The following is a 56,374-nucleotide window of genomic DNA, read 5'->3' as shown; positions in this document are numbered from 1 at the left end:
CGAACAGGCCCAGCAGGCGCTGGCGGGTTGATCAGAGGGGATCCTGCGGGTCGCGGCGCGTGGGGCCGCGACCCGACAGGACCTCCCCGTACGCCTGCATCAGATCGGGCAGGCGCAAGGTGGACAGGTCGTCCCGGGTCGGGGTCGTCGGGTACATCGACAGCCTCAGGTCCCGGTAGGCGCAGCTCTTCTCGTACAGGGTGCGCAGGAAGCGGCCGTTGCCCAGCTCGTCGATCCAGCCCTGGTCGACGACGTGCCCGCTGATCGAGCGCAGCTCCTCCAGGGCCTCCTCGTCCCAGGCGTCCCCGTTCTCACCGGCCAGCACCTCGCCGATCGAGGTGAGTTCGAGGGGCCGGTAGGAGGGGAAGTCGACGCGGGTGGTGAAGCGGGAGGACAGGCCCGGGTTGGTGGCGAGCAGCCGGTCCATGCCCTCGGGATAGCCGGCGAGGATCACCACCAGGTGGTCCCGGTTGTCCTCGGCGCGTTTGAGCAGCACCTGGAGCGCCTCGTCGCCGTACGCGTCGCCCTTGCTGTAGCCGGAGTTGGAGAGCGAGTACGCCTCGTCGACGAAGAGTACTCCGCCAAGCGCCGAGTCGATCAGTTCATTGGCTTTGACAGCGGTCTGGCCGAGGAACTCGCCCACCAGGTCCGCCCGTTGGGCCTCCACGAGGTGGTCGCCGCCGAGCAGTCCGAGCGCGTAGAAGACCCGGCCCAGGATGCGCGCCACGGTGGTCTTGCCGGTGCCGCTGGGGCCGGAGAAGACAAAGTGACGTTTCGGCGGCTGCACCGGCAGGCCCTGACTGGCCCTGAGCCGGGCCATGTTGAGCTGCGCGGACAGCGCCTTGACCTGACGCTTGACCGGTTCGAGCCCCACCATCCGCTCCAGCTCGGCCAGCGCCTCGGCGAGCAGCACGGGATCGGTGGGCCCGGCCGGGAACTGCGGTGGGCCGGACTGCGCAGGAACGCCCGGCTTGTGCCGTACGCCGTCGCGCGCGGCCTCGGGCGGACCGGGCAGGGGCGCCTGCGGCTCGCTGCCGAGCCGGAGCTCGCGGCCCTCGGGCTGATCCGCGCCGAGGGCGGACTCGGCCTCCGCCTCCGCGGTGTCGCCGAAGCCGGACAGGGCGACCGCGGCGAGGTCGGAGGAGTCCTCCGAGCCGTCGAACCCGTCGTTCTCGGTGATCGCGGTGAGCCGTGCCGCGGTGTCCATGAACGCCGGGTCGACGCGGTGCACGGCCCGGTACAGGGGGAGCGCCGCGGCCGAGCGGCCGGTGCCCTCGTGGGCGCGGGCCAGCCAGTAGCGCAGCTCCTTGCGCTGGGGCTGTTCGCTGCGGCAGCGCATCAGCGCGGCCGAGAGCAGAGGCTCGGCTTGGCCGAACATCTCCAGACGGACCCGGGCCATCCCGCCGAACAGACCGGCCTCGATGCCGAGCAACGGGTCGTCGACCAACGGCTCGGTGTGGCGCACCAGTTGATCCCAGTCCTTGACCAGGTAGGCGCGGCACGCGTGCAGGAAGCGGACCTGGGGATCGGTGTCCACGGGCGGCAGCCCGGCCAACGCCCGGTCCAGCTCCGGGACATGACGTCCGTCCAGCCAGTGCGAGGCGTGGGCGAGCAGCAGATCGCGCGGGCTCTCCAGGACCGGCTGAACCCACCAGCCGAGCCAGTACCAGGAGTTGAGGGTCCGTCGGTGGCCCGTCCGCTGCTCGCCGAAGCGTTCGCGGTGCCGGTACATGCGAAGCAGCGCGGTCGTCGTGTCCACGCGCAGCGCGTGCAGTCCGAGCCAGCCGTCCGCCATCGAGGGATCGAGCCGCACCGCCGTGCGGAACTCCTCCTCGGCCTGCGGATACGCGCCCATGGTGTACGCGTCCACACCGCGCAGCCAGGCGAGATCGGCCGGGGCGTGTGCGCCCGTAGTGCCGAAGTCCATCACGTCCCCCACCACCGTGCCCCGTGCTGAACCGCCCATTCACACAACGGAATTGACGGGAGTTGACCGCACCGATGTGCATCGTACCTGCGGGAAGGCCCGCTGCCGAAGGGGGCGCGGGGGGAGCATCGGTGGTGACGCAGGGTGAGTGAAATGCCCTGCGTGACGGCCCGGTTGAGGGCGAAGGGGCAGAACGAAGCCCCCGATCACGGGGGAACAACCGGGGGCTTCGCGTCCGCGGCGGCTTCGGAAAGCCGCACATTGAGAACGTAAGACCTGTATGGCCCCCGGGTCAAGCGGAGTTGAGGCACTCGGTGGGCTGTTTTGCGACTGTTCAGTCCGGTGGGGCGAGGTCGTCACGGTGGGTGAGGAAACGATCCGTGCGGGGTGCCGAATCGGGCCCCGGGCGGCACTCGTACCCCTCCTGCATCTGGCGTACCAGGGTGTCGGCAAAGGGTCTCGACGGGTCCTCGGCGAAATGGCGTATCTCCGCCGCCGTCCACTCGTCCCAGAAAGCGGAGAGTCCGATTCCGTCGCGGCGCCGGCCCCGCCCCCAGGAGGTCTCGGCGTCCAGCTCCATCCATACGAGCAGGGCGAGCGAGGGCCGCAGCGCCCGGCGGCCGGCCCCGACGCCCTCGATCAGCACCACGGGCGCGGGCTCCAGGTCGAGCGCGTCCCCGAAGCGCCGCAGATGCCAGTCGTACGGGTCGTAGCGCGCGGGCTCGCCGCGCGCGAAGGGGTCGAGCACCTGGCGGCGGAACCGGCCGGTCCAGCCGAAGAACTCCTCGTGCGTGGCCAGATCGTCCAGGTGCAGCACCGGAGCCCCGCCCAGCGCCTGAGCGAGACGGGCCGCGAACGTGGACTTGCCGGAGCCCGCGTGCCCGTCCACCCCGACCAGTCGCACCGGCCCACACGAAGGCGGCAACTCCCTTACCAGGGTGGCCAGTTCGGCCACGGCGGTGCCGGGGTGCGGCGTGCTGTTCATGCGTCCTGCCTGGTGGTGCGGGGGCCGGCGGCTGATGTTCCCGGGGACGGCGGTTTCGACCGTACCCGGTGCCCGGGCGCGCCGCGCGGTGCCGGGGCCGTCCCGGCCGGTTCTCCACGGCCCGGCTCCCTCCCAGGTCACGCCAGTGGCCGAGGCCAATATTGGGAGCGGGACGCGTGCCGAATCACTGGCCCAAGGGCCCCGGACCCGAGATAGTTGGCCCGCTGTCGTGAACTCGCCGCCCCATCCGTGACCGACTGGGGGTCCTCACCATGACCAGCTCAACCCCGCGCAGAACCGTCCTCGCCGCGGCCGTCGCCGTCGTGGCCGGTGCCGCCGTGACCGCCTCCTCGGGACCCGCGGCCGCGTCCGGCGGCCCGGCCCGGCCGAATCAGGGACGGCAGCTCGTGGACAACCAGGCCTGGACCTCGCACGCCGACTGGTGCTCGGGCACCGGGCACGGCGTGCGCACAGAAGGAGGCCGGCGCCCCGGCATCGTCATCGACCGGCCCGCCGGAACCACCTCCTACACCGACCCGCACACCAACAAGACCGCCACCTGGGAGTACGCGAGCTGGACCTCCCCGGTCCACCGCTCGACCGTCCCCGCCACCGAGGCCGTCGCCCACTGGAACGCGCACACGCCGGCCGGCACCTGGCTCCAGGTCGAGCTGCTGGGCACCTATACGGACGGCACCGCCACACCCGCGTACGTCATGGGCCGCTGGACGGCGGGCGACGGCGACACCGACATCCGGCGCACATCCCTCGACGGCCAGAAGGACGGCAAGAGCTCGATCTCGACGGACACCTTCGCGATCGACACCCCCGCCACCGGCCTGCGCCTCGTCTCCTACCAGCTGCGGGTCACCCTCTACCGCCTCCCCGGCAGCGGGCTCACGCCGACCGTGTGGCGGCTCGGCGCGATGGCCTCCGACATCCCCGACCGGTTCACGGTGGACGCTTCGACCCCCGCCTTCGCGGGCGAGCTGGCGGTGCCGAGCTACTCGCAGGAGATCCACAAGGGCCAGTACCCCCAGTACGACAACGGCGGCGAGGCCTGGTGCAGCCCCACCTCCTCGCAGATGATCATCGAGTACTGGGGGCGGAAGCCGAGCCCGGCCGACCTCGCCTGGGTCGACCCGTCCTACGCCGACCCGCAGGTTTGCCACGCCGCCCGGCAGACCTACGACTACCAGTACGCGGGCTGCGGCAACTGGCCCTTCAACGCCGCGTACGCCGCCACGTACCGGGACATGAGTTCCGTCGTGACCCGGCTGCGGTCGCTGAACGACGTGGAGACGCTGGTCCGCGCGGGCATCCCGGCCATAACGTCCCAGTCCTTCCTGGCCACCGAGCTGACCGGCGCGGGCTACGGCACCTCGGGGCATCTGATGACGGTGACCGGGTTCACCGCCGACGGCGACGTGATCGCCCACGACCCGGCGGCTCCCGACGACGCCGGCGTGCGCCGCGTCTACAAGCGGCGGGAATTCGAGAACATCTGGCTGCGGACCAAGCGGTACAACGCGAGCGGGAAAGTGGTCTCCGGCACAGGAGGCGTCTGCTACCTCTACTGGCCCGCCTACCCCACGGCCGGTCAGCGCAAGGCACTCGCGGCCGTCGGCATCCGCTGAGCGGACCGCCGGCGCCCCGGGGCAGTGACGAACGTCTCTACCCCGGGAGCCCCGTCCGATGGCACCGTGGAACGGTCACCGGGGGGACCGTGCACCGCCACACGACCGAGTGAGTTGCCATGACCCTGCCTGCCACGACCGCCGACGACCCCCGCGCCCTGGCCGAGCTCCGCGCCCGCACCGGCGGCCCCAAGGACACCGGCCCCCAGATCCTGGAGCACGTCCTGGGCTGGACCCTCGTGGTGGTCATCGCGATGCTGGTGACGCAGACCGGTCTGATGTAGTCGCACCCTCGGGGCGTGGCCCCGCTCCCGCAGCCCTGCCTTCGGGTGCAGGTCTGCCTGGCCGCTCGCGCAGTTCCCCGCGCCCCTGAAAGCTACGCATGCTGGGCGGCATCGCACTGCTAGGGGCGCGGGGAACTGCGCGACCAGCCCACCACGGCTCGCGGTCGAACCATTAGTACGTGAGCTCCAGGTCAGCCCTCCAGTGCCGATGGGGGATGCCGACCAGGCCATAAAGCGCCCGCACCGGCGACCTCCGGGCCAGCAGAACCAGCCCCGCCAGCACGGCGAAGAGTGCGAGACCCAGAGCCCACCCCGCAAGGCGAACCAGCCCGCTCGCGGCAATCGCGCCGAGGAACGGCAGCCCGTAAACCCCCGCCGCCGCAATGGCCACCGCCAGGACGCGCGGCACCTTCCGGTCCTCGTCCGCCCCCGGCAGCTCCCACCCCTCCATCAGCCAGCCGATCTCCGTGATCAGCATGGTGCCGATGACGGCGGCCCCTAGGACGAGCAGCGCGAGGAACGTCCCCGACGTCAGGAAGCGCAGCACGTTGTTGACCACGCTGTCCTTCGGCCAGTCCCGCAGCGCCCCCCGGCCCGTGGTGAGCAGCCGCCGGTAGCCGGTCCCGTCCCACCCGTGGACCAGCACCGCGAACAGCAGGAAGTGCGCGCCCACGCTCTGCAGATACGCCCAGTAGCCCGCCCCCACCAGCACGAGCGCCTGCGCCACGAGGAACCCGAGCAGTGCTGCGACGACGGTGCCGCCCGCGTAGAACAGCACGAACCCGGCCCAGATCTCCCGGTGTTCGCCGGCCACCTGCATGGTCGCCCACGACGGGTTCTGCCACATCATGAAAAGACCGGTGGGCACCAGGAGTACGGCCGCGAACAGCACGGTCAGCATGAGGTACGGGTTGGCGGCGCGACTGCGGGTGCGTACCCCTTCCTCGTGCACCGAGCGCTGCCACCACTGGAGTTGGCGGGCGGCCGAGACCGCGAAGGCCGCCCCGGTTCCGTACGCCCAGAAGAGCGCGGCCTGGATCTGGATCACGATGCCCCCAGCGTCAGTCCGTTCGCGACGATCGAGTCCGAGGTGACGAGGGCCTGTTCGGCCGTCACATTGGTCATGAAGACGAACGGCGGGACGATCGGCGGCACCGGCAGGGTGTCGGGGTCGAAGGTGATGCAGAGCAGCCCTTCGAGGCAGCCGCTGAACTTGGTGAGGTAGAGCGTCACGTGTCCGCTGAGGTCCAACGAGCTTGCGCCCAGGGCGAGTTCGTCGTGGCCGTCGCGCGTGCTCAGGCGGTAGTCGGTGAGCGAGGCCGAGTTCATCTTCAGGACCATGACCTTTACGGGGCCGTGCACGGTGGGCACGGTCGTCACGCCGGCGAGCAGGAAGCCGTTGGGGGAGAAGCGGGTCGTGGTGACGGTCGGCGGCACTGCCGGGGCGGTCACCGGACCGGGCTGCGGCGCCTGCTCGACATGTCGACCGCCGAGCGTGGCCAGGAGGGCGAGGGGCAGAGCGGCGGCGAGCGTGCGCTGGGTGCGGACGTTCGGCACCCGCCGCGTCGCCTCCTCCTTCGGCGTCCAGCCGAACCCCATGGCGCTGCCCGTGATGCCGAGCGCCATCCCGACCAGGAACCCGCCGAGGTTGGTGGCCGCGAAGGAGAGCACCGACAGGATCAGGGCGTTGATCGACACGTAGTGCCGGGTGTGCGGCAGGAACCAGAGGAAGAGCCCGGCCGCGACGAGGGCGAGTCCGATGCCGATCGCGGCGATCCCGCCGAGCCCGAGGCTGACCAGGATGGTCAGCGGCGACAGCGGCACCACGAGCAGTTCAAGCCCGCCGAGGACGAGGAAGAGCCCCGCCCAGAACGGCCGCGTCCGCCGCCAGCCCCGTAACACCCGCCGGGCTTCGGGCAGCGGCAGCCGCTCGTCGAGCGCCGCAAAGCGCACCCCGCTCTCGCCCGGCTCGCCCCAGGAAGCACGCCTCGGATCGCCCGTGCGGGGCCCCGTCCCCTCACTGGTGCGGGGCCCCGCACCCTGGCCGGTCCGCGCGCCGGCACCGAACCCGGCGTGCGGACCGACGTCGTCGCCCGGCCGAGGAGCTCGCGGAACACCCTGCACCCGGACCGGCGGCCGGGGCGGCGCGGCATCGTCGCGGGGGAACCTGAGCAGCCCGAGTCGTCTCAGAAGCACTTCTTGCCGCCGATGCTCACATCGACCTTCATCCCTTTCAGCCGGAAGTTGCCGCCGGTCGCCGACCAGGCATGCGACCTCACGCCGTTCACCTCGATGTCCCCGGCCTGAAGCCCGAACTTGCCCGGCTCGCCCTGAACTCCCTTGACCGCGTCGAGAGTTGAGGCGTCCCGGCCGATCTGGGCCGTGCCGAACCGGGCGTCGCCGACCAGGTCCTCGCCGTCGATGACCAGATTGCTGGCCGTCACCTCGCCCGCGTCGCCGCCCGCCGTCAGCTTGAACACGACGCTGCCGACGGGCGTGCTGACCTCGGCCGACTGGCAGATGTCGCTGAGCCTCGCGTCGCCGATGCCGAGCAGCGCCACCGGGTGGCCCTTCCCGTCGACGGACTTGTCGGTCTGTACGTACGAGGAGAGCCCCGAACTGGTCAGCTTCCCCGACGCCACCTGGAAACTGGTCCCGGAGACCGCGAACGACGCGGCCAGCGCGCCCTCGGCCATCACATTGGCCATGATCCCGACCGCGACGACCGCCGGCAGGGCGACGACCGCGGTCTTCTTCCAGGCGGTTCTGCCTTCGGCCAACGGCCGCTTGGCTGCGCTCACTTGATCCTCCCGTACGACACGTGGTCCAGCGGTGCAGGGGGAGTGCGAATGCAGGTCTGCCATACTGCGGGCATCCTGTGGCAGTTGGAGACTAGGGCCGAATTTGAATAATAGTCAACAGGGCGGCACGACCGAGAGATCCCAGGTCCGTCGCTCCGAACTCATCGCAACTGGCCGGAAGTTGTTCGCCGACACCTCGTACGACGCGCTGTCGATGGACGACATCGCCAAGCACGCCGGGGTCGCCAAGGGCCTCATCTACTACTACTTCAAGTCCAAACGGGGCTACTACCTGGCCATCGTCGAGGACTCCGTCGCGGACCTGGTGTCCCGCGCCGGCAGCGACACCGACCTGCCTCGCGCCGAACGCGTCCACCGCACCATCGAGGGCTACCTCCTGTACGCCCAGCACCACCAGGCGGCGTACCGGACGATCGTCACCGGCGGGGTCGGCTTCGACACCCAGGTGCAGGCCATCCGGGACGCGGTGCGCGAAGAGCTGATAGCCACCATCGCCGAGGGCGCCTACGGCACCCGGGACATACCGGTGACCGCCCGGCTCGCGCTGCTCGGCTGGCTGGGCAGCGTGGAGAGCGTCACCCTGGACTGGCTCGCCACCATGGAGCCGCCGCGCGACACCGTGCGCGAACTCCTGGTGCGGATGCTGCGGCGCACCCTGGACACGATCGAGGAGTTCGAGCCGTCCTGCCCCTCCCCGGAACCGTCGTAGGACCCGGGCACACCGGAGGGGCGGGCGGCCTGTCGCCACCCGGCCCTCCAACTCCCTCTCTAGCCAATCGACTTGATGAGCTCACCGTTGCCGGTGTCGCCGCTCAGCTCCCAGAAGAAGGTGCCGCCGAGACCCTGGTTGTTCTTGTAGGTCATCTTCCCGGCGATGGTGGACGGGGTGTCGTAGCTCCACCAGTTGTTGCCGCAGTACGCGTACGCCGTCCCCGCGACGGTCCCGTTGGCGGGGCACTTCGTCTTCAGTACCTTGTAGTCCTCGATGCCCTGCTCGTACGTTCCGGCCGCCGGCCCGGTCGCGGCGCCGCCCGGCTCCTTCTTCGTCACGCCGGTCCAGCCGCGCCCGTAGAACCCGATGCCGAGCAGGAGCTTGCTCGACGGGATGCCGAGGCCCTTCAGCTTCTGGATCGCGGCGTCGGTGTTGAAGCCCTGCGTGGGGATCCCGCTGTACGAGGTCAGCGGGGAGTGCGGGGCGGTGGGGCCCTGCGCCGCCCACGCGCCGAAGAAGTCGTACGTCATCGGGTTGTACCAGTCGACGTAACGCGCCGCGCCCGCGTAGTCGGTGGCGTCCATCTTGCCCTTCGCCGAGGCGTCGGCGGTGATGGCGGCGGTCACCAGACCGGAGCCGCCGAACTTCGAACGCAGCGCCGCCAGAAGGTTCTTGAAGGCCTCGCGCCCGCTGGTGTCGCAGGACAGGCCGCAGGCGTTGGGGTACTCCCAGTCGATGTCGATGCCGTCGAAGAGGCCCGCCCAGCGCGGGTCCTTGACCAGGCTGTAGCAGGAGTCGGCGAACGCGGCGGGGTTCTTCGCGGCCTCGCCGAACCCGCCCGACCAGGTCCAACCGCCGAACGACCAGAGGACCTTGAGCCCGGGGTGCTTCTTCTTGAGCTCGCGGAGCTGGTTGAAACTGCCCGCGACCGGCTGGTCCCAGGTGTCGGCGGTGCCGTCGACGCTGGAGGCGGCGTCGTAGGTCTTCTGGTAGTCGGCGTAGGCGTCGCCGATGGCGCACTTGCCGCCGGTGACATTGCCGAACGCGTAGTTGATGTGGGTCAGTTTGGCGGCCGAGCCCGACGTCTCGATGTTCTTCACGTGGTAGTTGCGCTGGTAGACGCCCCAGTCGGTGAAGTACCCGACGACCTTGGAACCGGCGGCGGCCGCCTGCGGTGCAGTCTTGGGGGCCTTCTCGGGGGAGGCGGTGGCGCTGCCCGCGCCGGCGAGCAGGGTGACGCCGAGCGCGGCGGTACACGCGGCGGCGGCGAGCGCCTTGAACCTGGAGAGTGGGGGACGGGGTCCGAGCATCGTGATCTCCTCGTGGGGAGGGGAGAGTGGGGACCGGGCACTGCTTTGACATGAACGCACTAAGTCGTTGCGGGGAACGCTAGAAGGACTAGACCAGTGCGGTCAATGGTTCGGACCAATTCCGGAGCGCTCGATTCCAGGGCGGAGCCCGGCGGGGAGTCCGGCGTGGAGCCGGGCCGGGGCGCGGGTAAATCGTGATCTTGGAGCCAGTGACGGGACGCGTCCGATCGGGCATACTCACAGCGCCACGGCCGCCCGCCTGCTACTTCCGTGACCCGGAAGGGAAGGTATCGGCCATAGAGCAGAGTCACCGGCGGCGCCGCCACACCCTGCGCGTGCGTCCGCCGAAGCGCCCGACAGGGAGGAGAGCGCCGCCATGCCCGACCGTGCCCCACAGCCGGTGGAACGACAGCTGCCCACCGAGGAGGCCCGGGACCTTGTCGCGCTGGTGCGCGACATCGTCCAGCGGGAGATCGCGCCTCAGGCCGCCGAGCAGGAGGACGCCGGGCGCTTTCCGCGCGAGATCTTCACCCTGCTCTCCGAATCCGGCCTCCTCGGCCTCCCCTACGACTCCGAGTTCGGCGGGGGCGACCAGCCCTACGAGGTCTACCTCCAGGTGCTCGAAGAGCTCGCCTCGGCCCGCCTCACGGTCGGCCTCGGCGTGAGCGTCCACTCGCTCGCCTGCCACGCGCTCGCGGGCTACGGCACCAAGGAGCAGCAGGCCGAGCACCTGCCCGCGATGCTCGGCGGCGGCCTGCTCGGCGCGTACTGCCTCTCGGAGCCCTCGTCGGGATCCGACGCCGCCTCGCTGCGCACCAAGGCCGTACGGGACGGCTCGGACTGGGTCATCACCGGCACCAAGGCCTGGATCACCCACGGCGGGATCGCCGACTTCTACACCGTCCTCGCCCGCACCGGCGGTGAAGGCGCCCGTGGCATCACGGCCTTCCTCGTCCCCGGCGACGCCGAGGGCCTGAGCGCGGCCGCCCCCGAGAAGAAGATGGGCATGAAGGGCTCGCCCACCGCCCAGCTCCACTTCGACGGCGTACGCGTCCCCGACGCGCGCCGCATCGGCGAGGAGGGCCAGGGCTTCGCGATCGCCCTCTCCGCCCTGGACTCCGGGCGGCTCGGCATCGCCGCCTGCGCGATCGGCGTAGCCCAGGCCGCCCTCGACGAAGCCCTCGCCTACGCCACCGGGCGCCGGCAGTTCGGCCGTCCCATCGCCGACTTCCAGGGCCTGCGCTTCATGCTGGCCGACATGGCGACCCAGATCGAGGCGGGCCGCGCGCTGTACCTGGCCGCCGCCCGGCTCCGCGACGCGGGACGCCCCTTCTCCCGCCAGGCCGCGATGGCCAAGCTGTTCTGCACGGACGCTGCGATGAAGGTGACCACGGACGCGGTCCAGGTCCTGGGCGGCTACGGCTACACCGCCGACTTCCCGGTCGAGCGCTTCATGCGCGAGGCGAAGGTCCTTCAGATCGTCGAGGGCACCAATCAGATCCAGCGCATGGTCATCGCCCGCCACCTCGCGGGCCCGGAAACCCGCTGATCCCTCCAGGGGGCGGGGGTGCCCGCCCGGGCCCCGCGCCCCTGGGCCGGGTGTGGTGCGGCTCCCCCGGCCCGCGGCCCGGCCCCGAGACGGCTGTGAGCCGCGGACCGTGCGTGGTTGCTCGCGCAGTTCCCCGCGCCCCTGGCAGGGTTGGCCTTTGCGGGGTGCGCATGCGAATGCCGTCGGCTTGCCGACGATCGCGGGCTTCAGCCCGCTCCCGGCCTGTCATGGGGGTCCCCCTGGCCCTTGAGGCCTTGGGGGAGTTTGAGGACGAGCGCCCTTCAGGCGCGATCGGGGGGCCGGGGGCGGAGCCACCGAAGAGGGGTGCCGGGGACGGAGTCCCCGCAGGGGGTCTGGGGCGCAGCCCCAGGGGTCGGCCTTCTCGACCCCCTGCACGGGCGGGCGGGTGGGCAAACCCCCGGGGTCTGGGGCGGAGCCCCAGGGAGCCCGCCCCCGCTCGGGGTATGGCGAGGCAAGCCGAGCTGACGTACCGTCAGCTTCCGCTGATTCCACGGAGGTTGCCGATGGACCGCCCCATCCCCCTCGACGAGTACCCCATCCACCAGACCCCGCTCTCGATGAAGCACGTCGCGACGGGCGACCGCAACGCCTATGACCGCTGCATCTTCCACGTCTTCGACCACCAGGGCCGCGCCCTGCTCATCGCGGGCCTCGGCGTCTACCCCAACACCGGGGTGATCGACGCCTACGCCACCCTGCGCGTAGGCGACCGACTGCACGCCGTCCGGGCCTCCGACGCGCTCACCGATGACCGTATGAACCTCAGCGTCGGTCCCCTGCGGATCACCGTCGACGCCCCGTTGCGCCGCCTCACACTGCACTGTGCTCCCGATCCGGACGACCCGAATTCACTCTCGTACGAAATCGTCTGGAACGCGGACTTCCCCGCGCTGTGGGAACCTCATCACGTGCAGCGCAGGGGCGACCGGCTCACGCTGGAGGGGCGCCGGTTCGTGCAGGCGGGCCGGTGTGGCGGCGTGATCCGCGTCGGCGGCGAGGAGATACCGGTCACGGCGGGGGAGTGGACCGGGACGCGCGACCGCAGTTGGGGGGTGCGGCCGATCCCCGGCGAGGAGGCCGGGCGCGGCGACGAGTACCGGCCCGAGGGCTTCCACTGGCTCTGGGTGCCCGCCCGGTTCGACGACCGGTTCGTCATGATCATCGCCCAGGAGGACGCCGACGGCTACCGCACCCTCAACGAGGCCGTCCTCGTGCGCGACGGCCGTCCCGATGCCCAACTCGGCTGGCCCCAGGCCGACATCACCTACCGCTCCGGCACCCGCCACCCCGAACGCGCCGTCATCCACCTCACCGACCAGTCCCGCAAACCCCTCGAACTCGGCGTCGAGGTCCTCGCCTCCTCGCCCCTCGCGGTCGGCGCCGGCTACCCGCCCGCCGACGGCTGGCAGCACGGCACCTGGCAGGGCCGCGGCTGGACCGACCGGCAGGTCTACGACGTGTCCGACCCGGCCGCCCACCCGATGGCCGCGTACGGCGTCACCGACCACGCCGCCCGCTTCACCCTCGACGGCCAGACCGGATACGGGATCTTCGAGCACGGCAGCTTCGGCCGCCACGACCCCAGCGGTTTCACGGACTACACCTCCGTCGCCCCCTGAACCAGCCGTCCGTCCGCAGTGAAGGGAGCACCGCCTTGGCCACCGCGCCACGCCCCCGCACCTCCACCCGCGACCCCGAGGACGTCGGCCGCCGGCTCACCGCCTGGCTCGACGCCCGACTGCCCGGCGCCCGTGTCACCGAAATAAGGGTCCCGGCCTCGAACGGCATGTCGAGCGAGACCCTCCTCTTCGACATCGAGCACCCCGAAACCCCCGTCCGCGCCTGCGCCCTGCGGCTCGCCGCCGACCCGGCCGCGTACACCGTCTTCCCCGTGTACGACATGGGCCGCCAGCACCGCGTCATGCGCCTGGTCGCCGAACACACCGACGTCCCCGTGCCGCGCGTGCGCTGGCTGGAAGAAGACCCGGAGCCGCTGGGCGCCCCGTTCTTCGTGATGGACCGGGCCGAAGGGCACGTACCGCCGGACGTCATGCCCTATACGTACGAGGGCAATTGGCTGCACTCGGCCACCGACGCCGAACGCGCCCGCCTCCAGGACGCCACCATCGGCGTCCTCGCCCGCCTGCACGACCAATTCCCGCCCCAGGAAGCCGAGTTCCTTCTGCCGGACCGTTTTCCGAAGGGCTCGGCCCTGAGCCGGCACGTCGCCGCCCAACGGGACTACTACGAATGGGTGGTTGACGGCGTTCCTCGCTCGCCCCTCATAGAGGCGGCCTTCGACTGGCTCGACGCGCACTGGCCCGACGACGAGGGTCCCTCGGTCCTCAACTGGGGCGACGCCCGCATCGGAAACATCATCTACGACGGTTTCGAACCGGCGGCCGTCCTCGACTGGGAGATGGCCGCCTGCGGCCCCCGCGAACTCGACCTCGGCTGGACCGTCTATCTGCACCGGTTCTTCCAGGACCTGACGGTGAGTTTCGGCCAGCCGGGCCTCCCCGGCTTCCTGCGCCGCGACGACATCGAGCGCCGCTACGCCGAACTCACCGGCCACACCCCGCACGACATGGAGTTCCACACCCTGTACGCGGCACTGCGGCACGCGGTGGTCATGCTGCGCATCGCCTACCGCCAGCTGCACTTCGGCGAGGTCGAACCGCCCACGGACCCGGACGCGCTGATCATGCACCGAGCCAGTCTGGAGGCCATGGTGCGCGGTACGTACTGGAGTTGAGCGGTCGTCGGCCGGACGCCCCCCAGTGGCGTCCGGCCCGTACGGAAGCTCTCAGGCGGCGCGGCGCATCTGCGGCACGCGCACCGGGCGCGAGCCCGGGCCGCCGACGTGCGAGAACGGCTGGGTGCGCCAGTCGAGCCCCTGCGGGAGCGTGAGCAGCAGCGCCGTGTCCTGCTCCTGGACGTCGAGCGACTCGTCCGCCGCCTTCGCGTCCCCGGCGGGGCGCCCGGTCCCGGCGCACACCGTCAGGACGAACGGGTTCCACTTGCTCGGGCACAGCGCGTGCTCGGGCAGCTCGTCCTCATCGGCGAGCAGCGCGATCGGCTGGGCGCAGTCCGGGCAGATCACCCGGAACATGTCGAAGGTGTCGTACGCGTCGAGCGAGACCTCTTCGTCGGTCAGGTCGGTGATATCGACAGGCTCCGGTTCGGTACGTTCACGTTCCGTACGTCCGGTGCGCTTGGAATTCTGCATTGGGACACTCCCCCTCGGGTGGGCCGGCATTTGCGCCGTGGCCGCGACCAAAGCAAGCACTTCCCGCCAAGCCCCGGCGATAACCGCGCGGGCCCCGCAGAGCCGTCCGCAAACCTGTGGCGTTCGTCACATGCCGCCCGCAAGTGCTGATTCGTGCGGCGCCCGACTGTGCCGGAAGCGACCGGGGGCAATAGGTTGATCGCCATGGAGGAGCTGGACCGTCAGATTGTGGATCTGCTCGTCAAGGACGGGCGGATGAGCTACACCGACCTGGGCAAGGCCACCGGCCTGTCCACCTCGGCGGTGCACCAGCGGGTACGCCGTCTCGAACAGCGCGGGGTCATCCGCGGATACGCCGCCGTCGTGGACCCCGAGGCGGTGGGCCTGCCGCTGACCGCGTTCATCTCGGTCAAGCCCTTCGACCCCAGCGCCCCCGACGACATCGCGGAGCGCCTGGCGGGCGTACCCGAGCTGGAGGCCTGCCACAGCGTCGCCGGGGACGAGAACTACATCCTCAAGGTGCGCGTGGCGACCCCGCTGGAACTGGAGCACCTGCTGACCCGCATCCGCACCCTGGCCGGCGTCTCGACCCGCACGACCGTCGTCCTGTCCACCCCGTACGAGGCGCGGCCGCCGCATATCTAGTCCACCCCGTACGAGGCGGGGCCGTCGCATATCTAGGCTGTCCTCCATGAGTTCCGCGAGTTCCGCACCCGAAGACACCGCCCACCGCACCGTCCTGCTGCGCGGCGGTGACGTGCACAGCCCCGCCGACCCCTTCGCCACCGCGATGGTCGTCGAACGCGGGCACGTCGCCTGGGTCGGCTCGGAAGGTGCCGCGGACGCCTTCGCCAGTGGGGTCGACGAGGTCATCGACCTCGAAGGCGCCCTGGTCACCCCCGCCTTCACCGATGCGCACGTGCACACCACCGCCACCGGCCTCGCCCTGACCGGCCTCGACCTGTCCTCGGCCCGCACCCTCGCCGAAGCCCTCGACGCCGTCCGCGCCCACGCCGCCGCCCGCCCCGACGACAAGGTGCTGCTCGGCCACGGCTGGGACGCCGCCCGCTGGCCCGAGCGGCGCCACCCCTCGCGCGCCGAACTCGACGCGGCCACCGGCGGCCGCCCGCTCTACCTGCCCCGCATCGACGTCCACTCGGCCGTCGTCACCACCGCCCTGCTCGACCTGGTCCCCGGCGTGCGCGACCTGCCCGGATTCCGCGGCGGTGAGCCGCTGACCGGCGCCGCGCACCACGCGGTGCGGGCCGCGGCCCACGGCGCCATCACCCCGCGCCAGCGCGCCGAGGCCCAGCGCGCCGCGCTCCGCAAGGCCGCCTCGCTCGGCATCGGCACCGTCCATGAGTGCGGCGGCCCCGAGATCTCCGACGAGGACGACTTCACCTCGCTGCTCGCCCTGGCCCGTGACGAAGCAGGACCGCGGGTCTTCGGCTACTGGGCCGAGCGCGTCGCCGGCGCCAAGGACGCCGACCGCATCCGCGAACTCGGGGCGGTCGGCGCCGCCGGAGACCTCTTCGTGGACGGCTCGCTGGGCTCCCACACCGCCTGCCTGCACGCCCCGTACGCCGACGCCCCGCACACCGGGACCGGCCACCTCGACGCGGCGGATGTCGCCGACCACGTCGCCGCCTGCACCGAGGCCGGACTCCAGGCCGGCTTCCACGCCATCGGGGACGCCGCCGTCACCGCCGTCGTCGAGGGCGTACGGGCCGCCGCCGAGCGGGTCGGCCTCGCCCGGATCCGTGCCGCCCGGCACCGCGTCGAGCACGCCGAGATGCTCACCCCGCACACGATCGCCGCCTTCGCCGAGTTCGGCCTCACCGCCTCCGTGCAGCCCGCGTTCGACGCGCTGTGGGGCGGCGAGGAGGGCATGTACGCCGAGCGGCTCGGTGTCGAGCGGGCCCGCACCCTCAACCCGTACGCCGCCCTCCTGAAGGCCGGAGTGCCGCTCGCCTTCGGCTCCGACTCCCCGGTGACCCCGCTCGACCCGTGGGGGACCGTCCGCGCGGCCGCCTTCCACCGCACCCTCGAACACCGCATCTCGGCCCGCGCCGCCTTCACCGCCCACACCCGGGGCGGCTGGCGCGCGCTCGGGCGGGACGACGCGGGCACCCTGGTGCCGGGCGCCCCGGCCGACTACGCGGTCTGGCGCGCCGAGGACCTCGTGGTCCAGGCCCCGGACGACCGGGTGGCCCGCTGGTCCACCGACCCCCGCTCGGGCACCCCGGGCCTGCCCGACCTCACGCCGGGCACCGCGCTGCCGGTCTGCCTGCGTACCGTGGTGTTCGGACAAACGGTATTCGCGCGGCCGAACGAGTGAGATAGGGGCATTTCGCACCGTTGGCGGGCGACCGTCACGGCATCGCCACGACCTGCGGATCTTCGGCACTGACCTGGTGGTTTGAAAAAACGTCGCAGCTCAAACGGCTGTTGACAGAAAGCGGCCGCAGGCCGGTAGGTTCGGCCGAGTCCACCACAGGACGTCCGACCGGTTACACCTCCACGCAGTCGTCGAACGCCGCTGGGTCATGGGGTGGTGTGCCGCACCGGCACACCGTCACTGGGAGCCAGGTTCAGCGCCCGCGCCTCGGGGGCGAGGGAGGTTCCAGCCGCGAGGGCGTCCCCCCTGCCCCGTGGGGCCCGGGGGAAGGTGCGACCCGGGTGGGGCCCGGACGCTCAGTAGACAACGGCTCTCGGTCGCCCGCAGCCAGCGGGTCCCAGGTCGGCCCGAAGGGCGCCGGGCCCCGGTACCGACCCACTGCCACTCCCACCCCCTCGCGACACCGTCCCGACATCCGGCATTCCGGCGGATCCCCGCCGCCATCCGGGCGCATCCGACACCACACACCCTCGCGGTACGGGCTGATCACGACCGCTCGCTATGGTGGACCCCTGAGTACGGACAAATTAGGGGCAGCAGTGAACGACGGCGGTCAGAGGCAGTACGGCCCGCTGGGCAAAGCCTTGGTGATCATTCCGACCTACAACGAGGCGGAGAACATCAAGCCCATCGTCGCCCGCGTCAGAGCGGCGGTCCCCGAGGCCCACATTCTGGTCGCCGACGACAACAGCCCCGACGGCACGGGCAAGTTCGCGGACGAGATCGCGGCCGAGGACGACCAGGTGCACGTGCTGCACCGCAAGGGCAAGGAAGGTCTCGGCGCGGCGTATCTCGCCGGCTTCCGCTGGGGGATCGAGCACGACTACGGCGTACTCGTCGAAATGGACGCCGACGGCTCCCACCAGCCCGAGGAGCTGCCCCGGCTGCTCACCGCCCTCAAGGGCGCCGATTTGGTGCTCGGCTCCCGCTGGGTGCCCGGCGGGCGGATCGTGAACTGGCCCAAGTACCGCGAGTTCATCTCGCGCGGCGGCTCCACCTACTCCCGGCTGCTCCTCGGCGTCCCGATCCGCGACGTCACCGGCGGCTACCGCGCCTTCCGTCGAGAGACCCTCGAAGGCCTCGGCCTCGACGAGGTCGCCTCGGCCGGCTACTGCTTCCAGGTCGATCTGGCCCGCCGCGCGGTCGGCGCGGGCTTCCACGTGGTCGAGGTGCCCATCACGTTCGTCGAGCGCGAGCGAGGCGACTCCAAGATGAGCAACGACATCCTGGTCGAGGCGCTCTGGCGGGTCACCGCCTGGGGCGTCGGCTCCCGCGCCAACAAGCTCCTGGGCCGCAAGAGCTCGTAGCGGGGCGTCATGACCAGGACGTACTGAACCGCTCCCTACGTCACCGCTCCTTACGTTCACTTCTCCTTGCGCCACTTCTCCTTACGCCGTCCGGATCGGCTCCCAGGCACACTGGGAGCATGACGACCGGCACTCCGCCTCCGACAGTTCCCAAGCGCTCGCGCGCACGCACCTTCGTACCCCTGGGGATCGCCGCCTGGCTGGTCCTGGAGATCTGGCTGCTCACCGTGGTGGCCGGCGCGACCAGCGGGCTCACGGTCCTGCTGCTGCTCATCGGTGGCCTGGTGCTCGGCAGTTACGTCATCAAGCGGGCCGGGCGCCGCGCCTTCCGCAATCTCACGGAGACGTTTCAGCAGCAGCAGTCCGGGGCCGCCCCCGCCGCCGCCAAGCCCGGCAGCGAGGGCAACGCGCTGACCATGCTGGGCGGCCTGCTCCTGATCATCCCCGGATTCGTCTCGGACGCGCTGGGGCTGCTCTGTCTGCTCCCGCCGGTGCGGAAGTCCGTGGCTCGCTTCGCCGAGCGCTCGCTGGAGAAGCGGATGCGGACGGCCTCTCCCGGCAGCTTCGGCGACGCCTTCCAGCAGGCCCGCATCCACTACCCGGACGGCAAGGTCGTGCCGGGCGAGGTCATCCGCGACGACGGCTCGTCCTCGTACCCGCCGCGCGAGGACCGGGGCGCGCGCCCGCCGCTGACTCCCTGAACGCCTCAGGCACCCCGGCACCCAGGCAAAAGCTGAGGGCCGGTCACACCAGATGGTGTGACCGGCCCTCAGCTTCTCGTGCGCTGTATCGCCGAACTGCGCGATCAGGCGGACTTGCGGCTGTCCCGCGGATGCACGGCAATGTTCATGGTGCCGGAACGAAGGACCTCCAGCCTCTCGGCCAGAACCTCCTCAAGTTCCTCGCGGGTGCGCCGCTCCATGAGCATGTCCCAGTGCGTACGCGCGGGCTTGCCCTTCTTCTCTTCAGGACCGTCGCCGTCCACCAGGAGTGCGGGGGCCCCACAGACCTTGCACTCCCACTCCGGCGGGATCTCCGCCTCCACCGAGAAGGGCATCTCAAAGCGATGTCCCTTCTCGCATGCGTACTCCACGGCCTGGCGCGGGGCCAGATCGATGCCGCGGTCGGTCTCGTAGCTGGTCACCACGAGGCGCGTGCCGCGAAGAGCTCGCTCACTCATGAATCGTGCCTCCCGGGCTTGTCGCCCACAGGACAGGTGTCACTGTCGTCGTCATCCGGTCAACGTCCGGTCGGCGGTAAAGATTCCCGTTCTGGGTCATGCGTCGCCGTCGTGCCGCCCCTTGTTGTACCCACCAGTGACCGGTTTGTCACATCTGACAGCAGATGTCACCCAGCGTCTTCACTTCTTAAGCGCGCAGTAACGGTCCGCCTGGCAGGCCAAAGGCGTACACTACCGGCCTTTCACTTCAACGTCTAAATCCGTGCCGGAACAGGGTTCCCGGCGGCCGCCACGGCGGCCCGCACCGGGACCCGGGCGAGCAGCACGAAACCGGCCGCGAAGAAGACCACCAGCGAGATGATCGCATCCCGATAGCTCCCGGTCAGCTGATATGCGAGACCGAACACCAATGGCCCCAGCCAGCTCAGGCCCCGGTCGCTCATCTCGTAGGCCGAGAAGTATTCGGCCTCCTTGCCGCTCGGCACCATGTGTGAGAAGAGCGACCTCGACAGGGCCTGGCTGCCGCCCAGTACCGTCCCGATCGCCCCCGCGAGCACGAAGAAGAGCACGGGCTGGCGGGCCGGCAGGAAGAAGCCGGCCCCGAGGATCACCGCCCAGACGGCCAGCGAGCCCAGAATCGTGCGCTTCGCGCCATACGTCTGGGCAAGGCGCCCCATGCCGAGCGCGCCCGCCACCGCCAGGACCTGCACGAGGAGCACGGCCACGATGAGCGTGTCCTGATTCAGGCCCAGCTCCTCGGATCCGTAGACCGAGGCCTGCGAGATCACCGTCTGCACGCCGTCGTTGTAGATGAGGTACGCGAGCAGAAAGGCGAGGGTCAACGGACGGGCCCGCATGTCCCGCAGGGTCGAGATCAACTGGCGCCAACCCGCGCCGACCTTCCCCTCGGCCGCCGCCACGGCGGCCACCTTGCGGTCGCGCAGCCGCCTCAGCGGCACCAGCGTGAACGCGCCCCACCAGATCCCCGCCGACGCCAGACAGATCCGTACGGCGGTCGATTCCGACACCCCGAAGCCGTCGTGGCCCGAGTAGAGGATCAGGTTGAGGACGAGGACTCCGGCGCCCGAGGTGTAGCCGAAGGCCCAGCCGCGCGACGAGACCCGATCGCGTTCCTCGGGGCCCGCGATCTGCGGCAGATAGGCGTTGTAGAGGACCATCGACACCGAGAGCGACGCGTTGGCGACGATCAGCAGCACCGCGCCGAGCAGATAGCGGTGGCCGTCCAGGAAGAACATCCCGGCCGTGGCGGTCGCGCCCGTGTAGGCGGCGGCCGCCAGGAGCGGCTTCTTGCGGCCGCCGCGGTCGGCGGCCGCGCCCACGATCGGCATCAGGACCACCGCGAGGATCACCGAGGCGGACACGGCGTACGCGAAGAGCGAGCCCGCCCGCACCGGGATGCCCAGCGGATGCACGAACCCGTCGGGATCCGCCGCCGACTTGGCTATCGACGTCAGATACGGGCCCAGGAACACCGTGAGCACGCTCGTCGAATACACCGAGCAGGCGAAGTCGTAGAAGTACCAGCCGCGCTGCTCGCGCTTGCGGTCGGCCGTGCTCACCGGCTGTTCCGCCCGGCCCGCGATGTCGGCGATCTCAGCGCTCAACCCGCGCCCCCTTGCTCGTGTCCCCGTACGCGAGCGGTGGCTGCCGGGGTCAGTGCCAGACTCCCCGGTCGGTCAGTACCGTGCGCAGCGTCTCCAGATGATCGGTCATGATGCCATCCACTCCCAGGTCCAGGAGAGCCCTCATCCGATCGGGATCGTTGATCGTCCACACGTGGACCTGCAGGCCAAGGGCGTGGGCGGTCCGCACGAACCGGCGGTCCACCACCGGGATGCCGCTCTGGCTCTCGGGAACCTGGGCGCTGACGGCGCCCGCGCGCAGCGGCACGGGGATCCCGTAGGAACGAAGGCGCAGCGCGGCGACCCCGCGCACGCCGTACGACGTGGCCAGGCGCGGGCCCGCGAGCCGGTGCGCGCGGGCGACCCGGGCCTCCGAGAACGAACCGACGCAGACCCGGTCCCAGGCGCCGGTGCGGCGGATCAGGTCGATCAGCGGGACGAGCGCGGACTCTGCCTTGAGGTCGACGTTCCAGCGGACCTCGGGAAAGGCTTCGAGGAGCTCCTCGAACAGCGGCAGCGGCTCGCGCCCGGCCACCCGGGCCTGCCTGACCTCGCCCCAGGGCAGTTCCGCGATCTTCCCCCGGGCGTCGGTGACGCGGTCGAGCGTCGCGTCGTGGAAGGCCACCAGACGCCCGTCGGCCGTGGTGTGCACATCGGTCTCGAAGTACCGGTAGCCGGCCTCGGCGGCCCGCTCGAAGGCGGCCGCGGTGTTCTCGATGCCGTCGGCCGCCCCGCCGCGATGGGCGAACGGGATCGGCGACGGATGGTCCAGATAGGGGTGGCGTACGCGAGTCACCGGGGAAGTATCGCGCGCTACGGTGTCGGCTCCACGACGGCCGTGCCGCGCGCGGGTGCCGGGGACGTGACCTCGGACGCGGACTCCTTGCCCGCTTCGGGGATCGCGAAGACACGGAGGAAGAACTGGGCCAGCGGCCCGATCGCCAGCGCGTACAGGACAGTGCCCACGCCGAGCGAGCCGCCGAGCAGGAACCCGGTCGCCACCACGACGACCTCAAGTGACGTACGCACCAGCCGAATTGAGCGTCCCGTCACCTTGTGCAGGCCCGTCATCAGGCCATCGCGCGGGCCCGGGCCGAAGCGGGCCGAGATGTAGAGGCCGGTCGCCACCCCGTTGCAGACGATCGCGGCCACCGTCAGCGGAACCTGCGCGAGCAGCCCGTGCACATCGGGGACCACGGCGAGCGTGGCGTCCATGAAGATGCCGATCGCGAAGACATTGGACACGGTGCCGAGCCCCGGCCGCTGCCGGATCGGGATCCACAGCAGCAGCACCGCCGCCCCGACGATGATCGACACGACGCCGATGGAGATGCCGGTGTGCTCGGAGAGACCCTGGTGCAGCACCCCCCACGGTTCGAGACCGAGCCCGGCGCGGACGAGCAGCCCCGAACTGACGCCGTACAACGCGAGGCCGACATAGAGCTGCAGCAGCCTCCGCGTGAGGTGCGTGGACAAGATGGTGCCCCCTGAGTGGATCCTGTGTGGTGGTAGTGGACTGACTCATGACACTCTGTGGCGGGGAAATGGACCCCGCCCATGGCCAATTCGAGGAAGGTGGACTGACTTCATGGCTCAGTGGACCTCGGCGATCGGGCCCGCCCAGCTCGCCCGCCAGCTCAACGCACAGCAGCCACGCCCCGTCGGCACCGGACTGCGCAAGCCGCCCGCCTACCGGGCGCTGGCCGACGGGATCCGGCTGCTCGTCCTCGAAGGCCGCGTCCCGGCCGCCGCCCGGCTGCCCGCCGAGCGAGAACTGGCCCTCGCCCTCTCGGTGAGCCGCACGACCGTCGCCGCCGCCTACGAGGCGCTGCGCGGCGAGGGCTTCCTCGAATCCAGGCGCGGCGCGGGCAGCTGGACCGCCGTCCCGGCCGGGCATCCGCTGCCCGGCCGGGGCCTCGAACCACTGCCGCCCGAGTCGCTCGGCTCGATGATCGACCTCGGCTGCGCGGCGCTTCCCGCCCCCGAGCCCTGGCTGACCCGGGGCGTACAGGGCGCGCTCGAAGAGCTCCCGCCGTACGCCCACACGCACGGCGACTACCCGGCGGGCCTGCCCGCGCTGCGCCAGATGCTCGCCGACCGCTACACCGCCCGCGGCATCCCGACGATGCCCGAGCAGATCATGGTGACGACCGGCGCGATGGGGGCGATGGACGCCATCTGTCATCTGTTCGCCGGACGCGGTGAACGCATCGCCGTCGAATCACCTTCGTACGCCAACATCCTTCAGCTGATGCGCGAGGCGGGCGCCCGCCTCGTGCCGATCGCCATGGCCGAGGGGCTCACCGGCTGGGACCTGCCCCGCTGGCGCCAGGTGCTCAGGGACGCCGCGCCCCGGCTCGCGTACGTCGTCGCCGACTTCCACAACCCCACGGGCGCGCTCGCCGACGAGGACCAGCGCCGCCAGCTCGTGGACGCGGCCCGCTCGGCCGGCACGGTGCTCGTCGTCGACGAGACGATGAGCGAGCTGTGGCTCGACGATGACCTCGACATGCCGCGCCCCGTCTGCGCCTTCGACCCGGCCGGGGCCACGGTGCTCACCGTCGGCTCGGCGAGCAAGGCGTTCTGGGCGGGCATGCGCATCGGCTGGGTGCGGGCCGCGCCCGACATCATCCGCTCACTGGTCGCCGCCCGCGCGTACGCCGACCTGGGCACCCCGGTCCTTGAGCAGCTCGCCGTCAACTGGCTTATGGCGACGGGGGGTTGGGAGCAGGCGGTCGAGCTTCGTCGCACCCAGGCCCGCGAGAACCGCGACGCCCTGGTGACGGCGGTGCGCCGCGAACTCCCCGACTGGGAGTTCCACGTGCCGCGCGGCGGGCTCACGCTGTGGGTCCGCACGGGCGGCCTGTCGGGATCCCGCCTCGCGGAGGTCGGCGAACGCGTCGGAGTGCGGGTGCCGTCCGGCCCCCGCTTCGGAGTGGACGGCGCCTTCGAGGGCTATGTACGCCTGCCGTTCACGGTGGGCGGCCCGGTCGCCGAGGAGGCCGCGGTGCGGCTGGCCGCGGCGGCGCGGCTCGTGGAGACGGGTGGAGGTTCGGGGGGCGCGGAGCCGCCGCGGACGTTTGTGGCTTGAGGGTGGTGGAGCGGTGGGCGGTGGGGGTTGGATTGGCGGTTGACGGATTCTGGAATCTGACATCGGCCATCTGTCATCTGCTATCGGCCGACTGACACCCCTCAGCCCCCCGCCGGAACCGGCCGACGGACACCCCTCAGCCCCCTCCGCCGGAACCGGCCGACGGACACTCTCACCCTTCCGCTGGAATCACCCTGCCGCCTCCACCGGCGCCTCCCGCGCCGGGAGCAGGTCCAGGACGGCCCGGCGATGGGCCTCCGTCGTCGCGTCGTCGTACGGGTCCGGGGTCGCCGGGACCTGAAGGCGGAGGACCGGGCCCGTGCCGAGGCGGGCGTAGCCGCGGCCCGGGGGGACGTCGGGGGTTGGGGTGGTGTGCGGCGGGACGCCCAGTACTGACTCGACCTGGCCGAGCGAGGCCTCGCCGAGGACCACGCGGGCCCGGGTGTGGGAGCGTACGAGCTCTGGCAGGTCGTCCAGGGTGTCGAACTGTTCGGCGACCACGACCGTCACTCCGGCGGCTCGGCCGTGCCGCAGCGGGACCTGGAGCAGGTGCTGGGGGTCGGTGCGGCCGTCGGCCGCGGCCAGGTCGGCGAGGGCACTGGGCTGGTCGAGCAGGATCCACAGCGGCCGTTTGGTGTCCTCGGGCGCAGGATGGCCCGCCTGGCGGGCCCGGTTCGCGGCGATCAGCCGGCGCTCGGTCTCGTGCGAGGCCCATTCGAGGGTGGCGAGCGCTCCGACGAGGCCGCACTCGACGGCGAGGACGCCCGAGCGGCCCGTGAGACAGGCGTATTCGCCGGTTCCGCTGCCCTCGACGATCAGCAGGTCGCCGTGCTGGAGGGCCTGCAGCGCGATGGAGCGGAGCAGGGTCGTGGTGCCGGAGCCGGGCTGGCCGACGACCAGGAGGTGGGGTTCGGTCGAGCGGGGCCCGGTGCGCCAGACCACCGGCGGGGCGTCGTGGCTCTCCTCGCCCGCGGTCACCGGGACCGTCCGCTGCACGGCGTCCGCGTCGGTGAAGCCGAGGACGGTCTCGCCCGGTGAGGTCACGAAGCGCTGGGCGGCGATCGAGGTGGGCAGCGCGTCGAGCACGCTCATGACCAGCTGGTTGCCCTCCTCGTCCCAGGCGAAGTGGTACTCGCGGCCGCGCCCCGACTTGGCGTGCAGAAGCTGCTCGATGCGGGCCCGAGAGGCGGCCTCGCCGTCGGTGAAGTACGTGGGGTAGCGCACCTGGAGCCGGGTGAGGCGGCCGTCGTCGTCGAATTCGTATTCGCTGAAGGTCCCGTCCCACTCGCCTCCGTAGGAGAAGAGCGGGTTCGGGTCCTCGGGGACGGAGAAGTACGGCACGAGCGCCTCGTAGAGGGCCTGGAGGCGGGCGAGCTCCGCTTCGTCGGGGCCGGTCTTGACGACGGGCCTCTCCCGGCCCTGCCAGGCGGCCGCGCCCATCACCGCGATCAGGGCGAGGAGCGGCCCGTACGGGATGAGCGCGACGACCAGGGCGACGGCCGCCGTGAGGAACAGCGCGGGACCACGCCGTTCCTTGGGGGTGGCGGCCCATTTGCCGCGCAGGGCGGCGGCGATCAGCCGCAGGCCGCGGCTGATCGTGATGAGCGGATGGAGAACGTCGGTGGCGCTGTCGGCGGCCGTGCGCGCGATCTCGCGGCTGCGAACGAGGGGTGCGCTGCTGCTCAGAATGCGGGGGAGCGGTCGCCGGGCCACATCGTTCTCCTGGAGTTGTGTCCGCGGAGGTCTCCGCGGCCCCGTCTGGCGTCGTACGGAGGACGGCGGGGGATCAGAACTTGATTCCGCTCAGCATGCTGGCGAGGCTCGCGCCCCCGGCGGTGATGCTCGGGGCGATGGCACTGCCCGCGAGGTAGAAACCGAAGAGCGCGCACACGAGCGCGTGCGAGGCCTTGAGTCCGTCCTTCTTGAAGAAGAGGAAGCAGATGACTCCGAGCAGCACCACGCCTGAGATGGACAGGACCATTTGGGGATCTCCTGGTTGATGGGGACGGTCACCATGAGTTCTTCCAGGCTCACAGGAAGTATCTATGGGATAAAAGGTGCAAATGGGTGAAATTCTTTCAATTTCACTGGAGTGGCGGACAGGAAAGAGCGTGCCGGATCGGGACACTGTGCGCCGCCAGGACGCGAAACCGTCACCCGGGGTGATCGTTGTCGCCGTTGTGCCACGTCATGTCGCCCGTCGGGCAGTACCCTGTCGATTCACTCGTACGGCTCTGTCGCCGTGCGGGTCTGTTCCGTTGCCCCTAAGGAGTTTTCGATGAGCGAGGAACTCGATCCCGAGGTGGTCGAGCTGGCGGCCAAGATCTTCGAGCTGGCCCGTCAGGGTGACGCCGGGACGCTCGCCGCCTACATCGACGCAGGGGTGCCCGCGAACCTCACCAACGACCGCGGCGACTCCCTCGTGATGCTGGCCGCCTACCACGGGCACGCCGAGGCGGTGGCCGCCCTGCTGGCCCGCGGTGCCGAGGCCGACCGCGCCAACGACCGCGGCCAGACCCCGCTCGCCGGCGCCGTCTTCAAGGGCGAGGACGCCGTGATCAAGGCTCTCCTGGCCGGCGGAGCCGATCCTTCCGCCGGGACGCCCTCCGCGGTCGACACCGCCAGGATGTTCGGCAAGACGGACCTGCTCGCCCTGTTCGGGGCCAACTGACCGTCCACCAAGCGTTTACGGGGGATCCACCGAAGAGCCCGCTGAGAGGGGCGCCGTAAATGTGGTCGCGATGGCGAAATGGCTGGGTCATCATGACGTCGAACCCCTACATCGGGGGCAGGGTCCCTACATCGGGGACCGCGACGAAAGGCAGGAAGATGGTCTACACCAAGCAAAAGACGGCGGGCGACCCCTCATGTTGCTGCGCGGCCTAGGGCAAGGCACGAATCCCCGGTTGCGTCGACAGCTTGATGTGAGGCTATTTCCATGTTCGATCCAGTCATAGCGCCGAGCGGCACGCTGCTCGGTCTGCTGCAGCGGGGCCGCGGCGACGGCACCCTGCACGCGCTGGCCGCCCCGCGCGACGAGGCCCTGGCGGCCCTCAACCACTGCGTACTGAGCGACCCCCGCCACGACTGGCAGGTCGAGAACCGTTCGCTGTACTACGCGCGCCTCTTCCTGGATCTCGACGGCGGGCTCGACCAGATCGAGCACCACCTCTTCGGCGCCGAGGACATCCTCGACACCGAGGACTCCAGGACCGGGCTCGCCCTCGCCGTCCTCGGCCACCTCGCCTCGTACGGCAGGAACGACGCGCTCGCGCTGCTCCGCCGCTACGCCGCGACCGGCTCCAACTGGGCCTGGGCCCTGGACGAGCTCGCGCTGCGCGACGACGACGCGGGCCTGCGCGCCCTTGCCATGCCCGTGCTCGGCCGCTTCCCCGCCACTCCGGAGGGCGACGCGGAGCTCGCCGCCACCGTGCGCGACGCCTATGAGCCGCGCCCCTGGCGGCTGTGGGCCGAGGATCCGCGCGAGAGCGTGGGCGCCCGGGTGCGGGCCGCCCAGGAGACCGGCTCCTTCGACCGCTGGCAGCGCCAGATGCGGCCGTCCGGGCCCCGCCCCGGATGGAGCGTCCAGGCCGTCTTCGACTGGGCCGACCAAGGTCTGGAACGCGGCGCGGTCCTGCACCTGCCCGCGGCCAGGTGCCTCGGCGCCGTCGCCGGGCCCGAGGACCGCGACGCCATCGTCGAAGCGGCCCGCTCCGGCACCGACGGGGCCCGCGGCGCCGCCCTGCACTATCTCGCCGAGTCACGCGACGCCCGTGTGCTCGACCTGATCGAATCAGCCGTTTCGACCGGTTCACGCATCGCCGCCGAAGCCGCCGTCCACGCCTTCGAGCGGATGTGCGGCCCCGAGGCCGTCGACCGGGCCCGCGGCTGGGTCCAGCGCCCCGACGAACTCGGTGCCTCCGCCGCCAGCGTGCTCGCGTCACGCGGCGAGGCCGGCGACGAGAAGCTGGTGCTCGGCGCGCTCCGCGAGACCGTACGCGCCGAAGGCCCCGACGCACCGCTGCTCCGGGCGCTCGTCGACGGGGCGGGACGGCTCGGCATCTGCTGCGCCGCCCCCGTTCTGCGGCACGTCTACCGCGAGACCGCCTCCTCAGAGCTGCGCGGCCGCACCGCCCGTGCGCTCGCCGCGACCGACCCCTCCTTCGCGACCGGCTTCGCCGTCGAGTGCCTGTGGGACTGCGAGGAGACCACCAGAGAAGTGGCCGCCCAGTACGCCGAGCTCGTCGACGCCCGCGTGGCCGAACGACTGCGCAGGCTCGCCGCCGACCCGGCCGAGGAGGCCGAGGTGCAGAGCGCCATCCACGACCGGCTCGGCCCGGACCCCACGGCCGTGTGACCCACGGCAACCGGAGGCGGGGCCGTGCGATCCACGGCCGGACCCCCGGGTGAGACAACGCTCATGGGACGTTCCCCGGGCGGAAAGATCCAAGTCGGCCGGGCCACGTCCGGCGCGACGACAACACGGGTATGCGTGTCGTCATCGTCACCGAATCCTTCCCGCCCGACGTCAACGGCGTGGCCCACTGCGCCCTGCAGACCGCCCGGCATCTCGCCGCACGCGGTCACCAACCGCTCGTCATAGCCCCGGCCACGGCCACGGGGGAGGGCTCTGACGCGCCGTGCCCCGTCATACGGGTGCCCTCGCTTCCGCTGCCCGGCTATCCAGAGGTCCGCCTCGCGCTGCCCAGCCGCCGGGTCGCCGCCGCGATCGCGGCCCACCGGGCCGACCTCGTCCACCTGGCGAGCCCCTTCGTCCTCGGCGTACGCGGCATGGCCGCCGCGGCCCGCCTCGACGTCCCCGCCGTCGCCGTCTACCAGACCGATCTGGCCGGGTACGCCCGCACCTACATGGGCACCGGCGAAGGCACCGCCTGGCGGCGCCTCAAGGCCGTGCACTCGGCCGCCGACCGCACCCTCGCCCCCTCCACCTCGGCCCAGCGCGACCTGGAGGAGCACGGCGTCCAGCGGGTGCGGCTGTGGCCGCGCGGCGTGGACACCGACCGTTTCCGGCCGGAAAGGCGCGACGCCGCGCTGCGCCGCGAACTCGCCCCGCACGGCGAACTGATCGTCGGCTACGTCGGCCGGCTCGCCCCCGAGAAGCAGGTCGAGCTCCTCGCGGACGTCTGTGCCCTGGACGGCGTACGCGTCGTCGTCACCGGGGACGGGCCCAGCGCGCCCGCCCTGCGCGGCGCCCTGCCCGGCGCGGTCTTCCTCGGCCGCCGCACCGGCGACGAACTCGCCCGGATCTACGCCTCGTTGGACGTCTTCGTGCACACCGGCCCGTACGAGACGTTCTGCCAGACCGTGCAGGAGGCCATGGCGAGCGGGGTGCCGGTCATCGCGCCCGCGGCGGGCGGCCCGCTCGATCTCGTATGCCCCGGACGTACGGGTCTGCTCGTGCCGCCGAGGGACGCGGGGGCCGTCCGCGAGGCCGTTCTGAAGCTCGCCGATCCGGGGCTGCGAGGCGCCTACGGGAAGGCCGGGCGGGAGGCGGTGCGCGACCGCACCTGGGCCGCCGTCGGCGATCTGCTCCTTGACCACTATGCCGAGGTGCTCGGCGCACGCGCGGCGGTGGCGGCATGAGCGGCCTCAGGATGGTGCGGCTCGCCAACTTCGTCACCCCCGCCTCCGGCGGCCTGCGCACGGCGCTGCGCGAGCTCGGCCGGGGCTATCTGGCGGCCGGACACGAACCCGTGCTCGTCGTGCCGGGCGGGCGCGAGCAGGACGAACTCACCGAGCAGGGGCGGGTGATCACGCTGCCGGGCGTGGTACTGCCTGGCACGGGCGGCTACCGGGTGCTCGCCGACCGGCGCCGGGTGCGCCAGGTCCTCGAAGACCTCACGCCCGACCGCATCGAGGTGTCCGACCGCACCACCCTGCGCTGGACCGGCGAGTGGGCGCGCCGGGCCCGGGTCCCCTCCGTGATGGTCTCGCACGAGACCGCCGACGGGGTCCTGCGCACCTGGGGCCTGCCCGAAGCGATGGCCCGCGGCGCAGCCGACCGGCTCAACAGGCGTACCGGCTGGGCGTTTTCGCGCATCGTGTGCACCACGGAGTGGGCGGAGCGCGAGTTCGTGCGGATCGGCGTGCGCAACGTGGTCAGGGCGCCGCTCGGCGTCGACCTCGCGCAGTGCAGGCCGGGGCGCCGCTCGACGGTACTGCGGGCCCGGCACGCGCGCGGCGCCCGGGTGCTGCTCCTGATGTGCTCGCGGCTCTCGGTGGAGAAGCGGCCCGGCCTCGCCCTGGACGCGCTCGCCGCGCTGCGGCACTCGGGGGTGCGGGCGGCCCTGGTGGTCGCGGGGGACGGCCCGCTGACGGGGAGCCTGGAGCGCCGGGCGGCCGCGGAACGGCTGCCGGTCGAGTTCCTCGGGCACCTCGCCGACCGCGAAACGCTCGCCGACCTCCAGGCCGCCGCCGACGTCTGCCTGGCGCCCGGCCCGGCGGAGACGTTCGGCCTCTCGGCCCTGGAGGCGCTGGCCTGCGGGACCCCCGTCGTGTGCAGCGCGTCGTCCGCGCTGCCCGAGGTCATCGGCGACGCGGGTCTCGCGGCCGGGGGAACGGGTGAGGAATTCGCCGCAGCCGTCCGGAAGTTGCTGGCCAGGCCCGAGCCGGGACGCAGGGCTGCCGCGCGGGCGCGGGCCGAACTGTTCGGCTGGGACGCCTCGGTGGCGGCCTTCCTCGCCGCGCACGAGGCGCCGGTGGTGCGGACCGGCACCGTCCGGGAAGCGCCGGGGGTGATCGCGTGACCGCCATGGCCTTCGCCGGTGAGGCCATTGAACTGCCGCTGCGGGAGCTGCGGTTCGCGGCGCTCGGCGACTCGCTCACCGAAGGTGTCGGAGACCCCGTGTCCGGCGCCTGGCGCGGCTGGGCGACGCTGCTCGCGAACCATCAGCCGGGGTGGGAGTTCCGGAATTTCGCCACCAGCGGAGCGCTGACCCTGGACGTTCTTGAGCAACAGGCGCCTATGGCAAGGGAGTTCGCGCCTCACCTCGCCTCCGTAGTCGTCGGCGTCAACGACACACTGCGCCGCTCCTACGACATTCACCGCGTCGCGGTACGCCTTGACGCGGTGTACGGCGGCCTCGCCGGAGCGGGAGCGGTGCTGCTCACGGCCTGTCTGCCCGACCCGGGCGCCATGCTGGGGCTGCCGGGGCCGCTCGCCCGCCCGCTCGCCAGGAGACAGCGGGCCGTCAACGCCGTGGTGCACGCCCTGTCCGCGCGGTACGGGGCGGTTCATCTGCACCTCGCCGACCCCGCCTGGGTCGAGGACAGGGCCCTGTGGAGCGCGGACCGGCTGCATCCGGGCGAGCGCGGACACCGGCTGATCGCGGCCCGCTGTCACGCGCTGCTCGCCGAACGCGGCCTCGCGCCGGGTGCGCCACCTTCCGTAGAGCCGGAACGTCAGCCGCCGGGCGCCGCCGCGTCCCTGTACTGGCTGGCCACCTCGGGCACCGCCTGGCTGGCCCGCCGCTCCACCGACCTGCTGCCCCAGCTGCTGCGCCTGGCGGGCGAGGAGCTGCGCCATGCGGCGCGGCTCGATCTGCATGCCGCCGAGACCCTCACCTCCGCGCTGGCGGCCGTATCGCCGGGTCAGGGCCGCCCTACCGGCGCGAACCGCAGCGGCGTGCCGGGGGCGGCCTGAGCCGCGGCCGCCAGATCCGGCTCGGGGACGACGCCGATCACCGGGTAGCCGCCGGTCGTCGGATGGTCGGCGAGGAAGACCACCGGCCGTCCGTCCGGTGGCACCTGGACCGCGCCCAACACCATTCCCTCACTGGGGAGTTCACCCTCCACGGCACGCCGCAGCGCGGGCCCCTCGGTGCGCAGCCCGATGCGGTTGCTCGACGAGGACACCCGGTAGCGTCCACCCGCCAGAACGGCCGTGGCGTCCGCCGTGAACCAGTCCGCGCGCGGCCCCGGGCGCACGCGCAGCACCAACTCCTCCGGCACGCCCGGCGCGGGCGCCTCGTCCACGTGCGGGTACGCGCCGGCCGGGCGGCCCAGCGGCAGTACGGCGCCGTCCCTGAGCAGCGCCGGGCCGAGGCCCGACAGAAGGTCGGTGGAGCGGCTGCCGAGCACCGGCTCTACGGTGATGCCGCCGGCGAACGCGAGGTAGGAGCGCACCCCGCGGGTCGCCGCGCCCACCTCGACCACGGCCCCCGAGGGCACCCGCACCGGGGCGCCCCACGCCACCGGCCGGCCGTCCAGCGTGACCGGGCAGGGCGCCCCGGTCACCGCCACGGTGACCGCGCAACGCGGCCGTACCGCACACCCGTTGAGGGTCGTTTCGAGGAGGGCCGCCCCCATGGCGTTGCCGACCAGGCGGTTGGCGAGACGGCTCGCGGGCAGATCCAGCGCGCCCGAACGCGGCACCCCGAGGTGCGCGTGGCCGTGTCTTCCCTCGTCCTGTACGGAGGTGAGCGCTCCGGCCCGTACGACGGACAGGGCCCGGTCGGTCATCGCGCCGCCCGGGGGACGAAACGGACCCGGGTGCCCGGGGTGAGCAGGGCGGCGGGCTCGCGGTGCGGGTCCCACAGGGCGGCGTCCGTACGGCCGATCAGCTGCCAGCCGCCGGGGGAGGAGCGCGGATAGACACCGGTGTACGGGCCCGCGAGCGCGACCGAGCCCGCCGGGACCGAGGTGCGCGGCGTGTCCCGGCGCGGCACGGCGTACCGCTCCCCGAGCCCGGTGAGGTAGGCGAAGCCGGGCGCGAACCCGCAGAAGGCGACCCGGAACTCGGCCGAGGAGTGGATGCGTACCGCCTCCCGCTCCGAGACCTGCCACAGAGCCGCGACGTCCGCGAGATCGGGGCCGTCGTAGCGCACGGAGATCTCGACCGTCTCCTGGGTGCCCGCCTCCAGAGGAGGGATGCGCCAAGCCGTCAACTCGGCGGCCAGCGCCGGGGGATCACTCACGCCGTCGAGCAGTACGGTGCGGGCCGCGGGCACGATCTCCCGTACCGGAGGCAGTGTTCCGGCGGCGCGGCGGCGCAGCAGTTCGGCGTGCAGCGCCCCGGCCGCCTCACCGTTCTCCAGCTCGACCAGCAGGGCGTGTTCCCCGACCGGCAGGGTGCGCAGGGTGCTCACGAGAACGCCGCCACCCGGACGCCCGCCGACTCAAGCGCCGCCCGCACCCGGCGGGCCAGGTCCACCGCGCCCGGGGTGTCGCCGTGCAGGCACAGCGAGCCCGCGCCGACGGGGACCGGCTCGCCGGACTCGGCCACGACCGTGCCGTCCAGGGCCATCGTGACCGCGCGCGCCACCACGGCATCCGGGTCGCTGACGACGGCGCCGTCGCGGCCGCGCGGCACCAGCGTGGCGTGCGCGGTGTAGGCGCGGTCCGCGAACGCCTCCGTGACGATGCCGAGCCCAGCCTCCTCGGCCACCGCGAGCAGTTGGGAGCCGGGCAGCCCGAGGACCGGGAGCGCCCCGCCCGCGAGCAGCATCCCTTCGACGACGGCGGCCGCCTGTTCCTCGTCGTGCACGACGCGGTTGTAGAGCGCGCCGTGCGGTTTGACGTAGGAGACCCGGCTGCCCGCGGCGCGCGCGAAGACCTCCAACGCGCCGATCTGGTAGGCGACTTCGGCGGCCAGCTCATGGCGCGGTACGTCCATGGAGCGGCGGCCGAAGCCCGCCAGGTCGCGGTAGGAGACCTGGGCGCCGATGCGTACGCCGCGCTCCGCGGCCAGGGCGCAGACCCGCCGCATGATGGCCGGGTCGCCCGCGTGGAAGCCGCAGGCCACGTTGGCGCTGGTGACAACGGACAGAAGTTGTTCGTCGTCGGTCAACCGCCAGTGGCCGAAGCCCTCGCCGAGGTCGGCATTGAGGTCGATCGACGTCGTCGCGGACCGGGTCATGGGTGCGGGATCTCCTGTTCGAGGCGGTGTGTGGTCCTGTGGTGCAGTCTGCCCCGGGCGGGCGCGGGGCGCTCGGCCGGCGCGGGTCAGGGCGTGCGGTACCGCTCGTCGCGGATGTCGGTGAGGAACATCCGGCCCGGCGCGTGGGTGAGCGCGAACGGCGGCCGGGACGCCATCACCGCCGCCTGCGGCGTGACCCCGCAGGCCCAGAACACCGGCACGTCACCGGGCCGGGCTTCCACCGGGTCCCCGAAGTCGGGCCGGGACAGGTCGCCGATGCCGAGCGCCGCCGGATCGCCCGAGTGCACGGGCGCGCCATGGACCGCGGGCATCGCCCGCGTCACCCGGCAGGCCGTGCTCACCAGAGGGGACGGGATCGGCCGCATCGACACCACCAGCGGGCCGCTGAGCCGCCCCGCGGGCCTGCAGGGCCGGTTCGTCACGTACATCGAGACGTTGCGGCCCTGCTCGACGTGGCGCAACGGCACGCCCTCGGCGGCCAGTCGGGACTCGAAGGTGAAGCTGCACCCGATGAGGAACGTCACCAGGTCGTTCCGCCAGAAGCCCGTGGCGTCGGCCGGCTCGGCGATCAGCTCGCCGTCCTCCCACACCCGGTAGCGGGGAACTTCCGAGCGCAGGTCGGCATGGGGGGCGAGCCGCGTCCTGAAGGAGCCGGGCTCCGTGACGTCGAGGACCGGGCAGGGCTGCGGATTGCGCTCGCAGAACAGCCGTACGTCCTCGGCCCAGTCGGCCGGTACGGAGATCAGGTTCACCTGGGTGTGCCCGGGCGCCCAGCCCGCGGTCGGCACGTCCGTGCCCGAACGGAACAGGGCGCGGGCCGCACTCGGAGACAACAAGGAGGTGGGATCCACGGCGTTCACGACAGCTCCTGTCCGCGGGTCTCGGGCAGTCCCAGCAGGGCCAGTACGGCGATGGCGTAGCCGACCGCGCCGAACACCAGGGCTCCGCCCACGCCCCAGCTGTCGGCGAGATAGCCGACCAGGGTGGGGAAGAACGCGCCCACGGCCCGCCCGGTGTTGTACGTGAAGCCCTGGCCGGTGCCGCGCACAGCGGTCGGGTACAGCTCGCTGAGGAACGAGCCGAAGCCGCTGAAGATCGCCGACATGCAGAAGCCGAGCGGGAAACCGAGCACCAGAAGGAGGGTGTTCGCCCCGGACGGAAGGTGTGTGTAGGCGAGGATGCAGAGGGCCGACAGGACCGCGAACAGGGCGATGTTCTTCTTCCGGCCGAGCCGGTCGGTGAGGTACCCGCCGGTCAGATAGCCGATGAAGGCGCCCGAGATCAGGAACGCCAGATAGCCGCCGGTGCCGACGACCGTGAGGTGCCGGTCGCTCTTGAGGAAGGTCGGCACCCACGTGGCGAGCGTGTAGTAGCCGCCCTGGACACCGGCGGACAGCAGCACCGCGAAGAGGGTCGTGCGCAGCAGCGGGCCCCGGAAGATGGCGGCGAAGGTGGCGGCGCCGCTCGTGGTGGCGGCCGTGGCGAGGCGCCGCTCGGTGGCCTGGGGGGCGTCACTGACATTGCGGCGCACGTAGACGAGCAGCAGGGCCGGGAGCGCCCCGGTCCAGAACACCACGCGCCAGGCGGTGTCGGCGTCCACGTACTGGAACACCAGCGTGTACACGACGACGGCGAGCGCCCAGCCGGCCGCCCACGCGCTCTGCACGGCACCCAGGGTCCGGCCGCGGTGCTTGGCCGAGGCGTACTCGGCGACCAGGATCGCGCCGACCGCCCACTCGCCGCCGAAGCCGAGACCCTGCAGGGCCCGGAACACCAGCAGCGTCTCGTAGTTGGGCGCGAACCCGCAGAGCACGGTGAAGACCGCGTAGGTGCCGACGGTGATCATCAGCGCCTTGACCCGGCCGATGCGGTCGGCGACCACCCCGGCGAACGCGCCGCCGACGGCCGAGACCACCAGCGTCACCGTGGTGAGCAGCCCCGTCTGGCCGGTGTCGAGCCCGAAGTAGGCCGAGATCGCGACCATGGTGAGCGGGAGCGTGAAGAAGTCGTACGAGTCGAGGGCGTAGCCCCCGAAGGCGCCTCCGAAGGCGCGGCGCCCACCGGGTCCGAGCGCGCGCAGCCATCCGAACGGGCCGTTGTCGTGCGGGTGTTGACCGTGCTGCGGCTGTGCCTTGGTCGTGCTCATGTGCACCTCGCGGGAGGGGATGAGAGGGCTGCCGAGACTGTGCGGGTCCGGAGAGCGGGTCCGGTCGTGGGGCTCCTTGAGCGCGCGTCCGGGGTGCGGTTCTGGAGTGGGGCTCCGGTGTGGTGCTCCGGTGTGCGGCGCCCGTGTGCGGTTCCTCTCAACGTAGGGGATTGTTGAACGATCCGACAAGACTCATGCCGGGACGTTCTGGCTTCCTCACATCCCCATGTCCTCGTGTCCCCATGTCCCCATGTCCTCGCGATGCTTCTACGATGGGGCCACGCGTCGGCGGGAACGGCCGGCGGGGGAGAGAGGGCGCTGTGGCGACAACGGACTCCGGACTCGGTGGACTTGCCGAGGACCGTGCGCTGCTTGGCCGAACCAGCACGGCTGAGCGGGTCGCGGACATCCTGCGCACCCGGATCGCCGAAGGCTTCTTCCCTCCGGGGGAGCGCCTCGCGGAGGACGCCATCGGCAAGGCCCTCGGAGTGTCGCGCAACACCCTGCGCGAGGCGTTCCGGCTGCTCACCCACGAACGGCTCCTCGTTCACGAGCTCAATCGCGGGGTCTTCGTCAGGGTGCTGGCAGTCGAGGACGTGGCCGACATCTACCGCACCCGGCGCCTCGTCGAATGCGCCGTCGTCCAGGGGCTCGGCGAGCCGCCCTACCCTCTCGAAGGGCTCGACGCGGCCGTGTCGGGCGGCGAACGCGCGGCCGAGGAGGGCGACTGGCAGGGCGTCTCCACCGCCAACATCCACTTCCACCGCGAACTCGTCGGCCTCGCGGGCAGCGCCCGCACCGACGAGCTGATGCGCGGCGTCCTGGCCGAACTCCGCCTGGCCTTCCACGTGGTGGACGACCCGCGCCGCCTCCACCAGCCCTACCTCGTACGCAACCGGGAGATCCTGGAGGCGCTGCGCGCGGGCGAGCGGGGGCGGGCTCGGCGGCTTCTCGCCGACTACCTCGACGACTCGCGCGCCCAGCTCGTCGAGGCCTACGGGAAACTGGTCGCGGACGCCCTCGCCTAGCCGCATACGGAGGCCATGGGCAGCGGGCTGATCTGCGCCGTTTCGACCGTTGTCAGTGCGAGGACCTAATCTGTCCACCGTGACTTCGCCTGCCTCGACGGAACCCGTTCCGCCCCAGCTCAGCGCGGCGGCGCGCCCCGCACCGGGCCCGGCCGCCGACGAGGGTCTGGCGCGGCGTCTGCGCGCGCTCGCCTGCACCGCGCCGCTGCACGACCTCGACGTGCGCAAGGCCAACCTCGCGGGCGAGTACTCGGTGTACGCGATGGCCGAGGTGGCCCTCGCCTCCATCGACCTCGTCACACTGAACATGGACTTCGACACGGGCGCCGACCACGAGCAGATCGTGGCCCGGCTCATCCCGCGCGTGGCCGCCCAGGCACCGGCCCGGCCCGCCGCCGAGCACGAGCGGGTGGCCCGCTGGGTCCTGGAGAACCTGATCAACGTGGGCAGCGTGGACCGCGGCTTCCGCGCGGTGTACGGCACGTTCAACCCGGACGGGGTCTATGTCCGCAGGGACTACGACTTCAAGCTCCTCGAAGAGGTCCCCGGGTACGGCGGCGCCGTGTACCTGCGCACCACCGACGAGGCCGTCAACGTCCTGGTGGGCGCCCTCGACACCGACGTCACCAGCGCCCAGATCGCGGCCGAGGTCAAGCTGGAGATCCTGATCAGCCGCGGCCGCCTGGCCGACGCCCAGCTCGCCGCCGAACAGGCCCGCTACCGCACCGTCCAGTACGCCGAGACGCTGCGACGCACCCTGGAGGCCACGCGGCGCAACGTGCGCGCGGTCGACTGGCTCAACGCGGTGCCGGACATGATCGCCGAGGCCCTCGACCACGTCGCCGACCGCTACCGGCACGAGAACGCGATCCTCACCAACATCCGCAAGGCCCGCGACGAGGCGGAGGACCCGGAGCACAAGCGCCGCGCCGCCGAGCTCGTCGACATCGTCAAGGACTGCATCCGCCGCCACACCCAGCTCCAGTCCCGCCTCCTGGAGGCCGGCCCGCTCTTCCGTGCCGAACAGGACCGCCAGGCCTTCGCCCGCCCGGCCGCCCGCTCCGGCCTCGACCTGTACGGACAGCTGGTCGCGCCCGTACTGCCGCTCCCGGTGGAACAGGCGATCCGCGTCACCGACGCCTTCTTCGCCCGCGGCACCGGCCTGCGCACACCGGTGTCCGTCCGGGTCGGCGACCTCGTGGACATACTGCTCACGCCGCCCCTGGAGCGCGAGCACCTCGGCGCGGAGATGCCCGAGCCCGACCTGATCGCCACCCCCGACGACAGCCGGTTCAGCGAGGAGCAGCTCGCCGCCGCCATGGAACTGCTCGACCTGGAGCACGACGCCCCGCGCCGCCTCTCCGGCCTGCTGGCCGAGGCCCGCCGCCTCGACCCCGAACTGCCGTACCTGGTCGCCCTGTTGGCGGTCCACGCGGCGAGCCCGCCGGTGGGCACGGCGTACCGCCAGGGCGAGGAGCGTCTGCTGTTCGCGGTGGACGACGGCACGCAGCTGGACGACCCGGAGTTCGGCGGGGCGGACCTGATCGTGGGGACGGCCCTGCTGGACGCTGCGGGGATGGCGGCGGGCCGAACGGAGGCGGCGTGAGGTTCCCGGGGCTTCGCCCCCGGGCTCCCATGGCGGCCGCGCCCCTCGGCCCCGCAGCAGGGGTGCAGGGGGCGCAGCCCCCGCCGGGTCCGGGGCGGAGCCCCGGGACCACACCTTTCCCATCCGACCCCCGGAGGGTCTCGGGAAGGGGCGGGGTGGGGAAGAGGTCCGCCGCAGGCGCCCACCCCGCCGCGCCCAGCAACGTACGCACCAAGGAGAAGCACCCGTGACCGACCACCACCCCGAGCCCGCGTTCGGCGACGACGCCGAGGCCGCGGCGCCCGCCGCACCCGGCGCCGGCGGCGAAGGCCGGATCACCCCCGCCGACGCCGCCGACGCCGCCCGGCTCGTCGCCTTCGGCCTGCAGCCCAAGCTGCTGCCGGCCAGGGACGCCGAATACGGCGAGCTGCTGCGCCGGCACCGCGAGGACCCCGCGTTCGCGCGCCTCGCCGACGCCGTCGCGGCCGGGCTCGGCCTGATCGTCCTGGAGGTGTCGCCCCGCGCCGGCATGGCCGTGACGGCCGCCGAGGACTCGGTCTTCGCCGTCCGCATGGGCGACTACGCGCGCCGCGCCGCCGCCCCCGACTCCGCCGACCGCTTCCTGCACGGCCTGGCCCATCTCGCCGTCGCCGCCATGGCGTTCCCCCGGCCCGAGGACCTCGCCGACGACGGCTACATCGGGCGGATCACCGTCAACGGCGTGGACGCCTTCGTGCGGCAGGCCTGCCGCCGTCTGGAGGAGCGGGCCGAGGAGACCGGCGAGAACACCGACCCCGAGAGCGGCGCCCCGGGCCTGGAGGCCGCCTGGCGGATCTACGCGCGGCGCAGCTCCACCGGCGCCACCAAGGACGCCCGTCGGCTCGCCGGTTCGACGACCGGCATCGTCGCCAAGGCCGTCGCCTTCCTCACCGAATCCGGCTTCCTCCAGCGGACCGGCGACGACGCGGGCGGCGCCTACCGCACCACCGCCCGCTATCAGTTGCAGGTCCGCGACATGGCGGGCAGCGCCGCCCTGTCCGAGCTGATCGAACTCGGCGTGGTCGCGGTCAGCGACGGCGGCGCCACCCTCCTGCCGCCGTCCGACGCCGACGACCTGGAACTGGCGGCCGACGCCGGGCTGCCGTTCCACTCCTGACCCCGCCTCCCGCCCCCCATCACCACGAGAGTCCGCCGACATGTACGAGTTGTCCCGGGTCCGCCTCTACTCCATCGGGCCTGCCGGTGCGCGCTACGCCGACACCGTGCTCGACCTGCGGGGAGTCGGCGCGCCCGTGCCCAACCCGGCCCCCGCGCAGGCCGAGTTCTTCGAGGACGAGCCGGTCGGCCCGCCGCGCCGCCCGGCACCCGCGGGCGTGCTCTTCCTGGAGAACGGCGGCGGCAAGTCCGTACTCCTGAAGCTGATCTTCTCGGTGATGCTGCCCGGCCACCGCAACACCCTGGGCGGCGCGAGCTCCGGCGTGCTGCGCAAGTTCCTGCTCGCCGACGACTGCGGGCACGTCGCCCTGGAGTGGCAGCACACCCTCACCGGCGAGCTCGTCGTGGTGGGCAAGGTCAGCGAATGGCGCGGCCGCCAGGTCTCCAACGACCCGCGGAAGTTCGCCGAAGCCTGGTACTCGTTCCGGCCGGGCCCCGGGCTCAGCCTGGACTCGCTGCCGGTCGCCGAGTCCAGCGCGATGCGACCGTCCGCCGAGGGCGCCTCGGGCGCCCAGGGCCGCCGCCGCACCATGAAGGGCTTCCGCGACGCGATCACCGAGGCGACCAAGGCGTACCCGCACCTGGAGGTGTACTGGGAGGACATCCACGACCGCTGGAACGAACACCTCGGCGACCTGGGTCTGGACCCCGAACTCTTCCGCTACCAGCGGGAGATGAACGCCGACGAGGGTGAGGCCGCGGGCCTGTTCGCGGTCAAGAAGGACTCCGACTTCACCGACCTGCTCCTTCGCGCCGTCACCGACACCCGCGACACCGACGGACTCGCCGACCTGGTGAGCGGCTTCGGCAACAAGCTCGGCCGCCGTGCCGAACTCACCGCCGAACGCGACTTCACCGCGGGCTCCGTGGAGCTGCTCAACCGGATCGTCGAAGCCGCCGAGAGCCGGGCGCGGGCCCGCGACGTCCACGCCGGGGCCGAACGCCGCACCCGCACCCTCGCCCGCCGCCTCTCCGCCCGCGCCGCCGCCGAGCGGGGTCGTGCCACCGACCTCGCCCAGCAGGTCACCGCCGCCGCCCACCACGTCACGCTCGCCGAGCAGGCGCGCGGCCGCAGCTCCCTGATCGCCTCCGAACTCGCCTACCGGCACGCCTCGTTGGCGCTCGCCGTCGCCGAGAAGGCCGCCACCGCCCAGCGCCGCGAACTGGCCGACGCCCGCACCCTGCACTCCGCCTGGCAGGCCGCCGAGGCCGTGCTCCGCCACCGCGCGGCCGCCGACCGCTCGGCCCGCGTCGCCGCCGCCATCCAGGAAGCCGAACGGGACGCCGCCCCCGCCCTCGCGGCCCGCGCCAAGGCCGCCGCCGATCTCGTACGGGCGCTGCACGCGGCCGCCGAGGACGGCGAGCGCGTCGCGGCCGAGGAGGAAGAGCGCTCAGCCGCCCTTCAGGAGGCGGGCGAGGCCGCCCACCGCGACGCCACCGCCGCCGCGACCGAGGCCCAGCGGGCCCGCAGCGAGGCCGGGCACCTGCGCCAGCGCCTGGCGGAGGTCGAGCAGGAGACCGCCGAGGCCGTACGGGCCGGATGGCTCGACGACAGCGCGCCGGACGCCGACCCGGCCCGCGCGGCCCTCGCCGCCAGCGACGCCGAGAAGACCGCGGTGGCCGGTTGGGACGCGGCCCGCGAAGCCGCCCGCACGGCCGCCGACCGGGCCCGCGAGGCCGCCTCCGTCGAGGCCCGCGCCGAACTGGCCGCGGCCCGCGCCGAGGACGCCGCCCGCGCCGCCGAGAACGCCTACGACGCCGAGCGCCGGGCCGCCGAATCGCTCGCCGCGGAGGAGCGCCTGGCCGAACTGCTCAGCCTGCCCGGAGCCACCGGCGCCGTGCCCGAGCCCCGCAGGCACGACGGCGAGGGAGCCCAGACCCCGCTCACCGCCGAGGAGTTGGACCGCAGCGCCGACGAACTGCGCGCTCTGCTCGACCAGGGCATCGCCTCCGCCGAGCGTCAGCTCTTCGAACTGCGCACGGCCGCCGCCGACGACTCGCGGATCCTCGGCGCCCTCGGCGACGGCGGGCTCCTTCCGCCCAGCCCGGACGTGCTCGCCACCGTCGAGTACCTCGGCGAGCACGGCATCCCGGCGCTGCCCGGCTGGCGCTACCTCGCCCAGGCCGTGGCCCCCGCCGATCACGCCGCCGTGCTCGCGGCCCGACCCGAGCTCGTCGACGGTGTGGTGATCACCGACCCCGCCTCGCACGCCCGAGCCCGCGAAGCTCTCGCGAGCGCCGCCCTGCTGCCGCGCTCCGCGGTGGCCGTCGGCACAACCGCCGCACTGCTCGCGCCCGTTCCGGCCGCGGACTCGGGCAGCGACAGCGGCATCTTCCTCGTGCCGCCGAACCCGGCCATGCACGACGAGGGCGCCGCCGACGAGGAACGCCAGACGCTGCGCGCCCGCGCCACCGCCCGCGACGAGGAGATCCGTACGCTGGCCGCCCGGCTCGCCGGGGACCGCTCGCTCGCCGCCCGCATCGGATCCTGGCGCGCCGACTGCCCGCCCGGCATGCTCGCCGAGCTCGCCACCGCCGCCCACGGCGCCCGCGAGGCCGCCAAGGAAGCCGCACAGGAACTGACCGAGGCCCGCACCCTACGGGCCGAAGCGGACGAGGCGGCCGCCGACACCGCGCGGGTGCGCGACGAACGGCAGGAGGTCGCCCAGCGCGCCCGGCGCGCCGCCGACGCCCTCGCCGGACTCGCCTACCGGCTCCGAGAGCGGGCCGGCTGGCAGGTCAAGCTCCGCGAACTCGCCGACGAGGCAGCCGAGTCGGAGGCCCGCGCCCAGACGTTCCTGGAGCGCGCCAAGGCCGCCGACGAGGACCGCCGCGCCGCCCAGCGCGCCGCCGACGACGCCCACCGCACCTCCCGCGCGCTGCGCGCCGAGCGTGCCGAGATCGCGGGCGCCCCCGAAAACCTTCCGGAGCCCGACGCGGACGCCCCGCGCGCCGCGCTGCCCACCCTGCGTGAGGCCTACCGCGCCGCGTCCCAGCTGTACGAGAAGGTCGGCGTCGGCGCCGATCTGCGCGCCGAGCAGGCCCGCGCCGAGAGCGACGAAAGCGCCGCCCTCGCCGAGCTCGACCGGCTCACCAACAAGGTGCGCACCCGCGCCGCCACCCTCCTCGAAGGCACCGACGGAGCCGACGGCCCCTCCCGCCAGGCCGCCGCGGCCCGCGCCGAGTCGCTCGTCCAGATGCTGGAGACCCGGGCATCCACGGCGAGCGAGCAACTCGGCCGGCTGCGCGGCGAGGCCGAACGCCTGGCACCCGCCGAAGGCGAGACACACACCGAGCTCCCCGAGGACCAGGTGCCCGCCGACGCCGAGCAGGCCCAGGCCCTGCTGCGTACCGCCACCACCGAACTGGCCGCGCGCACCGACGAGTTGGACACTTCCCGCGCCGCCCACGCCGAACTGCTCACCGCCCACCGGGCCGCCGAGGACGCGGCCGGCGGCTTCGACGAGACGGCCGCGCTGCTTCGCGACCTGCTGCGGGACAACAGCCAGGGCCCGGACGAGGACACCGCCCCCGAGCCGTACCCGGGCACCCTGGAGGAGGCCCGGCAGTCCGCCGCCGAGGCCCGCCGCTCCCTGCGCGGCTGCTCCGGCGACCTCTCGGCCGCCGACTCCGCGGTCCGTGAGGCGTCCGACATCCTGGTGCGGCACGCCAACGCCACCCGCTACGAGCAGGTCCGCACCCCGGCCCGCCAGCAGATCCGCGAACTGCCCGCGGCGTCCCTGCCCGAGCACGCCGCCGCCTGGGCCGCCGCCTTCGAACCCCGGCTGCGCGTCCTGACCGACGAGCTTGAGCAGCTGGAACGCAACCGCGACTCCATCGTCGACCGGCTGCGCGGCCTCGTCGAGTCGGCGCTCACCACGCTCCGCTCCGCCCAGCGCCTCTCCCAGCTCCCCGAAGGCCTCGGCGAATGGTCCGGGCAGGAGTTCCTGCGGATCCGCTTCGACGAACCCGACCAGGCCACCCTCACCGAACGCCTCGGCGAGGTCATCGACGAGGCCACCCGCGCCGCCGTCAAGAAGAACTCCGACCTGCGCAGGGACGGCATGTCCCTGCTGCTGCGCGGAGTACAGGCGGCGCTTGAGCCGCGCGGCATCTCCGTGGAGATCCTCAAGCCGGACGCGGTGCTGCGCGCCGAGCGCGTGCCCGTCGGGCAGATGGGCGACGTGTTCTCCGGCGGCCAGTTGCTCACCGCCGCGATCGCGCTCTACTGCACCATGGCGGCGCTGCGCAGCAACGACCGCGGCCGGGACAAGCACCGGCACGCCGGGACGCTCTTCCTCGACAACCCGATCGGCCGCGCCAACGCGACGTACCTCCTGGAGCTCCAGCGGGCCGTGTCCGACGCGCTCGGTGTCCAACTCCTTTACACCACCGGCCTGTTCGACACGACGGCGCTCGCCGAGTTCCCCCTGGTGATCCGGCTGCGCAACGACGCGGACCTCAGGGCGGGCCTGAAGTACATCAGCGTCGAGGAGCACCTGCGGCCCGGCCTGCCCCAGCAGGACACCGCGGGCGAGACCGTGCACGGCGAGATCACCGCGACGCGCATGTTCAAGAAGCCCGCCTGACCGAGGGGTTGAGGCGCCGCACCTAGCGGCGTGGCGCGGTACGGCGGAAGCGGTGGCCGGGCGGCTCAGACGCCGGACAGCCGTCGGCCCGCGCCGTCCGCGGACCGTATTCGCGCCGCCCGCTCGGCCGTACGGGCCGCCCGCCGGGCCCGGCGCCGCTCCTTGCGCAGCTTGCGCGCCGTGCTGCTCGGCATCGACACCACGCCGTTGCGCTGGTTCCACACCTGGCGGGTGACCCAGACGTCGAGCACCCCCCAGGTGGCGAGCACCGTGCTCCCCACGCTGCTCAGCACCATGGGGAAAGCGAGCCACGAACTGGCCAGTGTGCACAGGAAGGCGACCATCGCCTGCATCAGAGTGGCCGCGACGATGATGACGGCGCGCACGGCCGCGGTGCGGACCGGGTCGGGCAGCCGCGGTCGCACGGCAGGCTCTTCCACCCACAACGGCTGCTGCTCAACGCTCATGCCCTCATTCCTCCCCACCCACGGCGCCCCGACGCCTCGCCCCACCGCGCCCCCGACCCACATTCAGGCCCCGGCTCACTGTCACCCCGTACCCACGCCATCCCGTACCCACGGATCCTGCCGCCCGTCCGGCCCGTACCGACAGACACCCCGTAACAGGCATCCCGCAACATCCCGCAACAGCTCGTAACAGACCTCCCGCACAGACAGACGAACGGAACTCCCCGAAGATTCCCGGGATTTGCCCGGAACGCAGAATTCCAGCCATCTGCCACAGTGGTCGAAAAGGCGCCATGACGGGTGTCATCGGCTGCGGACCGGGTCGTCATCTCCCGGAATACCAGGACAACTCATGATCACCGCTCGGGCCGGCGGCCGAAAATCGTCCGGACGTGCCTTCGAGTTGTCTGTGTGTCAGTAGTAGGCTCACGCCGTTTGTTGACGGTTGATCTGGGGGAGGCCATGCGCTTTCGCGGGAAGTCCATCCGCCGGAAGATCGTGGCGTTGCTGCTCGTGCCGCTTGTCTCCCTCACCGCGCTGTGGGGGTTCTCCACCTATCTCACCGGCCGGCAGGCCAACGAGTTGATGGACGTGGCGAACATCGTCAAGAAGGTCGGCTACCCCATCGAGGACACCGTCCGCGTCATCCAGCAGGAGCGCCGCCAGACCCTCGTCTACCTCGCCGACGAGCGCCCCTCCGACGCCCTCGCCGCGCTCCGCGGCCGCCGGTCCGCCACCGACGGCGCGATGGCCCAAATCCGGGCAGCGGCACAGGACTCGGACGTCCGCGGTGACCTCCAGCCCGTCGCGAAGGCCCGTCTCAAGGCCGTGCTCGACGGCTTCGACTCCATGGCCTCGCTTCGCCGGTCCATCGACCAGGGCGGTGTCGACCGGGCGCAGGCGCTGGAGTTCTACAACCGACTCATCGACCCCTGCTACAGCTTCCTCATGAATCTCCATGCCCTGGAGAACGTGGAGATGGACAAGCAGGGCCGGGCCCTCGTCGGCATCACCCGGGCCCGCGAGATGCTGTCGCGCGAGGACGCCCTCGTCGCCTCCTCCCTGATCACCCCGAAGACGACGGCCCCCGAACTGCGCCGTATATCCGACCTGGTGGCCAACCGGCAGCTCCTGTACGACACCGAGCTGGAGATCCTGCCCGCCGCCGAACGCGACGTCTTCGAGCAGTACTGGCGCGGCCCCGACACCGAGGCCCTGCGCACCGCCGAAGCCGCGATCATCGACGCCGGGCCCGCCAAGGACCCCCGGCACATCGACGCCGCCCGCTGGCAGCAGACCGCCACCCCCGTCCTCGACCACCTCGCGCAGATGGGCACCGAGGCGGGCAACCGCTACCAGGACCGCGTCGAGCCGGTCGCCTTCAACGTCCTGATCAAGGCGGGGCTCGCCGGTGTGCTCGGCTTCCTCGCCCTGCTGATCTCGCTGTTCATGTCCGTACGCATCGGCCGCGAGCTGATCCGCGACCTCACCCGCCTCCGTAAGGACGCCCACGAGGTCTCCGGAGTCCGGCTGCCGAGCGTGATGCGCCGCCTCGCCGCCGGCGAACAGGTCGACGTCGAGACCGAGGCGCCGCGCCTCGACTACGAACGCGACGAGGTCGGCCAGGTCGGCCAGGCCCTCAACACCCTGCAACGCGCCGCCGTCGAGGCCGCCGTCAAGCAGGCCGACATGCGGCGCGGCGTCTCCGAGGTGTTCGTCAACCTCGCGCGCCGCAACCAGGTGCTCCTGCACCGCCAGTTGACGCTCCTGGACACCATGGAGCGCCGCACCGAGGACACCGACGAGCTCGCCGACCTCTTCCGCCTCGACCACCTCACCACCCGCATGCGCCGGCACGCCGAGGGCCTGGTGATCCTGTCGGGAGCCGCCCCCTCCCGCCAGTGGCGCAAGCCCGTCCAGCTCATGGACGTCGTACGGGCCGCGGTAGCCGAGGTCGAGGACTACGAGCGCATCGAGGTGCGCAGGCTGCCCCGGCTCGGTGTCGGCGGCCCGGCCGTCGCCGACCTCACCCACCTCATCGCCGAACTCCTGGAGAACGCCACGGTGTTCTCGCCCCCGCACACCGCCGTCCAGGTGCACGGCGAGCGGGTCGCCAACGGCTTCACCCTGGAGATCCACGACCGCGGCCTCGGCATGGCCCCGGAAGTGCTGCTCGACGCGAACCTGCGGCTCGCCGAGACCCCCGAGTTCGAGCTCTCCGACACCGACCGGCTCGGCCTCTTCGTGGTCAGTCGGCTCGCCCAGCGCCAGAACGTACGCGTCTCGCTCCAGCCGTCTCCGTACGGAGGCACCACCGCCGTCGTGTTCATCCCGGCGACACTGCTCACCGACGCGCCCGACACCGAGGGCACCGGGTTCCGGCTCGACCGCAAGGCAGCCAAGAGTGACGGCAAGAGCGTCCCGGACGCCCCGCGCCGCGCGCTCTCCCCGTTGCCCGCCGGCATTCCGGGCCAGCCGGTCCTGGACGGCCCGGTCGAACTGGAGCCCCCGCTCGACCCGTTGGGCCTCGACGTGCCCTCCGTACTCGAAGCGCCCCCGGGCCTCGACGAGATCGAGGCGTCGCGCAGCGGACTCCTCCGCTCGGCCCGCCGGGTCCCCGAGCCGGCCGACGACCGCCAGCAGCATCAGCAGGCCGCCGACGAGGGCGAGGAGCAGGGCCCCGTGCCGCTGCCGCGCCGCCACCGGGTGCCGACCCTGGTCAGCGACAACGGCCGCCGCGTGGACGGCCCCGGGCGCGGCCATCCGGCCCCCGAGCCGGACCCGGCCCCCGAGGGCCGCGCCTTCGGAAACCGCCTTCCCGAGCGCCGTACGCACCAGCCGCCCCGGCCCTCAACTCCCCAGGCCCCGCAGCCCCTTCGGCCCGCGCCGCAGCCGTCGGGACTGACGCCGGTGAAGCCCGCGGGCCTGGCCGAGCCGTCCGGGCCGGGGCCCGCCAACCCGGCCGACCTGCCGGGCGCGCCCAGCTCGGCACCGTCCTGGGGCAGCCTCCCCGGACCGCAGCGGCCCGAGGACGAGGCCCCGCTCGGCGGGCTGCCCCGCCGGGTCCGCCAGGCCAGCCTGGCCCCCCAGCTCAAGGACGCCCCCGACGGCCGCCACCCCGCGCCCGACGAGGGGCCCGAGCCGGAGCGCGACGCCGACGAGGTGCGTGACCGCATGGCCGCACTGCAGCGCGGCTGGCAGCGCGGCCGCCGCCAGAACGCCGCACCGGACACCGCGGAAGGACCATCCGCACCCGCCCGGGGCGACACCGCACGACGAACCACACCGGAGGGGGACGGTCGATGACCGCGCCACAGGACTCAGCCGCAGCACGCAACGCAGGGAGCGGTTCCGGCGAACTCAACTGGCTCCTCGACGAGCTGGTCGACCGCGTCGGCTCCATCCGCAAGGCGCTGGTGCTCTCCAGCGACGGCCTCGCCACCGGAACCTCGCGGGACCTGACCCGCGAGGACGGCGAGCACCTGGCCGCCGTGGCCTCCGGCTTCCACAGCCTCGCCAAGGGCGTCGGCCGCCACTTCGAGGCGGGCAAGGTCCGCCAGACCGTCGTCGAGCTCGACGACGCCTTCCTCTTCGTGACGGCCGCCGGCGACGGCAGCTGTCTGGCCGTCCTGTCCGACGCCGACTCCGACGTCGGCCAGGTCGCGTACGAGATGACGCTGATGGTCAAGCGGGTCGGCGCCCATCTGACCACCGCACCACGGACCGGCCTGCACACCGGAGGGTGAGTGGGGTACGTCATGAGCGGGGGACGCGATGAGTGACGCAGACCAACGGACCCAGGGGCAGCCGCAGGACCAGGCGGCGGCCCCCGGGCGGCCGCACCACTGGTTCGACGACGACGCGGGGCCGGTGGTGCGTCCGTACGCCATGACGCGCGGCCGCACCACCAGCGCCGGCCAGCACCGTCTCGACCTGATCGCCGTGGTCGTCCCGGAACCCGCCGCCGACGACCCGGGCCGCGACCAGACGCTCTCACCGGAGCACGTGGAGATCGTCGAACGGTGCGGCGACTCCCCGCAGTCGATCGCCGAACTCGCGGCCGGACTCGACCTCCCCGTCGGGGTGGTCCGGGTCCTGGTCGGCGATCTCGTCGCCGACGCCCTGGTGCATGTAACCCGACCCGTTCCGCCGGCCGAGCTGCCGGACGAGTCCCTTCTCCGCGAGGTGATCAATGGCCTTCGGGCGCTCTAGCCGCAGGAAGCGGCACGTCGATCCGGTGACGCTCAAGATCCTCGTCGCCGGCGGCTTCGGCGTCGGCAAGACCACCCTGGTCGGCGCGGTGAGCGAGATCCGGCCACTGCGTACGGAGGAACGCCTCAGCGAGGCGGGCCGCCCGGTCGACGACCTCGCGGGGGTGGAGGGCAAGAGCACCACCACGGTGGCCATGGACTTCGGGCGCATCACGCTCCGCGAGGACCTGGTGCTCTACCTCTTCGGCACCCCGGGCCAGGACCGGTTCTGGTTCCTGTGGGACGAGCTGGCGCAGGGGGCGCTCGGCGCGGTCGTCCTCGCCGACACCCGCCGCCTGGAGGACTGCTTCGCCGGCATCGACTACTTCGAACGGCGCGGCATCCCGTTCACCGTCGCCGTCAACTGCTTCGACGACGCGGCCCGTTACCCCGTCGACACCGTGCGCGCGGCCCTCGATCTCGACCCCGAGGTGCCGCTCCTGATGTGCGACGCGCGCGTCCGCGAGTCCGTCAAGGAGATTCTCGTCGGCGTGGTCGAGCACGCCATGGCGATGTCGGCGAAGGCCCGTCAGCCCGCCGCCACTTGAGGCTCTCCTGTAGAGCGTGCAGCGCGGCCCGTACCCCCACCGACCGGGGTACGGGCCGCGCGTCCGTGGGGGCCTACCGGCCGTCCTCCTCGTGCCAGCCGAGGCTGCGCTCCACCGCCTTGCGCCAGTTGGCGTACTCGCGCTCGCGGACCGGGCCCTCCATACGCGGAGACCATTCCACATCGCGCTGCCAGTGCGCCCCCAGTTCGTCGAGGTCCGACCAGACGCCGGTGGCGAGCCCGGCCGCGTACGCCGCCCCCAGGCAGGTCGTCTCGGACACCTTGGGACGGATCACGGGGACCCCGAGCACGTCCGCCTGATGCTGCATCAGGAGATTGTTGGCGGTCATGCCGCCGTCCACCTTGAGCGTCGTGATCTGCACTCCCGAGTCCTGGTACATGGCGTCGACGACCTCACGGGTCTGCCAGCTCGTCGCCTCCAGGACCGCGCGCGCGAGGTGCGCCTTCGTCACGTACCGGGTCAACCCCGTGATGACGCCCCGCGCATCGGAGCGCCAGTAGGGCGCGAAGAGCCCGGAGAAGGCGGGCACGATGTAGGCCCCGCCGTTGTCGTCGACGCTTGCGGCGAGGGCTTCGATCTCGTCCGCGCTGCGGATGATGCCGAGCTGGTCACGGAACCACTGGACCAGCGCCCCGGTGATCGCGATCGACCCCTCCAGGCAGTAGACCGGCGCCTGTTCACCGATCTTGTACCCGACCGTCGTGATCAGCCCGCTCTTCGAAGGGACCGGTCGGGTGCCGGTGTTGAGAAGCAGGAAACTCCCCGTTCCGTACGTGTTCTTCGCCGTCCCGGTGCCGAAGCAGGCCTGTCCGAAAATCGCCGCTTGCTGGTCGCCGAGCGCAGAGGCGACGGGAACGCCCGCCACTTGGCCGACGGCGGTGCCGTAAACCTCCGCCGAGGACCGGATCTCCGGAAGCACCGCCTGGGGCACGTTCATCGCGGCGAGGATCTCGGGGTCCCATTGCAGAGTCTCCAGGTTCATCAGCATCGTGCGCGAGGCGTTGGTGACATCCGTGACGTGCACACCGCCGGACGTGCCGCCGGTCAGGTTCCAGATCAGCCAGGAGTCGATGGTCCCGAACGCGATCTCGCCGCGTTCGGCGCGGGTCCGCAGCCCGGGGACGTTGTCGAGCAGCCAGGCCGCCTTGGGCCCCGAGAAGTAGCTCGCAAGGGGCAGCCCGGTGGCCTCGCGGAACCGGTCCTGCCCGTCGGTGGCGCCCAGTTCGTGGCAGAGCGCGGAGGTCCGGGTGTCCTGCCACACGATCGCGTTGTGCACGGGTTTGCCGGTCGCCCGATCCCAGAGGACCGTCGTCTCGCGCTGGTTGGTGATGCCGAGCGCGCTGAGCTGCTCCGCGCGCAGCCCGGCCCGGGCGAGCGCGCCCGCCACCACGGCCTGCACCTTGGACCAGATCTCGGTGGCGTCGTGCTCCACCCAGCCGGGCTTGGGGAAGATCTGCCGGTGCTCGCGCTGGTCGACGGCGACGATCGCTCCGTCCTGGTTGAAGATGATGCAGCGGCTGGAGGTGGTGCCCTGGTCGATCGCGGCGACGAACTTGTCCGTCATGGCTACCCCTGGTTCTGAAGACTGCGGTTCTGAAGGCTGCGGGTCAGAAGGCTGCGTGGTGGATGAGGCCGCCCAGTGCCCCGCCGATCAGCGGCCCGACCACCGGGATCCAGGCGTAACTCCAGTCGGAGGTCCCCTTGTTGGGGATCGGCAGCAGGGCGTGGACGATGCGCGGACCGAGGTCGCGTGCCGGGTTGATGGCGTACCCCGTGGGGCCGCCGAGCGAGAGGCCGATGCCGACCACGAGCAGCGACACGACAAGCACTGTCACGCCGGACTCGCCGAGCCCCTTGGTGTTGCCGAAGGAGAGGACCGGCAGCACGAGCCCGACGGTCGCGATGATCTCGGTCACCAGATTGGCGACCGGGTTCCTGATCTCCGGAATCGTGGAGAAGATGCCGAGCGTCGGCAGCGCGTCGTCCTTGTCGGCGTTGGCCTGGAACTGCGCGAAGTAGGTGAGGTAGGCGAGTACGGCGCCGAGCACCGCGCCCGTCATCTCACCGCAGAGGTAGATCCACACCTTGTCCCAGCTGCCGGTGTCGATCGCGATGCCGATGGTGACGGCCGGGTTCAGCTGACCGCCCGAGAGCGGCCCGGCGGTGTAGGCCCCGGCGAGCACGCCGAAGCCCCAGCCGAACGCGATGACGACCCAGCCGGCCGCCCTCGCCTTGGAGTGCTTGAGGGTGACGGCGGCACACACCCCGGCCCCGAACAGGACCAGGATCGACGTGCCGAGCACTTCACCGACGAATATGTCCCCGTTGCCCATTGCGGCTCCTAGGCCCTCGCCCGGGGTGTGCCCCGGTATCCGTGCACGGTGCGCGTTTCCCATGGCGGCAAGACCGGCCGAGGGGCGAACCCGGACGCCGGCCGGCGTCGCGTCGAGCGTGCCCCTGTGGCGGAATCACCCGTGGCGGCGGCGCCGGACAGCCGCGCGACTGTTGCGCGGCCGGGAGCCGGAAAACGGCGATGCCGAGAGACAACGGGAAGTTTTCACCGGCCGTGATGGACCGTCAAGGTCGCCGACAGCATGGGCTGTTGGGATACGGGGTGGCGTATACGGGCGGGTAAGTGCCGGATGCCCGGTACGTGTCCAGGTGGTCGGGCATGTCGGCTCAGCGCACCGCCACCACCGAGGAGCCATGTCCGAAAAGGCCCTGGTTCGCGGTGATTCCGACCCGGGCGCCGGCGACCTGCCGTGCTCCTGCGGAGCCCCTCAACTGCCAGGTCAGTTCGCATACTTGGGCGATGGCCTGCGCGGGCACGGCCTCCCCGAACGACGCCAATCCGCCACTCGCATTGACCGGGATCCGCCCCCCGAGCGCGGTCGCCCCGTCCCGCACGAGCTTGGCGCCCTCGCCGGCGCCGCACAGCCCCAGGTCTTCGTACCACTCCAGCTCAAGCGCGGTGGACAGGTCGTACACCTCGGCCAGCGACAGGTCCTCGGGCCCGATGCCCGCCTCTTCGTACGCGGCCCGCGCGACGGAGGCCCGGAACGAGTGCGGCGAGGGCTCGACGGCGGCCGCCGAGTCGGTCGCGATGTCGGGCAGGTCCAGGACCGCCTTGGGGTAGGTGGGGGTCACCGTCGAGACGGCGCGGATGCGGACCGGGTCGGCGGCGCCGTGCCGGCGGGCGAAGTCCAGGCTGGTCAGGACGAGCGCCGCCGCGCCGTCCGAGGTGGCGCAGATGTCGAGCAACCGCAGTGGGTCCGCGACGACGGCCGAGGCGGCGACCTCCTCGGCGGTGACGGCCTTGCGGTAGCGGGCGTTCGGGTTGAGCGCGCCGGCCGCCGCGTTCTTCACCTTGACCTGCGCGAAGTCCTCGACGGTGTCGCCGTGCAGCGCCATGCGGCGGCGGGCGTACAGGCCGAAGTAGGCCGGGTTGGTCGCGCCGAGCACGCGGAAGCGCAGCCAGTCCGGGTCGTCGTGGCGGTCGCCCCCGGCCGGCGCGAAGAACCCCTTGGGCGCCGCATCGGCCCCCACCACGAGCACCACGTCCGCCATCCCGGCCAGGATCTGCGCCCGCGCGGTGTTGATCGCCTGCGCGCCGGAGGCGCAGGCCGCGTACACGCTGGTCACGCGCGCGCCCTGCCAGCCGAGCGCTTGCGCGAACGTCGCCCCCGCCACATACCCGGGGTAGCCGCCGCGCACCGTGTCCGCGCCGACCACGGAGCGCACGTCCGTCCAGTCGACCCCGGCATCGGCGAGCGCGGCCCGGGCCGCCACCGTCCCGTACTCGACGAAACTCCGACCCCACTTGCCCCACGGGTGCATTCCCGCACCCAGGACCGCGATGTCGCCGCTCATGCCGCCACCTCCACGGGCCGCCAGTGCCAGGTCGTCCAGGTGGTCTCCGCGTCCTCATTGAGCACGCCGGGCACCACCTCGACCTCCATCCCGACCGCGAGATCGGCGGTGCTCACCCCGGGCGCGGCCTGGCCGAGCACGATCATCCGCTCAGCCGTCAGCTCGACGGCGACGAGCACATAGGGCTCCCACTCCACCTGCGGGTCGGACACATAGGGTGCGGGCGGCCGGTAGCGGCCGTCGGTGTACGACCACACGCGACCCCGCTGGGAGAGTGGCACCTCCTCCAACTCACCACCTGAGCAGGCGGGGTTGCGGCAGAAGGAGTCCTCGCGCGGAAAGAAGACGGAGGAACAGGCGGCGCACCGGGTGCCGAGCAGCCGGAAGTCCTGTCCCTCCGCGTCCGTGAACCAGCCCGCCACTACAGGCGTGCGCGTGCGTGCGTCTGTCAAGTCCCCTCCCGGCACCGGCTTCTGACGGAACGTCAGAAGTGTGCCACGGGCAACCGGAGTTGGGGAGGGGCGGTCGGGCCCGGGCCCCGGCTCAGCGGTTCTCGGCCAGCCACTTGGCGGCGATCTCCCCGAGCTCGCGGTCGCGCCCGGCCAGCATCATCGAGATCATCTGCCGGTCCCCGCGCAGCGACCAGCCGGGGTGGCCGAAGGTGGCCGGGTTGTTCTTCTCGATGAACCAGTGAGCGGGCCAGGCGGTCCCGTACCCGATGAGCGGCAGCGCGAGCGCGTACCGCTTCCGCCCGCGCGCGAGCCCGTAGGCGCTGATCGCGAGCCCGGTGAGGGTGCCCGTCAGATGCACCCAGCGGGTGGCGGCCCTGGAGTGCATCGCCACGTAGTAGGGCCAGAACTCCTCGTACGAATCGAACGTGGGCTTCGTCGCGTCGGATGTGGGCTCCGTCGTGTTCGTCATGCGGCAGAACCTAATCGCTCTTCGGAGAACCGGATACGGCTGCTGCGCGTCCGAGAAGACAGAGCGGGCGCCCGGGACCCACGGGGGTGGCCCCGGACGCCCGCTCGATCCTCAAGCGGAATCAGGTGCCGCAGGCATACACACTGGCCGCGACGAGATGACCGGACGAACCGGAACTCAGTGCCCGGCCACGGACCGCCACGCCACGGGGAAGTCGAAGTAGGTGTCGGGGAACAGCTCCGGCTGATAGGTGAAGTGCCACCACTCCTCGGGCAGATTGACGAAGCCCTGTGCCTGAAGGGTGCTCTTCAGGAACTGCCGATTCGCCCGCTGTACGCCCTGGATGCGCGGGTCGTCGGTGTGCGCCAGGGTGTCGAAGCAGTCAAAACCGGTCCCCATGTCGGCGGAGTTGTCGGCGAACCGCTCGTTCTTCGGTGCGTAACAGGGCACGAGCGGCTGCCCCGGGTGGTACGGCCGGGTGGGGAGAGCGGGCAACTTCACGAGGGTGAGGTCCATCGTGCTGCCCCGGCTGTGCCCCGACTTCTCGGCGATGTACCCGTCCGCGAAAAGCCTCGACTTGTCGACACGTGGATAGAACTCCGCCTTCATCCGCTCGTCGTCCAGATCCTTCGCCCAGCGCACGAAGTGGTCGACGGCCCGCTGAGGCCGGTAGCAGTCGTACACCTTCAGGGAGTAGCCCCGCCGCAGCAGCTTCAGCTGCGCCCGGTGCAGTGCCTCGGCGGCCGGCCTGGTCAGGATGCACAGCGGCTGCCGGTAGCCGTCGATCGGCTCGCCCACGAAGTCGTGGGGGGTGATGTAGCGCATCTCCTGAATGATCGAGGGATCGACGGAACTCAGCGCCACGAACACCTCGGGCGCCTTCGGCTCCGGTGCCGCCTGGGCGGTGGGTGTGAGGGCGGTGACGGTGAGCAGCGCGGCAGCGCCGGCGACGAGCCCGCGCAGCGTCCGCAGCGCCCGCGACGGCGTCCGCCGGGCGGTGGTGTCCTGTCGTTCGGTACGTCGTGTCATGGGCACACCCTCTATCAGGTCAACTGGTGGGTGGGGAAGGGCGGTTGGTTCGATCGGTGCTATCGGTTTAGGAATGGGCATCGACTAGAGTCCGCGCGTGACCGTGCCCCCGAAGCAGCCCCTCATGGACTCCCACTGCGCCGCGTGCGGAGTGCCGTACGCGGCGCCGGACAGCGCCTGGCCCCGCTCCTGTACGGCCTGCGGCACGGTCGCGTACCGCAATCCGCTGCCCGTCGCGATCGCGCTCCTGCCCGTTGTCGACGCACGCGGCACCGGCCTCGTCGTCATCACCCGCACCATCGAGCCGCGCCTGGGCGGCCTCGCGCTGCCCGGCGGCTTCATCGACCTCGGCGAGACCTGGCAGGACGCGGTCGTACGCGAACTCAAGGAGGAGACCGGCATCGAGGCCCCGGTCGGCGAGGTCCGCCTGGCGGATGCCCTGAGTTCCCCCGAACACCTCCTGGTATTCGGCCTGTTGCCCGCCCGCCCGGCTGACACGCTGCCGCCCACGCGACCCACCGGGGAAACCGAGGGCTGGGAACTGCTGCGTGAACCAGCCGAGTTGACCTTCCCGCTGCACACGGAGGCGGTACGCAAGTGGTTCTCGGGGGAGTACCGCTAGACGAGTAGTTCCGATTGCTGGGTTCTCAGACGTGGGGAGGGTGTCCAACATCGGGTTGTGACGACCGATTTAGACACCCTCTTGACGGCA

General features: G+C 72.2%; 51 protein-coding genes (1 of these 51 cut by a window edge). 26 read left to right on the top strand and 25 right to left on the bottom strand.

Features of this window, described 5'->3' with window-relative positions; genetic code table 11:
• Positions 1–31 carry the end of a hemolysin family protein gene (locus ACWC2B_RS32610; protein WP_450722984.1) on the top strand. 1,064 nt of this gene lie to the left of the window's left edge, so the window shows 31 of its 1,095 coding nt (coding positions 1,065–1,095); its start codon lies off the left edge, out of view; the stop codon is at positions 29–31.
• On the opposite strand, the gene ACWC2B_RS32605 is transcribed toward ACWC2B_RS32610, so the two are convergent.
• Positions 32–1,927 (bottom strand): AAA family ATPase, encoded by a 1,896-nt coding sequence (locus ACWC2B_RS32605; protein ID WP_450723014.1) that lies wholly within the window; start codon positions 1,925–1,927, stop codon positions 32–34.
• A gap of 334 nt (positions 1,928–2,261) precedes the next feature.
• Positions 2,262–2,912, bottom strand: coding sequence for a uridine kinase family protein (locus ACWC2B_RS32600; protein WP_450722982.1), 651 nt, complete (start codon positions 2,910–2,912; stop codon positions 2,262–2,264).
• Positions 2,913–3,184: 272 nt separating this feature from the next.
• Between ACWC2B_RS32600 and ACWC2B_RS32595 the strand changes: the two genes are divergently transcribed.
• Positions 3,185–4,549, top strand: a complete 1,365-nt coding sequence (locus tag ACWC2B_RS32595; RefSeq protein WP_450722980.1) for a peptidase C39 family protein — start codon at positions 3,185–3,187, stop codon at positions 4,547–4,549.
• Between the two features lie 119 nt (positions 4,550–4,668).
• Positions 4,669–4,833, top strand: coding sequence for an SCO1431 family membrane protein (locus tag ACWC2B_RS32590; RefSeq protein WP_450722978.1), 165 nt, complete (start codon positions 4,669–4,671; stop codon positions 4,831–4,833).
• Positions 4,834–5,005: 172 nt separating this feature from the next.
• On the opposite strand, the gene ACWC2B_RS32585 is transcribed toward ACWC2B_RS32590, so the two are convergent.
• The 3 genes from ACWC2B_RS32585 to ACWC2B_RS32575 all read right to left on the bottom strand — a co-directional run bounded on the left by ACWC2B_RS32585 (position 5,006) and on the right by ACWC2B_RS32575 (position 7,634).
• The gene (locus ACWC2B_RS32585) at positions 5,006–5,881 is read right to left on the bottom strand and encodes a hypothetical protein (RefSeq protein ID WP_450722976.1); all 876 of its coding nucleotides are present in this window, start codon (positions 5,879–5,881) and stop codon (positions 5,006–5,008) included.
• Positions 5,878–6,786, bottom strand: a complete 909-nt coding sequence (locus ACWC2B_RS32580; protein ID WP_450722974.1) for a DUF6114 domain-containing protein — start codon at positions 6,784–6,786, stop codon at positions 5,878–5,880. Before ACWC2B_RS32580 ends, ACWC2B_RS32585 begins: the two co-directional genes overlap by 4 nt.
• A 233-nt stretch (positions 6,787–7,019) precedes the next feature.
• The gene (locus ACWC2B_RS32575; RefSeq protein WP_450722972.1) at positions 7,020–7,634 is read right to left on the bottom strand and encodes a DUF6230 family protein; all 615 of its coding nucleotides are present in this window, start codon (positions 7,632–7,634) and stop codon (positions 7,020–7,022) included.
• A gap of 103 nt (positions 7,635–7,737) precedes the next feature.
• Here ACWC2B_RS32575 and ACWC2B_RS32570 point away from each other — a divergent pair, with 103 nt between their 5' ends.
• Positions 7,738–8,364 carry a TetR/AcrR family transcriptional regulator gene (locus ACWC2B_RS32570; protein WP_450722970.1) on the top strand — a complete coding sequence of 209 codons (627 nt, stop codon included), beginning with the start codon at positions 7,738–7,740 and terminating at the stop codon, positions 8,362–8,364.
• Between the two features lie 59 nt (positions 8,365–8,423).
• Here the strand turns inward: ACWC2B_RS32570 and ACWC2B_RS32565 are convergent, their stop codons facing one another.
• A complete protein-coding gene (locus tag ACWC2B_RS32565; RefSeq protein ID WP_450722968.1) occupies positions 8,424–9,677 on the bottom strand; it encodes a glycoside hydrolase family 18 protein in 1,254 nt (417 codons plus the stop codon).
• A 376-nt stretch (positions 9,678–10,053) separates the two neighbouring features.
• On the opposite strand from ACWC2B_RS32565, the gene ACWC2B_RS32560 reads away from it, so the two are divergent.
• From ACWC2B_RS32560 to ACWC2B_RS32550, 3 genes are all read left to right on the top strand, one after another.
• Entirely contained in the window at positions 10,054–11,226 is a 1,173-nt protein-coding gene (locus tag ACWC2B_RS32560; RefSeq protein ID WP_450722966.1) for an acyl-CoA dehydrogenase family protein, read from the top strand.
• A 524-nt stretch (positions 11,227–11,750) separates the two neighbouring features.
• Positions 11,751–12,866, top strand: a complete 1,116-nt coding sequence (locus ACWC2B_RS32555) for a hypothetical protein (RefSeq protein WP_450722964.1) — start codon at positions 11,751–11,753, stop codon at positions 12,864–12,866.
• 35 nt (positions 12,867–12,901) lie between these two features.
• Complete coding sequence (locus tag ACWC2B_RS32550; RefSeq protein ID WP_450722962.1) at positions 12,902–14,002, top strand: phosphotransferase family protein; 1,101 nt, start codon at positions 12,902–12,904, stop codon at positions 14,000–14,002.
• 51 nt (positions 14,003–14,053) lie between these two features.
• On the opposite strand, the gene ACWC2B_RS32545 is transcribed toward ACWC2B_RS32550, so the two are convergent.
• The gene (locus ACWC2B_RS32545; protein WP_450722960.1) at positions 14,054–14,476 is read right to left on the bottom strand and encodes a hypothetical protein; all 423 of its coding nucleotides are present in this window, start codon (positions 14,474–14,476) and stop codon (positions 14,054–14,056) included.
• Positions 14,477–14,680: 204 nt separating this feature from the next.
• Between ACWC2B_RS32545 and ACWC2B_RS32540 the strand changes: the two genes are divergently transcribed.
• The 4 genes from ACWC2B_RS32540 (at position 14,681) to fxsA (ending at position 18,882) form a co-directional block, all read left to right on the top strand.
• Positions 14,681–15,121: an Lrp/AsnC family transcriptional regulator gene (locus ACWC2B_RS32540; RefSeq protein ID WP_053724457.1), complete on the top strand. Its 441-nt coding sequence runs from the start codon at positions 14,681–14,683 to the stop codon at positions 15,119–15,121.
• A 46-nt stretch (positions 15,122–15,167) separates the two neighbouring features.
• Positions 15,168–16,814 (top strand): amidohydrolase, encoded by a 1,647-nt coding sequence (locus ACWC2B_RS32535; protein WP_450722958.1) that lies wholly within the window; start codon positions 15,168–15,170, stop codon positions 16,812–16,814.
• A gap of 599 nt (positions 16,815–17,413) precedes the next feature.
• Positions 17,414–18,181 (top strand): polyprenol monophosphomannose synthase, encoded by a 768-nt coding sequence (locus tag ACWC2B_RS32530; protein ID WP_450722956.1) that lies wholly within the window; start codon positions 17,414–17,416, stop codon positions 18,179–18,181.
• A 119-nt stretch (positions 18,182–18,300) separates the two neighbouring features.
• Complete coding sequence (fxsA, locus tag ACWC2B_RS32525; protein ID WP_450722954.1) at positions 18,301–18,882, top strand: FxsA family membrane protein; 582 nt, start codon at positions 18,301–18,303, stop codon at positions 18,880–18,882.
• Between the two features lie 104 nt (positions 18,883–18,986).
• Here fxsA and ACWC2B_RS32520 read toward each other — a convergent pair whose 3' ends face one another.
• The 4 genes from ACWC2B_RS32520 to yczE all read right to left on the bottom strand — a co-directional run bounded on the left by ACWC2B_RS32520 (position 18,987) and on the right by yczE (position 22,480).
• Complete coding sequence (locus ACWC2B_RS32520) at positions 18,987–19,361, bottom strand: RNA polymerase-binding protein RbpA (RefSeq protein ID WP_053724453.1); 375 nt, start codon at positions 19,359–19,361, stop codon at positions 18,987–18,989.
• Between the two features lie 254 nt (positions 19,362–19,615).
• Positions 19,616–20,986 (bottom strand): MFS transporter, encoded by a 1,371-nt coding sequence (locus tag ACWC2B_RS32515; RefSeq protein WP_450722951.1) that lies wholly within the window; start codon positions 20,984–20,986, stop codon positions 19,616–19,618.
• 49 nt (positions 20,987–21,035) lie between these two features.
• On the bottom strand, positions 21,036–21,800 hold the full coding sequence (locus ACWC2B_RS32510) for a glycerophosphodiester phosphodiesterase (RefSeq protein WP_450722949.1): 765 nt from the start codon (positions 21,798–21,800) through the stop codon (positions 21,036–21,038).
• A gap of 17 nt (positions 21,801–21,817) precedes the next feature.
• Positions 21,818–22,480, bottom strand: coding sequence for a membrane protein YczE (gene yczE, locus ACWC2B_RS32505; RefSeq protein ID WP_450722947.1), 663 nt, complete (start codon positions 22,478–22,480; stop codon positions 21,818–21,820).
• A gap of 112 nt (positions 22,481–22,592) precedes the next feature.
• On the opposite strand from yczE, the gene ACWC2B_RS32500 reads away from it, so the two are divergent.
• A complete protein-coding gene (locus tag ACWC2B_RS32500) occupies positions 22,593–24,095 on the top strand; it encodes an SCO1417 family MocR-like transcription factor (RefSeq protein ID WP_450722945.1) in 1,503 nt (500 codons plus the stop codon).
• Between the two features lie 189 nt (positions 24,096–24,284).
• Here ACWC2B_RS32500 and ACWC2B_RS32495 read toward each other — a convergent pair whose 3' ends face one another.
• Together ACWC2B_RS32495 and ACWC2B_RS32490 are read right to left on the bottom strand one after the other, a co-directional pair.
• Positions 24,285–25,808, bottom strand: coding sequence for a hypothetical protein (locus ACWC2B_RS32495; RefSeq protein ID WP_450722943.1), 1,524 nt, complete (start codon positions 25,806–25,808; stop codon positions 24,285–24,287).
• 73 nt (positions 25,809–25,881) lie between these two features.
• Positions 25,882–26,076, bottom strand: coding sequence for a hypothetical protein (locus ACWC2B_RS32490; RefSeq protein WP_450722941.1), 195 nt, complete (start codon positions 26,074–26,076; stop codon positions 25,882–25,884).
• A gap of 297 nt (positions 26,077–26,373) precedes the next feature.
• Here ACWC2B_RS32490 and ACWC2B_RS32485 point away from each other — a divergent pair, with 297 nt between their 5' ends.
• From ACWC2B_RS32485 to ACWC2B_RS32465, 5 genes are all read left to right on the top strand, one after another.
• Positions 26,374–26,766: an ankyrin repeat domain-containing protein gene (locus ACWC2B_RS32485; protein ID WP_450722939.1), complete on the top strand. Its 393-nt coding sequence runs from the start codon at positions 26,374–26,376 to the stop codon at positions 26,764–26,766.
• A 267-nt stretch (positions 26,767–27,033) separates the two neighbouring features.
• Positions 27,034–28,452, top strand: coding sequence for a HEAT repeat domain-containing protein (locus ACWC2B_RS32480; protein WP_450722937.1), 1,419 nt, complete (start codon positions 27,034–27,036; stop codon positions 28,450–28,452).
• 131 nt (positions 28,453–28,583) lie between these two features.
• On the top strand, positions 28,584–29,699 hold the full coding sequence (locus ACWC2B_RS32475; protein ID WP_450722935.1) for a glycosyltransferase family 4 protein: 1,116 nt from the start codon (positions 28,584–28,586) through the stop codon (positions 29,697–29,699).
• Entirely contained in the window at positions 29,696–30,862 is a 1,167-nt protein-coding gene (locus ACWC2B_RS32470) for a glycosyltransferase (RefSeq protein ID WP_450722933.1), read from the top strand. Before ACWC2B_RS32475 ends, ACWC2B_RS32470 begins: the two co-directional genes overlap by 4 nt.
• 38 nt (positions 30,863–30,900) lie before the next feature.
• On the top strand, positions 30,901–31,758 hold the full coding sequence (locus tag ACWC2B_RS32465) for an SGNH/GDSL hydrolase family protein (protein ID WP_450723012.1): 858 nt from the start codon (positions 30,901–30,903) through the stop codon (positions 31,756–31,758).
• On the opposite strand, the gene ACWC2B_RS32460 is transcribed toward ACWC2B_RS32465, so the two are convergent.
• The 5 genes from ACWC2B_RS32460 to ACWC2B_RS32440 all read right to left on the bottom strand — a co-directional run bounded on the left by ACWC2B_RS32460 (position 31,707) and on the right by ACWC2B_RS32440 (position 36,139).
• Positions 31,707–32,576 carry a 5-oxoprolinase subunit C family protein gene (locus tag ACWC2B_RS32460; RefSeq protein WP_450722931.1) on the bottom strand — a complete coding sequence of 290 codons (870 nt, stop codon included), beginning with the start codon at positions 32,574–32,576 and terminating at the stop codon, positions 31,707–31,709. The genes ACWC2B_RS32465 and ACWC2B_RS32460 overlap by 52 nt on opposite strands.
• Positions 32,573–33,193, bottom strand: a complete 621-nt coding sequence (gene pxpB, locus ACWC2B_RS32455) for a 5-oxoprolinase subunit PxpB (RefSeq protein ID WP_450723010.1) — start codon at positions 33,191–33,193, stop codon at positions 32,573–32,575. The genes ACWC2B_RS32460 and pxpB overlap by 4 nt, the downstream gene beginning before the upstream one ends.
• Positions 33,194–33,198: 5 nt before the next feature.
• Positions 33,199–33,972 (bottom strand): LamB/YcsF family protein, encoded by a 774-nt coding sequence (locus ACWC2B_RS32450; protein ID WP_450722929.1) that lies wholly within the window; start codon positions 33,970–33,972, stop codon positions 33,199–33,201.
• 86 nt (positions 33,973–34,058) lie between these two features.
• A complete protein-coding gene (locus ACWC2B_RS32445) occupies positions 34,059–34,853 on the bottom strand; it encodes a putative hydro-lyase (protein WP_450722927.1) in 795 nt (264 codons plus the stop codon).
• Positions 34,850–36,139: an MFS transporter gene (locus tag ACWC2B_RS32440; RefSeq protein ID WP_450722925.1), complete on the bottom strand. Its 1,290-nt coding sequence runs from the start codon at positions 36,137–36,139 to the stop codon at positions 34,850–34,852. The genes ACWC2B_RS32445 and ACWC2B_RS32440 overlap by 4 nt, the downstream gene beginning before the upstream one ends.
• A gap of 320 nt (positions 36,140–36,459) precedes the next feature.
• Here ACWC2B_RS32440 and ACWC2B_RS32435 point away from each other — a divergent pair, with 320 nt between their 5' ends.
• The 4 genes from ACWC2B_RS32435 to ACWC2B_RS32420 all read left to right on the top strand — a co-directional run bounded on the left by ACWC2B_RS32435 (position 36,460) and on the right by ACWC2B_RS32420 (position 44,556).
• Entirely contained in the window at positions 36,460–37,167 is a 708-nt protein-coding gene (locus tag ACWC2B_RS32435; RefSeq protein ID WP_450722923.1) for a GntR family transcriptional regulator, read from the top strand.
• 79 nt (positions 37,168–37,246) lie between these two features.
• Complete coding sequence (locus tag ACWC2B_RS32430; protein ID WP_450722921.1) at positions 37,247–38,773, top strand: hypothetical protein; 1,527 nt, start codon at positions 37,247–37,249, stop codon at positions 38,771–38,773.
• A gap of 226 nt (positions 38,774–38,999) precedes the next feature.
• The gene (locus ACWC2B_RS32425) at positions 39,000–39,908 is read left to right on the top strand and encodes a hypothetical protein (protein ID WP_450722919.1); all 909 of its coding nucleotides are present in this window, start codon (positions 39,000–39,002) and stop codon (positions 39,906–39,908) included.
• Between the two features lie 40 nt (positions 39,909–39,948).
• Entirely contained in the window at positions 39,949–44,556 is a 4,608-nt protein-coding gene (locus ACWC2B_RS32420) for a hypothetical protein (RefSeq protein WP_450722917.1), read from the top strand.
• Positions 44,557–44,621: 65 nt separating this feature from the next.
• On the opposite strand, the gene ACWC2B_RS32415 is transcribed toward ACWC2B_RS32420, so the two are convergent.
• Positions 44,622–45,086 (bottom strand): hypothetical protein, encoded by a 465-nt coding sequence (locus tag ACWC2B_RS32415; RefSeq protein ID WP_450722915.1) that lies wholly within the window; start codon positions 45,084–45,086, stop codon positions 44,622–44,624.
• 399 nt (positions 45,087–45,485) lie between these two features.
• Here ACWC2B_RS32415 and ACWC2B_RS32410 point away from each other — a divergent pair, with 399 nt between their 5' ends.
• The 4 genes from ACWC2B_RS32410 to ACWC2B_RS32395 are packed head-to-tail and all read left to right on the top strand — an operon-like array spanning position 45,486 to position 49,821.
• Positions 45,486–48,329 (top strand): nitrate- and nitrite sensing domain-containing protein, encoded by a 2,844-nt coding sequence (locus ACWC2B_RS32410; protein WP_450722913.1) that lies wholly within the window; start codon positions 45,486–45,488, stop codon positions 48,327–48,329.
• The gene (locus tag ACWC2B_RS32405; RefSeq protein ID WP_344376228.1) at positions 48,326–48,769 is read left to right on the top strand and encodes a roadblock/LC7 domain-containing protein; all 444 of its coding nucleotides are present in this window, start codon (positions 48,326–48,328) and stop codon (positions 48,767–48,769) included. Before ACWC2B_RS32410 ends, ACWC2B_RS32405 begins: the two co-directional genes overlap by 4 nt.
• 28 nt (positions 48,770–48,797) lie before the next feature.
• The gene (locus ACWC2B_RS32400) at positions 48,798–49,235 is read left to right on the top strand and encodes a DUF742 domain-containing protein (protein WP_450722911.1); all 438 of its coding nucleotides are present in this window, start codon (positions 48,798–48,800) and stop codon (positions 49,233–49,235) included.
• The gene (locus ACWC2B_RS32395) at positions 49,216–49,821 is read left to right on the top strand and encodes a GTP-binding protein (RefSeq protein ID WP_450722909.1); all 606 of its coding nucleotides are present in this window, start codon (positions 49,216–49,218) and stop codon (positions 49,819–49,821) included. The genes ACWC2B_RS32400 and ACWC2B_RS32395 overlap by 20 nt, the downstream gene beginning before the upstream one ends.
• A 73-nt stretch (positions 49,822–49,894) precedes the next feature.
• On the opposite strand, the gene glpK is transcribed toward ACWC2B_RS32395, so the two are convergent.
• The 6 genes from glpK to ACWC2B_RS32365 form a co-directional block, all read right to left on the bottom strand.
• The gene (glpK, locus tag ACWC2B_RS32390; protein ID WP_450722907.1) at positions 49,895–51,406 is read right to left on the bottom strand and encodes a glycerol kinase GlpK; all 1,512 of its coding nucleotides are present in this window, start codon (positions 51,404–51,406) and stop codon (positions 49,895–49,897) included.
• A gap of 43 nt (positions 51,407–51,449) precedes the next feature.
• A complete protein-coding gene (locus ACWC2B_RS32385; RefSeq protein ID WP_450722905.1) occupies positions 51,450–52,175 on the bottom strand; it encodes an MIP/aquaporin family protein in 726 nt (241 codons plus the stop codon).
• A 346-nt stretch (positions 52,176–52,521) separates the two neighbouring features.
• Complete coding sequence (locus ACWC2B_RS32380; RefSeq protein ID WP_450722903.1) at positions 52,522–53,712, bottom strand: lipid-transfer protein; 1,191 nt, start codon at positions 53,710–53,712, stop codon at positions 52,522–52,524.
• Positions 53,709–54,164: a Zn-ribbon domain-containing OB-fold protein gene (locus ACWC2B_RS32375; protein ID WP_450722901.1), complete on the bottom strand. Its 456-nt coding sequence runs from the start codon at positions 54,162–54,164 to the stop codon at positions 53,709–53,711. The genes ACWC2B_RS32380 and ACWC2B_RS32375 overlap by 4 nt, the downstream gene beginning before the upstream one ends.
• Before the next feature lie 91 nt (positions 54,165–54,255).
• A complete protein-coding gene (locus tag ACWC2B_RS32370; RefSeq protein WP_450722899.1) occupies positions 54,256–54,633 on the bottom strand; it encodes an Mpo1-like protein in 378 nt (125 codons plus the stop codon).
• Between the two features lie 177 nt (positions 54,634–54,810).
• Positions 54,811–55,605, bottom strand: a complete 795-nt coding sequence (locus tag ACWC2B_RS32365) for a M15 family metallopeptidase (RefSeq protein WP_450723008.1) — start codon at positions 55,603–55,605, stop codon at positions 54,811–54,813.
• A gap of 181 nt (positions 55,606–55,786) precedes the next feature.
• On the opposite strand from ACWC2B_RS32365, the gene ACWC2B_RS32360 reads away from it, so the two are divergent.
• Complete coding sequence (locus tag ACWC2B_RS32360; RefSeq protein WP_450723006.1) at positions 55,787–56,284, top strand: NUDIX domain-containing protein; 498 nt, start codon at positions 55,787–55,789, stop codon at positions 56,282–56,284.
• Positions 56,285–56,374 lie beyond the last annotated feature (90 nt).

Source organism: Streptomyces sp. NPDC001415 (genome assembly GCF_053597395.1).
The sequence above is the reverse complement of the archived record's forward strand: the minus strand, read 5'-3'. Positions and strand labels throughout refer to the sequence as shown.

What these genes read in the sequence shown, in the direction of transcription:
- ACWC2B_RS32605 (WP_450723014.1), bottom strand. Translation starts at nt 1,927, where the DNA reads ATGGACTTCGGCACTACGGGCGCACACGCCCCGGCCGATCTCGCCTGG.
- ACWC2B_RS32600 (WP_450722982.1), bottom strand. Translation starts at nt 2,912, where the DNA reads ATGAACAGCACGCCGCACCCCGGCACCGCCGTGGCCGAACTGGCCACC.
- ACWC2B_RS32595 (WP_450722980.1), top strand. Translation starts at nt 3,185, where the DNA reads ATGACCAGCTCAACCCCGCGCAGAACCGTCCTCGCCGCGGCCGTCGCC.
- ACWC2B_RS32590 (WP_450722978.1), top strand. Translation starts at nt 4,669, where the DNA reads ATGACCCTGCCTGCCACGACCGCCGACGACCCCCGCGCCCTGGCCGAG.
- ACWC2B_RS32565 (WP_450722968.1), bottom strand. Translation starts at nt 9,677, where the DNA reads ATGCTCGGACCCCGTCCCCCACTCTCCAGGTTCAAGGCGCTCGCCGCC.
- ACWC2B_RS32560 (WP_450722966.1), top strand. Translation starts at nt 10,054, where the DNA reads ATGCCCGACCGTGCCCCACAGCCGGTGGAACGACAGCTGCCCACCGAG.
- ACWC2B_RS32555 (WP_450722964.1), top strand. Translation starts at nt 11,751, where the DNA reads ATGGACCGCCCCATCCCCCTCGACGAGTACCCCATCCACCAGACCCCG.
- ACWC2B_RS32545 (WP_450722960.1), bottom strand. Translation starts at nt 14,476, where the DNA reads ATGCAGAATTCCAAGCGCACCGGACGTACGGAACGTGAACGTACCGAA.
- ACWC2B_RS32540 (WP_053724457.1), top strand. Translation starts at nt 14,681, where the DNA reads ATGGAGGAGCTGGACCGTCAGATTGTGGATCTGCTCGTCAAGGACGGG.
- ACWC2B_RS32535 (WP_450722958.1), top strand. Translation starts at nt 15,168, where the DNA reads ATGAGTTCCGCGAGTTCCGCACCCGAAGACACCGCCCACCGCACCGTC.
- fxsA (WP_450722954.1), top strand. Translation starts at nt 18,301, where the DNA reads ATGACGACCGGCACTCCGCCTCCGACAGTTCCCAAGCGCTCGCGCGCA.
- ACWC2B_RS32520 (WP_053724453.1), bottom strand. Translation starts at nt 19,361, where the DNA reads ATGAGTGAGCGAGCTCTTCGCGGCACGCGCCTCGTGGTGACCAGCTAC.
- ACWC2B_RS32500 (WP_450722945.1), top strand. Translation starts at nt 22,593, where the DNA reads ATGGCTCAGTGGACCTCGGCGATCGGGCCCGCCCAGCTCGCCCGCCAG.
- ACWC2B_RS32490 (WP_450722941.1), bottom strand. Translation starts at nt 26,076, where the DNA reads ATGGTCCTGTCCATCTCAGGCGTGGTGCTGCTCGGAGTCATCTGCTTC.
- ACWC2B_RS32485 (WP_450722939.1), top strand. Translation starts at nt 26,374, where the DNA reads ATGAGCGAGGAACTCGATCCCGAGGTGGTCGAGCTGGCGGCCAAGATC.
- ACWC2B_RS32480 (WP_450722937.1), top strand. Translation starts at nt 27,034, where the DNA reads ATGTTCGATCCAGTCATAGCGCCGAGCGGCACGCTGCTCGGTCTGCTG.
- ACWC2B_RS32475 (WP_450722935.1), top strand. Translation starts at nt 28,584, where the DNA reads ATGCGTGTCGTCATCGTCACCGAATCCTTCCCGCCCGACGTCAACGGC.
- ACWC2B_RS32470 (WP_450722933.1), top strand. Translation starts at nt 29,696, where the DNA reads ATGAGCGGCCTCAGGATGGTGCGGCTCGCCAACTTCGTCACCCCCGCC.
- ACWC2B_RS32460 (WP_450722931.1), bottom strand. Translation starts at nt 32,576, where the DNA reads ATGACCGACCGGGCCCTGTCCGTCGTACGGGCCGGAGCGCTCACCTCC.
- ACWC2B_RS32450 (WP_450722929.1), bottom strand. Translation starts at nt 33,972, where the DNA reads ATGACCCGGTCCGCGACGACGTCGATCGACCTCAATGCCGACCTCGGC.
- ACWC2B_RS32440 (WP_450722925.1), bottom strand. Translation starts at nt 36,139, where the DNA reads ATGAGCACGACCAAGGCACAGCCGCAGCACGGTCAACACCCGCACGAC.
- ACWC2B_RS32420 (WP_450722917.1), top strand. Translation starts at nt 39,949, where the DNA reads ATGTACGAGTTGTCCCGGGTCCGCCTCTACTCCATCGGGCCTGCCGGT.
- ACWC2B_RS32415 (WP_450722915.1), bottom strand. Translation starts at nt 45,086, where the DNA reads ATGTGGGTCGGGGGCGCGGTGGGGCGAGGCGTCGGGGCGCCGTGGGTG.
- ACWC2B_RS32410 (WP_450722913.1), top strand. Translation starts at nt 45,486, where the DNA reads ATGCGCTTTCGCGGGAAGTCCATCCGCCGGAAGATCGTGGCGTTGCTG.
- ACWC2B_RS32405 (WP_344376228.1), top strand. Translation starts at nt 48,326, where the DNA reads ATGACCGCGCCACAGGACTCAGCCGCAGCACGCAACGCAGGGAGCGGT.
- ACWC2B_RS32400 (WP_450722911.1), top strand. Translation starts at nt 48,798, where the DNA reads ATGAGTGACGCAGACCAACGGACCCAGGGGCAGCCGCAGGACCAGGCG.
- ACWC2B_RS32395 (WP_450722909.1), top strand. Translation starts at nt 49,216, where the DNA reads ATGGCCTTCGGGCGCTCTAGCCGCAGGAAGCGGCACGTCGATCCGGTG.
- glpK (WP_450722907.1), bottom strand. Translation starts at nt 51,406, where the DNA reads ATGACGGACAAGTTCGTCGCCGCGATCGACCAGGGCACCACCTCCAGC.
- ACWC2B_RS32385 (WP_450722905.1), bottom strand. Translation starts at nt 52,175, where the DNA reads ATGGGCAACGGGGACATATTCGTCGGTGAAGTGCTCGGCACGTCGATC.
- ACWC2B_RS32380 (WP_450722903.1), bottom strand. Translation starts at nt 53,712, where the DNA reads ATGAGCGGCGACATCGCGGTCCTGGGTGCGGGAATGCACCCGTGGGGC.
- ACWC2B_RS32370 (WP_450722899.1), bottom strand. Translation starts at nt 54,633, where the DNA reads ATGACGAACACGACGGAGCCCACATCCGACGCGACGAAGCCCACGTTC.
- ACWC2B_RS32360 (WP_450723006.1), top strand. Translation starts at nt 55,787, where the DNA reads ATGGACTCCCACTGCGCCGCGTGCGGAGTGCCGTACGCGGCGCCGGAC.